General features: G+C 67.0%; 50 protein-coding genes (2 of these 50 cut by a window edge). 25 read left to right on the forward strand and 25 right to left on the reverse strand.

Going from position 1 to position 56,626, the window contains the following annotated elements:
• On the forward strand, positions 1–942 hold the final stretch of the coding sequence (locus tag DES47_RS15465; protein ID WP_133701643.1) for a M3 family metallopeptidase. Its footprint begins 1,116 nt before the window's first position; the window shows 942 of its 2,058 coding nt (coding positions 1,117–2,058); its start codon lies off the left edge, out of view; its stop codon occupies positions 940–942.
• 8 nt (positions 943–950) lie between these two features.
• Here DES47_RS15465 and DES47_RS15470 read toward each other — a convergent pair whose 3' ends face one another.
• Together DES47_RS15470 and DES47_RS15475 are read right to left on the reverse strand one after the other, a co-directional pair.
• Positions 951–1,640: a glutamine amidotransferase gene (locus DES47_RS15470; RefSeq protein ID WP_133701644.1), complete on the reverse strand. Its 690-nt coding sequence runs from the start codon at positions 1,638–1,640 to the stop codon at positions 951–953.
• 50 nt (positions 1,641–1,690) lie between these two features.
• Positions 1,691–2,236: a carboxymuconolactone decarboxylase family protein gene (locus DES47_RS15475; protein ID WP_133701645.1), complete on the reverse strand. Its 546-nt coding sequence runs from the start codon at positions 2,234–2,236 to the stop codon at positions 1,691–1,693.
• 125 nt (positions 2,237–2,361) lie between these two features.
• Here DES47_RS15475 and DES47_RS15480 point away from each other — a divergent pair, with 125 nt between their 5' ends.
• Positions 2,362–3,285, forward strand: coding sequence for an AraC family transcriptional regulator (locus tag DES47_RS15480; protein WP_133701646.1), 924 nt, complete (start codon positions 2,362–2,364; stop codon positions 3,283–3,285).
• Here DES47_RS15480 and DES47_RS15485 read toward each other — a convergent pair.
• Positions 3,210–5,198 (reverse strand): hybrid sensor histidine kinase/response regulator, encoded by a 1,989-nt coding sequence (locus DES47_RS15485; RefSeq protein WP_166652021.1) that lies wholly within the window; start codon positions 5,196–5,198, stop codon positions 3,210–3,212. The two genes, DES47_RS15480 and DES47_RS15485, sit on opposite strands and share 76 nt — an antisense overlap.
• Positions 5,199–5,334: 136 nt before the next feature.
• Positions 5,335–5,475, reverse strand: coding sequence for a hypothetical protein (locus tag DES47_RS28760; protein ID WP_166652022.1), 141 nt, complete (start codon positions 5,473–5,475; stop codon positions 5,335–5,337).
• Positions 5,476–5,637: 162 nt separating this feature from the next.
• Here DES47_RS28760 and DES47_RS15490 point away from each other — a divergent pair, with 162 nt between their 5' ends.
• The 5 genes from DES47_RS15490 (at position 5,638) to DES47_RS15510 (ending at position 9,192) form a co-directional block, all read left to right on the forward strand.
• A complete protein-coding gene (locus DES47_RS15490) occupies positions 5,638–6,834 on the forward strand; it encodes a serine hydrolase domain-containing protein (RefSeq protein ID WP_133701648.1) in 1,197 nt (398 codons plus the stop codon).
• A 126-nt stretch (positions 6,835–6,960) separates the two neighbouring features.
• Positions 6,961–7,230 carry a hypothetical protein gene (locus DES47_RS15495; protein WP_133701649.1) on the forward strand — a complete coding sequence of 90 codons (270 nt, stop codon included), beginning with the start codon at positions 6,961–6,963 and terminating at the stop codon, positions 7,228–7,230.
• A 132-nt stretch (positions 7,231–7,362) separates the two neighbouring features.
• Complete coding sequence (locus DES47_RS15500) at positions 7,363–8,058, forward strand: class I SAM-dependent methyltransferase (protein ID WP_133701650.1); 696 nt, start codon at positions 7,363–7,365, stop codon at positions 8,056–8,058.
• 46 nt (positions 8,059–8,104) lie between these two features.
• Entirely contained in the window at positions 8,105–8,863 is a 759-nt protein-coding gene (locus DES47_RS15505) for an SDR family oxidoreductase (RefSeq protein WP_133701651.1), read from the forward strand.
• Between the two features lie 32 nt (positions 8,864–8,895).
• A complete protein-coding gene (locus DES47_RS15510) occupies positions 8,896–9,192 on the forward strand; it encodes a hypothetical protein (RefSeq protein WP_133701652.1) in 297 nt (98 codons plus the stop codon).
• Positions 9,193–9,250: 58 nt separating this feature from the next.
• Here the strand turns inward: DES47_RS15510 and DES47_RS15515 are convergent, their stop codons facing one another.
• Positions 9,251–11,260 carry a S9 family peptidase gene (locus tag DES47_RS15515; protein WP_208115025.1) on the reverse strand — a complete coding sequence of 670 codons (2,010 nt, stop codon included), beginning with the start codon at positions 11,258–11,260 and terminating at the stop codon, positions 9,251–9,253.
• A 162-nt stretch (positions 11,261–11,422) separates the two neighbouring features.
• On the opposite strand from DES47_RS15515, the gene DES47_RS15520 reads away from it, so the two are divergent.
• Positions 11,423–11,629, forward strand: a complete 207-nt coding sequence (locus tag DES47_RS15520; RefSeq protein WP_133701653.1) for a hypothetical protein — start codon at positions 11,423–11,425, stop codon at positions 11,627–11,629.
• Positions 11,630–11,677: 48 nt separating this feature from the next.
• Here DES47_RS15520 and DES47_RS15525 read toward each other — a convergent pair whose 3' ends face one another.
• Positions 11,678–12,586, reverse strand: a complete 909-nt coding sequence (locus DES47_RS15525) for a Tim44 domain-containing protein (RefSeq protein WP_133701654.1) — start codon at positions 12,584–12,586, stop codon at positions 11,678–11,680.
• A gap of 104 nt (positions 12,587–12,690) precedes the next feature.
• Entirely contained in the window at positions 12,691–13,452 is a 762-nt protein-coding gene (locus tag DES47_RS15530; protein WP_133701655.1) for an SDR family NAD(P)-dependent oxidoreductase, read from the reverse strand.
• A 295-nt stretch (positions 13,453–13,747) separates the two neighbouring features.
• Between DES47_RS15530 and DES47_RS15535 the strand changes: the two genes are divergently transcribed.
• The 5 genes from DES47_RS15535 to DES47_RS15555 all read left to right on the forward strand — a co-directional run bounded on the left by DES47_RS15535 (position 13,748) and on the right by DES47_RS15555 (position 19,131).
• The gene (locus tag DES47_RS15535; RefSeq protein ID WP_133701656.1) at positions 13,748–13,963 is read left to right on the forward strand and encodes a cold-shock protein; all 216 of its coding nucleotides are present in this window, start codon (positions 13,748–13,750) and stop codon (positions 13,961–13,963) included.
• A 377-nt stretch (positions 13,964–14,340) separates the two neighbouring features.
• The gene (rsgA, locus tag DES47_RS15540; RefSeq protein WP_133701657.1) at positions 14,341–15,462 is read left to right on the forward strand and encodes a ribosome small subunit-dependent GTPase A; all 1,122 of its coding nucleotides are present in this window, start codon (positions 14,341–14,343) and stop codon (positions 15,460–15,462) included.
• A gap of 166 nt (positions 15,463–15,628) precedes the next feature.
• Positions 15,629–16,207, forward strand: coding sequence for a PEP-CTERM sorting domain-containing protein (locus DES47_RS15545; RefSeq protein WP_133701658.1), 579 nt, complete (start codon positions 15,629–15,631; stop codon positions 16,205–16,207).
• 7 nt (positions 16,208–16,214) lie between these two features.
• Complete coding sequence (locus DES47_RS15550; RefSeq protein WP_133701659.1) at positions 16,215–18,416, forward strand: phosphocholine-specific phospholipase C; 2,202 nt, start codon at positions 16,215–16,217, stop codon at positions 18,414–18,416.
• A 34-nt stretch (positions 18,417–18,450) separates the two neighbouring features.
• Positions 18,451–19,131 carry a PEP-CTERM sorting domain-containing protein gene (locus tag DES47_RS15555; protein WP_133701660.1) on the forward strand — a complete coding sequence of 227 codons (681 nt, stop codon included), beginning with the start codon at positions 18,451–18,453 and terminating at the stop codon, positions 19,129–19,131.
• Position 19,132: 1 nt separating this feature from the next.
• On the opposite strand, the gene DES47_RS15560 is transcribed toward DES47_RS15555, so the two are convergent.
• The gene (locus tag DES47_RS15560; protein WP_243748326.1) at positions 19,133–19,789 is read right to left on the reverse strand and encodes an RluA family pseudouridine synthase; all 657 of its coding nucleotides are present in this window, start codon (positions 19,787–19,789) and stop codon (positions 19,133–19,135) included.
• A 177-nt stretch (positions 19,790–19,966) separates the two neighbouring features.
• On the opposite strand from DES47_RS15560, the gene DES47_RS15565 reads away from it, so the two are divergent.
• On the forward strand, positions 19,967–22,468 hold the full coding sequence (locus DES47_RS15565) for a putative bifunctional diguanylate cyclase/phosphodiesterase (RefSeq protein ID WP_133701661.1): 2,502 nt from the start codon (positions 19,967–19,969) through the stop codon (positions 22,466–22,468).
• A 24-nt stretch (positions 22,469–22,492) separates the two neighbouring features.
• On the opposite strand, the gene DES47_RS15570 is transcribed toward DES47_RS15565, so the two are convergent.
• From DES47_RS15570 to DES47_RS15585, 4 genes are all read right to left on the reverse strand, one after another.
• Positions 22,493–23,311, reverse strand: coding sequence for a PEP-CTERM sorting domain-containing protein (locus tag DES47_RS15570; protein WP_133701662.1), 819 nt, complete (start codon positions 23,309–23,311; stop codon positions 22,493–22,495).
• Positions 23,312–23,397: 86 nt separating this feature from the next.
• Positions 23,398–24,555 carry a hypothetical protein gene (locus DES47_RS15575; protein WP_133701663.1) on the reverse strand — a complete coding sequence of 386 codons (1,158 nt, stop codon included), beginning with the start codon at positions 24,553–24,555 and terminating at the stop codon, positions 23,398–23,400.
• Positions 24,556–24,691: 136 nt separating this feature from the next.
• Complete coding sequence (locus tag DES47_RS15580; protein ID WP_133701664.1) at positions 24,692–25,600, reverse strand: hypothetical protein; 909 nt, start codon at positions 25,598–25,600, stop codon at positions 24,692–24,694.
• Between the two features lie 236 nt (positions 25,601–25,836).
• Positions 25,837–26,541, reverse strand: coding sequence for a creatininase family protein (locus tag DES47_RS15585; RefSeq protein WP_133701665.1), 705 nt, complete (start codon positions 26,539–26,541; stop codon positions 25,837–25,839).
• A 125-nt stretch (positions 26,542–26,666) separates the two neighbouring features.
• On the opposite strand from DES47_RS15585, the gene DES47_RS15590 reads away from it, so the two are divergent.
• From DES47_RS15590 to DES47_RS15600, 3 genes are read left to right on the forward strand one after another with little or no spacing between them, the layout of a single operon-like run.
• Entirely contained in the window at positions 26,667–27,686 is a 1,020-nt protein-coding gene (locus DES47_RS15590) for a questin oxidase family protein (RefSeq protein WP_133701666.1), read from the forward strand.
• A complete protein-coding gene (locus DES47_RS15595) occupies positions 27,683–28,933 on the forward strand; it encodes an MFS transporter (protein WP_133701667.1) in 1,251 nt (416 codons plus the stop codon). The genes DES47_RS15590 and DES47_RS15595 overlap by 4 nt, the downstream gene beginning before the upstream one ends.
• The gene (locus DES47_RS15600; protein ID WP_133701668.1) at positions 28,930–29,550 is read left to right on the forward strand and encodes a helix-turn-helix transcriptional regulator; all 621 of its coding nucleotides are present in this window, start codon (positions 28,930–28,932) and stop codon (positions 29,548–29,550) included. Before DES47_RS15595 ends, DES47_RS15600 begins: the two co-directional genes overlap by 4 nt.
• Here the strand turns inward: DES47_RS15600 and DES47_RS15605 are convergent.
• The 3 genes from DES47_RS15605 to DES47_RS15615 are packed head-to-tail and all read right to left on the reverse strand — an operon-like array spanning position 29,547 to position 33,276.
• Complete coding sequence (locus DES47_RS15605) at positions 29,547–30,023, reverse strand: protein-tyrosine phosphatase family protein (protein ID WP_133701669.1); 477 nt, start codon at positions 30,021–30,023, stop codon at positions 29,547–29,549. The genes DES47_RS15600 and DES47_RS15605 overlap by 4 nt on opposite strands.
• 14 nt (positions 30,024–30,037) lie before the next feature.
• Positions 30,038–30,976 (reverse strand): MBL fold metallo-hydrolase, encoded by a 939-nt coding sequence (locus tag DES47_RS15610; RefSeq protein WP_133701670.1) that lies wholly within the window; start codon positions 30,974–30,976, stop codon positions 30,038–30,040.
• Between the two features lie 11 nt (positions 30,977–30,987).
• Positions 30,988–33,276, reverse strand: a complete 2,289-nt coding sequence (locus DES47_RS15615) for a TonB-dependent receptor plug domain-containing protein (RefSeq protein ID WP_133701671.1) — start codon at positions 33,274–33,276, stop codon at positions 30,988–30,990.
• Positions 33,277–33,465: 189 nt separating this feature from the next.
• Between DES47_RS15615 and DES47_RS15620 the strand changes: the two genes are divergently transcribed.
• A complete protein-coding gene (locus DES47_RS15620; protein ID WP_166652023.1) occupies positions 33,466–36,300 on the forward strand; it encodes a GGDEF domain-containing protein in 2,835 nt (944 codons plus the stop codon).
• A 12-nt stretch (positions 36,301–36,312) separates the two neighbouring features.
• Here the strand turns inward: DES47_RS15620 and DES47_RS15625 are convergent, their stop codons facing one another.
• The 3 genes from DES47_RS15625 to paeA all read right to left on the reverse strand — a co-directional run bounded on the left by DES47_RS15625 (position 36,313) and on the right by paeA (position 40,037).
• Positions 36,313–36,972, reverse strand: a complete 660-nt coding sequence (locus DES47_RS15625) for a PEP-CTERM sorting domain-containing protein (RefSeq protein WP_166652024.1) — start codon at positions 36,970–36,972, stop codon at positions 36,313–36,315.
• Positions 36,973–37,059: 87 nt separating this feature from the next.
• A complete protein-coding gene (locus tag DES47_RS15630) occupies positions 37,060–38,676 on the reverse strand; it encodes a serine hydrolase domain-containing protein (protein ID WP_133701674.1) in 1,617 nt (538 codons plus the stop codon).
• Positions 38,677–38,717: 41 nt separating this feature from the next.
• On the reverse strand, positions 38,718–40,037 hold the full coding sequence (gene paeA, locus DES47_RS15635) for a polyamine export protein PaeA (protein WP_133701675.1): 1,320 nt from the start codon (positions 40,035–40,037) through the stop codon (positions 38,718–38,720).
• 190 nt (positions 40,038–40,227) lie between these two features.
• Between paeA and DES47_RS15640 the strand changes: the two genes are divergently transcribed.
• Positions 40,228–41,046 carry a DUF3047 domain-containing protein gene (locus DES47_RS15640; RefSeq protein WP_133701676.1) on the forward strand — a complete coding sequence of 273 codons (819 nt, stop codon included), beginning with the start codon at positions 40,228–40,230 and terminating at the stop codon, positions 41,044–41,046.
• Here the strand turns inward: DES47_RS15640 and DES47_RS15645 are convergent, their stop codons facing one another.
• The 5 genes from DES47_RS15645 to DES47_RS15665 form a co-directional block, all read right to left on the reverse strand.
• Positions 41,047–41,301 (reverse strand): VF530 family protein, encoded by a 255-nt coding sequence (locus DES47_RS15645; RefSeq protein WP_133701677.1) that lies wholly within the window; start codon positions 41,299–41,301, stop codon positions 41,047–41,049.
• A 9-nt stretch (positions 41,302–41,310) separates the two neighbouring features.
• The gene (locus tag DES47_RS15650; protein WP_133701678.1) at positions 41,311–45,243 is read right to left on the reverse strand and encodes a sensor histidine kinase; all 3,933 of its coding nucleotides are present in this window, start codon (positions 45,241–45,243) and stop codon (positions 41,311–41,313) included.
• Between the two features lie 141 nt (positions 45,244–45,384).
• Positions 45,385–46,242, reverse strand: a complete 858-nt coding sequence (gene panC / locus DES47_RS15655) for a pantoate--beta-alanine ligase (RefSeq protein ID WP_133701679.1) — start codon at positions 46,240–46,242, stop codon at positions 45,385–45,387.
• 8 nt (positions 46,243–46,250) lie between these two features.
• Positions 46,251–47,090, reverse strand: coding sequence for a 3-methyl-2-oxobutanoate hydroxymethyltransferase (gene panB, locus DES47_RS15660; protein WP_133701680.1), 840 nt, complete (start codon positions 47,088–47,090; stop codon positions 46,251–46,253).
• A 38-nt stretch (positions 47,091–47,128) separates the two neighbouring features.
• On the reverse strand, positions 47,129–49,537 hold the full coding sequence (locus DES47_RS15665) for a YgiQ family radical SAM protein (RefSeq protein WP_133701681.1): 2,409 nt from the start codon (positions 49,535–49,537) through the stop codon (positions 47,129–47,131).
• A gap of 263 nt (positions 49,538–49,800) precedes the next feature.
• Here DES47_RS15665 and DES47_RS15670 point away from each other — a divergent pair, with 263 nt between their 5' ends.
• The 4 genes from DES47_RS15670 to DES47_RS15685 all read left to right on the forward strand — a co-directional run bounded on the left by DES47_RS15670 (position 49,801) and on the right by DES47_RS15685 (position 53,895).
• Positions 49,801–52,020 carry a TonB-dependent receptor plug domain-containing protein gene (locus tag DES47_RS15670; RefSeq protein WP_166652025.1) on the forward strand — a complete coding sequence of 740 codons (2,220 nt, stop codon included), beginning with the start codon at positions 49,801–49,803 and terminating at the stop codon, positions 52,018–52,020.
• Positions 52,021–52,029: 9 nt separating this feature from the next.
• Positions 52,030–52,785, forward strand: coding sequence for a substrate-binding periplasmic protein (locus tag DES47_RS15675; RefSeq protein WP_133701683.1), 756 nt, complete (start codon positions 52,030–52,032; stop codon positions 52,783–52,785).
• Positions 52,786–52,939: 154 nt separating this feature from the next.
• The gene (locus DES47_RS15680; RefSeq protein ID WP_425057454.1) at positions 52,940–53,491 is read left to right on the forward strand and encodes a chalcone isomerase family protein; all 552 of its coding nucleotides are present in this window, start codon (positions 52,940–52,942) and stop codon (positions 53,489–53,491) included.
• Between the two features lie 101 nt (positions 53,492–53,592).
• The gene (locus DES47_RS15685; RefSeq protein WP_133701685.1) at positions 53,593–53,895 is read left to right on the forward strand and encodes a flagellar basal body protein; all 303 of its coding nucleotides are present in this window, start codon (positions 53,593–53,595) and stop codon (positions 53,893–53,895) included.
• 4 nt (positions 53,896–53,899) lie between these two features.
• Here the strand turns inward: DES47_RS15685 and DES47_RS15690 are convergent, their stop codons facing one another.
• On the reverse strand, positions 53,900–54,205 hold the full coding sequence (locus DES47_RS15690) for a 2Fe-2S iron-sulfur cluster-binding protein (protein WP_133701686.1): 306 nt from the start codon (positions 54,203–54,205) through the stop codon (positions 53,900–53,902).
• On the opposite strand from DES47_RS15690, the gene DES47_RS15695 reads away from it, so the two are divergent.
• The gene (locus DES47_RS15695; RefSeq protein ID WP_166652027.1) at positions 54,204–55,493 is read left to right on the forward strand and encodes an MFS transporter; all 1,290 of its coding nucleotides are present in this window, start codon (positions 54,204–54,206) and stop codon (positions 55,491–55,493) included. The two genes, DES47_RS15690 and DES47_RS15695, sit on opposite strands and share 2 nt — an antisense overlap.
• A gap of 307 nt (positions 55,494–55,800) precedes the next feature.
• On the forward strand, positions 55,801–56,274 hold the full coding sequence (locus DES47_RS15700) for a hypothetical protein (protein ID WP_166652028.1): 474 nt from the start codon (positions 55,801–55,803) through the stop codon (positions 56,272–56,274).
• Positions 56,275–56,327: 53 nt separating this feature from the next.
• Here the strand turns inward: DES47_RS15700 and DES47_RS15705 are convergent, their stop codons facing one another.
• Positions 56,328–56,626: the 3' end of an ABC transporter ATP-binding protein gene (locus DES47_RS15705; protein WP_133701689.1), read on the reverse strand. 1,570 nt of this gene lie beyond the right edge of the window; only the last 299 of its 1,869 coding nucleotides appear in the window; its start codon lies off the right edge, out of view — the gene reads right to left on this strand; it ends in the stop codon at positions 56,328–56,330.

Below are 56,626 nucleotides of genomic sequence, written 5' to 3' on the forward strand. Positions count from 1 at the left end.
GTGGCCGGCCAGCTGTTCGGCCTGCGCTTTGTCGCCAAGCCCGAGATCAAGGCCTATCACCCCGATGTGCAGGTCTACGAAGTGCAGGGCAGCGACGGCAAGCCCCGCGGCGTGTTCCTGCACGACAACTTCGCCCGGCCGACCAAGCGCAGCGGCGCCTGGATGAGCGCCTTCCGCTGGCAGTCGCGCATTGACGGCGAGGTGCTGCCGATCATCGTCAACAACAACAACTTCGCCAAGGGTGCGCCTGGCGAACCGACGCTGCTGAGCTTTGACGATGCGCGCACCTTGTTCCACGAGTTCGGCCACGGCCTGCACGGCCTGCTGTCGCAGGTGGACCATGAGCGCCTGTCGGGCACCCAGGTGCTGCGCGATTTCGTCGAGCTGCCCTCGCAACTGTTCGAGCACTGGCTGTCGGAGCCCGAGGTGCTGAAGAAGCATGCCCGCCACTACCAGACCGGCGAGGTCATCCCCCAGGTGCTGGTCGACCGCCTGAAGGCCGCCGAGCTGTTCAACCAGGGCTACGAGACGGTGCGCTACACCGCCAGCGCCCTGGTCGACATGGCCGCCCACTCGCTGACCGACGCGCAGGGCCCGGACATCACCGCCTTCGAGGCCCAGGTGCTGCAAGACGCCGGCCTGCCGCCAGCGATCGGCCTGAACCACCGCCTGTCCCACTTCCAGCACCTGTTCTCGGGCTCCAGCTACGCCGCCGGCTACTACGTCTATCTGTGGGCCGAGGTGCTGGACGCCGATGGCTACGACGCCTTTGTCGAGGCCGGCAGTCCGTTTGACGCCAAGGTTGCCCAGCGCCTGCTGGAGTGCATCTACTCGTCGGGCAACAGCCGCGAGCCGCGTGCTGCCTTCCGCGCCTTCCGCGGCCGCGATGCCAAGGTCGAGCCGATGTTGAAGGGCAGGGGCCTGCTGCCGCTCACGGTCTGAGAAATTTCTCAGCCTCTGGCCAGCCAGTCGCGCAACAAGGCGGCGCCAGCCAGGGCCGCCGCCGCGCCGTGGCGCTGCGAGGCCTCGCGCAGCGCCACCACGTCGACGCCCGCCTGGCTCAGCTCGGCCGTGTGGCCGATCAGCCAGCATTCGATCGCACTGGCGTCCACCTCCGGGTGGAACTGCAGCGCGAGCGCCTGATCGGTAATGGCAAAGGCCTGGTGCTGTGTGATCGCCGTGCCGGCAAGCAGCCGGGCGCCGGCGGGCAGATCGAAGGTGTCGCCATGCCAGTGCAGCACCGGCACGCCGGCCAGATGGCGCAGCGGCGAGGCCTGGCCCTCGGGTGTCAAACTCACCGGAGCCCAGCCGATTTCCTTGGCCTTGCCCGGATAGACGCGGGCGCCCAGCGCCGCCGCGATGATTTGCGCACCCAGGCAGATGCCCAGGGTCGGTTTGCCGGCGCGCAGGCGCTGACCGACGCGGCGCATCTCCTGGGTCAGCCAGGGATAGCGGTCCTGCTCGTACACGCCGATCGGCCCGCCCAGCACCACGCCCAGATCGGCGGCCAGCCATTCCTCCTGGCTGAGCGGATGCACACCGGCCTGGCGGTAGGCTATCTCGTAGCCGCGTTCGGTCAGCACCGGCGCGAACACGCCCAGGTCTTCAAAGGCCAGATGGCGTATCACCAAACATTTCATCGTCGCTCCCTGATAAAAGCGGGCCGGTCGGCGCCGGCCCGCTGGCCAGTTTAGGCCGCGCGGCGCAGCTTGATCTCCGGAAAGTCGACTGGCACGGCGAAGGCCACATTGACGTAGTTGGTGAACAGATTCAGCGCCACATGGGCCAGGATCTCGACCACCTCGCCGTCGCTGAAGCCGGCGCCGCGCAGGGCGGGCACGTCAGCGTCGCTCAGCTGGCCGCGCTCGCGCACCAACTTGAGCGCGAAGTTCAGCGCTGCCTGGGTCTTGGCGTCGGCCGACTCGCCGCCCTGGGCGGCGGCCATTTCCTCGGCCGTGGCGCCGGCCTTGCGGCCCAGCGCGGTGTGGGCGGCCAGGCAGTAGTGGCAGGCGTTGGCGTCGGCAACCGCCACGGCGATCTGCTCGCCCAGCTTGGCCGGGATCACGCCGCCGCCGAGCGCCCCGAAGGCGGCCCACATCTGCTGCAGCGCGGCCGGCGAGTTGGCCACCGCCTTGAACATATTCGGCGTCGCGCCGAAGGCCTGCTGGACCTGATGCAGCACGGCCTGGGCAGGCGCAGCGGCTTGGGCGGAGGCGAGAAGAGGGATGCGGGACATGATGAGTTCCTTGAGTGTTGGTGTTGGAGAGGCGCGCCGGCTGCATGACCGGCACAGACTCAGTGTCCTCGGCATGCTGATACCATAAGTGCCTTTAAGTCCATCAAAAACACCAATTCGTCCAGATGAAGACAGGCCCTAGCCTAGACCGACTCTCCAGCCTGATGGAGCGCTTCCGCGTGCAGGCGGACCTGTTCCATGCCGGCCCGCTGTGCGGCGTGACGCACTTCGCCGAACGCCCCAGCCAGGGCTTTCTGCATGTGATGCGACGGGGCACGATGGAGGTCACGCACAGCGCCGGCAGCGGCGCGCCGCTGCGCCTCAGCGTCGAGGAGCCCAGCCTGCTGTTCTATCCGCGGCCGCTCGCCCATGACTTCCACAATGCGCCGACGGAAGGATCGGACTTCAGCTGCGCCACTCTGGAGTTCGACTGCGGCGCACAGCACCCGCTGGCCCGCGCGCTGCCGCCGGTGGTGGTGCTGCCGCTGGCCCGGGTGGCGGGCCTGGAGCACACCTTGGCGCTGTTGTTTGCCGAGACCGAGCAGCTGCGCTGCGGCCAGCGCCTGCTGGCCAATCGCCTGTTCGAGGTCCTGCTGCTGCAGCTGCTGCGCTGGCTGCTCGATCACCCGGAACAGGCCCAGCTGCCCACCGGCCTGCTGACCGGCCTGGCCCATGCCCAGCTGGCCAAGACCTTGGTGGCCCTGCACGAGCGCCCCGGCGAGGCCTGGAGCCTGGAGCGCATGGCCGGCAGTGCCGGCATGTCGCGCAGCGCCTTTGCGGCGGCCTTCAAGGCCCAGGTCGGCGAGACGCCGGCCGACTATCTGGCCAACTGGCGCCTGGCGATCGCGCAGGCCCAGTTGCGCCAGGGGCAGTCGGTCAAATCGATCGCCGAGCAGCTGGGCTATGGCAGCGCGGCCGCCCTGTCACGGCTGTTCACGCAAAAGCTGGGGGTTTCGCCGCGGGCCTGGATGAATCAGCCGGCGGGGTCTGCGAACAGCGCGTCCAGCCCGCCCAAAAAGACCTTGAAGTCGATCGGCTTGGTCCAGTAGTCCGAGAAGCCGGCCTGCAGCGCACGGGCGATGTCCTCGGGCATGGCATTGGCCGACAGCGCGATGCAGGGCGTCTGCGCGGTCTCGGTCTGCGCGCGCAAACGGCGCAGCACCTCGTAGCCATCGAAATCGGGCAGCTGCATGTCCACCAAGATCAACTCCGGCCGCAGCCGCGCCGCCAGGGCCACGCCGCTGCCGCCATCGACGGCACAGTCCAGCGTCAGGTTCGGCCGGGTGGCCACCAGTTCCTGCACCACCAGCACATTGACCGGGTTGTCTTCGATATAGAGCAGCCGGTGGCTGGCCGCTGCCGGCTGCGAGCTGCTTGGGTCTGGCATGCTGGACTCCCGTTGCTTCACTGGGCCCTCTGGCGCCGGGGGCTTGGATGGGGCCAGATGGCTCACATCATCGGCCTGTCGGAGCCAAAGCTCAAATGTGCTGCCGCGCCCGGGCTCGCTGCGTACGTGGATTTGACCCTGCATGCGCTGCAACAGGGCCTTGACGATGGCCAGGCCTATCCCCGAGCCCTCTATGGGCCCCCGCTCCCGGCCCAGCCGGTTGAATGGCTCGAACAAATGGCTCAGCTGCGCGGCGTCCAGGCCCCGACCCGAATCGCGCACGGCCAGGCACCAGCCGGGTTGCCCATCACGCACCTCGGCCCGGCTCTCCAGCCAGACCTGGCCGCCGGCGCGGTTGTATTTGATGGCATTCGACAGCAGGTTCAGCAGCACCTGGCGCAGCCGTATCGGATCGGCCCGCACGCTACCGGGCAGAGTGCCCACAATCCGCATGCCGATCTCGTGTGTGCGCCCCAGGCCCTCGACCAGGGGCAGGGTGTCGCGCACCAGCGGCTGCAGGGCCACCGGGCGCAGCGCCAGCTGGGCGCCGCCGCTTTCAATGCTGGACAGGTCCAGCACCTCGTTGATCAGCGCCAGCAGGTGTTCGCCGGCCGAGCGGATATGGGCCAGCTTGCGCTGCTGGTTGGCCACCGTGCCGGGGTTGCTCTTGAGTTGGGCCTGCAGCAGCTGGGTGAAGCCCAGCACCGCATTCAGCGGCGTGCGCAGCTCATGGCTCATGCGTGCCAGGAACTCCGATTTGGCCTGGCTCTCGTGCAGGGCCAGCGCGCGCTCCTGGCTGGCCACCGCGGCGAGCTTGGCATCGCTTATGTCCCAGTTGATGCCGATGCGCTTGATCAGGCGGCCGGTCTCGTCATGCACCGGGATTGAGCGTGAGGCCAGCCAACGGTAGTTGCCATCGGGCTGGCGCACGCGAAACTCATAGCCGGCGCTCTGACCGCCGGCCTGCATTGCGTTGAAGGCCTGGTTGATGGCGACGCGGTCCTCGGGATGGACCAGCTCCAGCGCCACATCGTTGGCCAGGGGCTGCTGCGCCGCCGGCAGGCCGCGCAGCACGAACATCTGCTCGTCCCACACCACGGTGCCCTTGACCAGATCCATCTCCCATGTGCCCATGCCTGCGCCCTGGGTGGCCAGTGCGGCCCGTTCGTTGGCGGTGCCGGGCGACAAAGCCGTGTCGTGGGCCTCGATCAGCGCAGGGCCTATGCCCAGATCCTGCAGCGCGAACAGCCAGCTCGGCCCCTGGGCCAGTCGTTGCAGACGAATGTTTCCCCGGCGTGGCACCCCCTCGACGGGTTGCCAGCGGATCGGTAGCTCCAGCTCCGACCAGCCTGGTTCGTTCGGTAGGTGAAAGGCTGTTTGGGCTGCCAGGGCCTCGTCGGGCGCCAGGCCGATCAAGGCGATCAATGGCCGTCCGCTCAGTGCGGCCAGACGACTATTGGCCCAAGTGATACGACCTCGAGCGTCGAGCAGGGCCAGGCCTTCGCAGCTGAAGGCCAGCAGGGCTTGCTGCAGTGCTTGGGGGGGCGGCTCGTCGTCGGGGAGGGGGTCGGGCACGCGCATCAGCGCAGTCTAGCCAGCGCGGTCTGCCACCAAGCGCCAATAGCGGCAGGAATCGAGGTGTATTTCGCGCTATCCGGCCCGCGCAGGCGGGCCGATGGGCGGCGCCCGGGCTCGGGCGCCGCTGAGATGCTTACTTCTTCTTCTTGCTGCGGTCCGCGACCACGGTTGTGATGGTGGGCATCACGGCGCCGGCGGAGATCGGCTTCGGCGGCGAGCTGTCCTTCTTGGGTTTCTTCGCTTCCTTGTTGGTCTTCTGTTGTCCTTTGGCCATGTGCTTCTCCTTGGGTTGTGTAGCGAGACGGTTGTCAACGGCTGTGAGCATTGTCACCTCGACTGCAATCGCCACCGATTAGCGCTGTCCCTAGGGGCCCGCGCCGGGCCGATGCGCCTTATGGCCTATGCTGACGCGCATTCACCCGCTATTCCGTCATCCATGAGCGCCGAACACTTCAGCAACACCCTGCCTATCTGCACCCCCGAACAAGCCGGACTGAGCCGCGCACGCCTGGAGAATCTGCGTGCCGTACTGCAGCGTGACGTCGATGCCGGCCGCCTGCCCGGCGCCGTGCTGATGATTGCCCGTCGCGGCCAGGTCGCCTGGCAGCAGGCGGTCGGCCAGCGGCGGCCCGGCGACGAGGACGCGATGACCATGGACACGCTGTTCCGCATCTATTCGATGACCAAGCCCATCGTCTCGGTCGCGATGATGAGGCTGATCGAGCAGGGCCGGGCCCTGCTCAGCGATCCGGTGTCCCGCTACATCCCGGCCTTTGCCGACAGCCAGGTGGCCGTGGAGCGTGGCGGTGCGCTTGTGCTGGAGCCTCAGCAGCAGCCCGCCACCCTGCAGGACCTGCTGCGCCACAGCGCCGGCCTGACCTATGCGTTCACCGGCGACTCGCCGGTGCAGCGGCTCTACGGTCAGGCCGATCTGTGGAGCGGCAATCCCGACAACGCCGAGTTCTGCGCCGCGCTGGCCAGGCTGCCGCTGGCCCACCAGCCCGGCCGCCACTGGGCCTACAGCCATGCCACCGACGTGCTGGGCCATGTGGTCGAGTTGATCGCTGGCGAGGCCTTGAGCGTGCACCTGCAGCGCGAGATCCTGGCGCCGCTGCAGATGCATGACACGGCCTTCAGCGTGCCACCCGGGCAGCAACACCGCATCGCCGAGCCCTTTGCCGAATGCCCGGAGAGCGGCACGCCGGTGCAGTTGCTGGACCCCCGACAGCCGCCGCGCTTCGAGTCGGGCGGCGGCGGGCTGATCTCCAGCGCCTTGGACTATGCCCGCTTCGTGCAGATGCTGCGCAATGGCGGCGAGCTCGACGGCGTGCGCCTGCTCTCACCCCACACGCTGGCTTTCATGACGGCAGACCATATCGGTGATATGCCCCAGGATCCCGGCCTGCTGGACCCCGGCCATGGTTTCGGCCTGGGTTTTGCGGTGCGCAGGGAGGCGGGCAGGGCGCCGGTGCCCGGCAGCGTTGGCACCTTCTTCTGGAGCGGCGTGGCCGGCACCAGCTTCTGGGTGGACCCGGCCCAGGATCTGTTCGCCCTGCTGCTGACCCAGGCGCCGAATCAGCGCGTCCACTACCGGCAGCTGTTCCGGGCCCTGGTATATGGCGCGCTGGTGTGACCGATCATCGGGGTAAACCGCAATTCACAGCGATAAAAAGGCAGCTCGTCGCAAGCCGCTGGTAGGTGGTAACCCTAGGCCTGACACTTCGTCCATCAGAAGACAAGTCAAGCCAAGGAGCCCACCATGAACACCACCCGCCAAACCCGCTATCTGCCCGCCGTCCTGTTCGCCCTGCCCATCGTGGTCGCCCTGCTGGGCGCCGGGCTGGCCCAGGCCGCCGCACCGCGCGTCGAGCAACTGCCCCGGGTGGTGGTCAGTGGCCAGAGCCTGCAGGCCAAGGCCGCTGCGCAGGTTCGCCAACTGCCCCGTGTGGTGGTGGTCGGCCAGTCCAATGGCGGCAGCACCGCGGCCCTGGCCTGCGCCCAGGTCAAGTCCGCCACCCAGGTCTGCTGATATTGCCGACTGTTATGCTGCGCCAGCCGGTAACTGCTGCCGGCCACGCGCTTGTCGCCCCTGCATGGCCGCTCCTGCCGAGCGCGATGCCTGTTCGATCGGACCTCCGATGTCTTAGAGAGAACAGCCCCCATGCCGGCGTCCAGCCCCAACCCCGCCCCACCGGGCTACCTCGTCAAGCATGGCGATATCGATGTGGGCGGCCTGCCGCTGCACATCCGCTCCCTGCTCGATCGTCAGCAGTTCCACGATCCGCTGGGCGTGGCCGAGCGTGCCGGCATTTCCTCGGCGGCCTGGCCGCTGTTCGGCCTGGTCTGGCCCTCGGCCCGGGTGTTGGCGGCCGAGATGCAGCTGCGCAGCTTCGAGGGGCTGAAGGTGCTGGAGGTCGGCTGCGGCCTGGCTCTGGCCAGCCTGGTGGTGCAGCAGCGGCTGGGTCTGGTGACGGCCAGCGACTGCCACCCGCTGGCCGGCGATTTTCTGGCCCGGAACGCGGTGCTCAACAACCTGCCGGTGCTCAACTACCTGGACGGCAACTGGCGCCGGCACAACCCGCTGCTGGGGCGCTTCGACCTGATCATCGGCAGCGACCTGCTCTACGAACGCGATCTGCCGGCCCTCTTGGCGGCCTTCATCGAGCAGCATGCCGAGCCCTGCTGCGAGGTCGTGATCGTCGACCCGAACCGCGGCAACCGGCCCGAGTTCAGCCGCCATATGCGGGCGCTGGGCTATGGCCTGAGCGAGCGCAAGGTGACCGTGCTGCCCGGGCTGGCGCAAGAGGCCTACAAGGGGCGGATACTGAGCTATTCCCGCGAACGCGGGTCCTCCTGACGGCCAGTCGGGCTCTATCATCCAAGTTCATCAACCGGGAACTTGCATGACAACGGATTCCAAGATCGCCATGGTCACCGGCGCCGGCACTGGCGTGGGGCGCGCGGTGGCACTGAGTTTGCTGCACGCCGGCTGGACGGTGGTGCTGGTCGGGCGGCGCGAGGCGCTGCTGCTGGAGACCGCGCAGCGGGCCGGGCCGGGGGCCGAGCGCTGCCTGGCGCTGACGGCCGACGTCAGCCAGGAGGGCGCCGTCAAGGCGCTGTTCGAGCAGGTCCATGCGCGCTTCGGTCGGCTCGATCTCTTGTTCAACAATGCCGGCGTGTCCGCCCCGGCTGTGCCGCTCGACGAGCTGACACTGGCCCAGTGGCAGAGCGTCGTCGATGTCAATCTGACCGGCAGCTTTCTGTGTGCCCAGGCGGCTTTCCGGCTGATGAAGCGCCAATCGCCCCGGGGCGGCCGCATCATCAACAACGGCTCGGTCTCGGCCCATGCGCCTCGCCCGAATTCGGCTCCCTACACTGCAACCAAACACGCGATCACCGGTCTGACCAAGGCTTTGTCGCTGGATGGCCGGGCCTTTGACATCGCCTGCGGACAGATCGATATCGGCAATGCCCTGACCGAGATGGCTGCGCCGATGGCCAGGGGCGTGCGGCAGGCGAATGGCGAGATTGCCGTCGAAGCGGTGATGGATGTGCAACATGCGGCCAGTGCGGTGCTCTATATGGCCGGCTTGCCGCTGGAGGCCAATGTGCAGTTCATGACGGTGATGGCGACGAAGATGCCTTTTGTCGGGCGTGGCTAGTTGGACCCGAATGATCGATTGAAAGAATTGAGATGAACGTTGTGACGCAGATCGTTTCCTTGGTCTTGAAGATGGTGCTGGCCGTGGCCGGCTTCATCTTCATGCTGAGCCTGTTGCTGGCCGGCCTGATTGCCGGCGCGCTGTTCCTGCTGTGGAGCCTGCTGCGCGGCCGCAAGCCGGTGATCGTGATGCCGCGCTTCGGCATGCCCCCGGGCCGCCAGTGGGGTTTCCCGAATGCGGCCCGGCGCCCCGCGGCGACTGCCGGCGAAGTCGTTGACGTCGAGGTGCGCGAGGTGCCAGACCAGGCACCAAAGATTGACCGGCGCTGAAACCCGGACATCAACAAGAAGGGCCGCAAATTGCGGCCCTTTTTTCTTGATGCCTGTACTACTTCAGCAAGGTCTGCTGCAGGAACAGGATGGTGGCGTAGAACTGGAAGTCAGCGTTCTCCTTGCGCGCAAAGCCGTGGCCCTCGTTCTCGGCGCGCAGATACCAGACCGGCGTCTTGTTCTCGCGCGCCTTGGCCACGATCTGCTCGGCCTCGGTGAAGGGCACGCGCGGATCGTTCTTGCCCTGCACAACGAACAGCGGCTTGGTGATCTTGCCGGCATTGTTCAGCGGCGAGATCTTCTGCAGGAAGGCGCGCATCGTCGGGTCCCGCTCGTCGCCATATTCGACACGGCGCAGGTCGCGGCGGTAGCTTTCGGTGTTCTGCAGGAAGCTCACGAAGTTGGAAATGCCCACCACGTCGATGGCGCCGGCGATGCGGTCGGCGTAGTGCGTGCTGACCGCCAGCGACATATAGCCGCCGTAGCTGCCTCCGGTGACCAGCACCCGCGAGGCATCCAGGTTCGGCTGGGTGGCGATCCAGTCGAACAATGCGCCGATGTCCTTGACCGAGTCTTCGCGCTTGTAGCCATCGTCGAGGCTCAGAAAGGTCTTGCCATAGCCGCTGGAGCCCCGCACATTGGGCTGCAGCAGGGCGATGCCCAGCTCATTGACGTAGTAGTTGTAGCGGTTCAGGAAACCCACCGTGGCCTGCCCCTCGGGGCCGCCGTGTATCAACACCATCACCGGCCGCTTGCCGGTGAAGCGGGCCGGCGGCGTGCTCAGCAGGCCGGAGATGGTCTGGCCGTCGAAGCTCTTCCAGCGCACGATCTGCTGCGGCGGGAAGCTGCTCATGTCCACACCCGGCGGGGCATAGGCCTGGGTCCATTGCTCCAGCTTGCCGCCGGCGGTGCTCAGCGTGTAGATCTGGCTGGGCCCCTTGCTGCCATTGGTCGCCAGCGCCAGTTCCTTGGCCCTGGGATGGAACAGTGCGCTGCTCACGCTGCCTTCGGGCAGCGCCGGCGCAGGCAGCTCCTTCAGGGTCTTGCCATCGAACAGGCGCAACTCGTTGCGGCCATCGACATTCAGCTGCGCTGCCACGAGCCTGCCATCGTGGCTCAGCGAGGCATTGTCGACATCCCAGGGAATGTGGCGGGTGAGGCGCTGCAGGCTGCCCTTGGCCAGGTCGTAGCGCATCAGTTCGCGGAACTCGCCCGCGCGGTCGCTGACCACGTACAGGCCCTTGTTGTCGGTGGTGAAGCCGCCGGCAAAGTGGCTGGCCTTGATGGCCCCCGCTGCGGGCGCGGGCAGCACCTGGCGCGTCTTGCCGCTGGCCAGGTCGAGCAGCCAGACCTCGGATTCGTTGGCGGACAGGTAGCGCGTCAATGCGACCTGTTTGTCGTCGCGTGAGGCCGCACCGACACCCCAGCCGCCGCCGGGCAGGGTGGCCAGGGTGCGCACCGCTTTCGGCTCCAGCGGGTCCATCAGGCGGATGATGGTGTCCACGCTGGCGCGGCTGCCGCCCTGGGCGGTCTTGTCCAGCGGCACCGACGTCGTCAGCAGCCGGCTGCTCTTGTGCAGCCAGGCCTGCAGATCATGGCGCTCGGCCGGATCGGTCAGCAGGGTCACCTCCTTGGTCGCGAGGTCCAGTCGGTAGAGCTGATTCGCCTCGTTGCCGCCGCTGCTGCGTTCGAACACCACATACTTGCCCGAGATCGGCTCGAAGCTGCCCTGGCGCACGGTGTCGGCCGAGTCGGTCAACTGCTCCGGCTCGGCCATCGGCGAGCGCAGCAGATACAGCTGCACGGTGTTGGCGCCGGCCTTGCGGTGCGAGATCAGCATCTCCCGTTTCTGCGGATGCCAGTCGACAAAGCTGTGGCCGCGGAAATCCGTGTAGCGGCCCACCTGCTCGACCAGTTGGGCCGGGATGTCCGGTATGCCCTGAGCGACCAGATTGGCATTGGGCTTGAGCATGCCAGCCTCTTGGGCCTGTGTGGCCAGGGGCAGCAGCAGCGACAGGAGGCCGGCAAGAAGCGGCTGTCCCAGCAGGGAGCGTAGGGGCTTGGTCATGGCTGAATTCGGTGTCCGAGGGGTGGGGCGGGATAGCCCTGATTGCAGTTCGTCGCCCGCCATAGCGGGCCGGTCGCAAAAGTCTGGAAATATGGGCCCTGAGGGACGAAACTGCAATCAGGGACATGCCTCATGCCCCGGGCAATCAAGGAGTAACGCATCATGATCACCTGCCCGAAAATCCCCTTCCCCGTGCGTGTGGCCGGCGCAATCGGTGCCGTCATGGTCACCACTTCCATCATGTCAGGTGTGGATCAGTTTGCCCCGGTGCCGTTCAGTGCGATTCTGAGCATCGTCCAACTGGACCGCGTCGTTGTCACCGGTGGCGTGCAACTGCAGCGCGTGGTCGTCACGGGCCGGCGCTCCTGACGAAAAAAAGCCCGCTGCACAGCGGGCTTTTCAAGGGGCAGGCGCGGATCAGGCGGCTTGCTGAATGCCGGCGATGGCCCATTCACGGCTGCCGTCCAGCGGACGCACCAGATGCCAGATCTCGTTGAAAGCCTCGGCCGGAGCGTCCTTGACTTCGCGAATCAGGCCGCTGAAGCGCACGCTGACGATCTGGCGGCCATCTTCCTCGGCATGCTCGGCCACGGCGGCCTGCAACTGCACCACATCGGTTTGCTGCGGCGTGCCCGGGCGCTCCAGCAACTCCTGACGTGCCACGGCAAACATCTCGGGTGTGGTGAAGCGGCGCAGATCGTCCAGGTCGCCGGCATCGTTGGCCGCCTGCAGGCGGATGAACACCCGCTTGGCAATGGTCTCGAACTCGGCGTTGTCGAATCCTATCGGGGCTGCGGTGGCGGCGATCGACGGGATCAGGTCGGGTTTGGTCTGCGACGTGACAGCGCCACTGCCGAAGGACTGCGGCACCTGTGCGGAACCAAAGCCGGCGTTGGCAAACTGCATGCCATGCAGGCCCTGGGCGGCCGGTGCATTGCGCTTGTTGCGCAGATACTTCATCACGAAGCCCAGCAGCACGGCGCCCAGCATCACCACCAGCAAGATGCTCATGATGTTGGCCAGACCTTCGCCGAAGCCCAGGTGGCTGGCCAATGCGGCCAGACCCAGACCGGCGGCCAGGCCGGCCAGCGGACCCATCCAGGAGCGCTTGGGCGGCGTGGCGGCAGCGGCGGTCGGGGCTGCGGCCTGGGCCTGCGCAGGTGCTGCCTGAGCGGGCTTGGCCGGCGTGGCGTCGGGTGTGGCGGCCGGCGTGGTGCGCTTCATGCCTGCTGACGAACCGCCGCCCAGGCGACGGGCCTCGGCATCACTCTGCACGATCACGAGACCGGACAGCGCAATGCACACACTCAGCAAAAGATGTTTCACTTGAAAGTCTCCAAAAGCCCTTCTCGGGCGGTTTCGAGGCCGGCCTGGCCTCAGTCTGCGGTCAGATGGGGCCGCGACCGGTTATTGCAAGGTTAGCAGCTTGCTCAGGCGTCGCGCACATCGCCGATCGGGTTGCTGCCGAAATCGGCTCTGGCGAGATAGCGAAGCACCTGGGTTGCGGCCTCATCCGGCGTTGTGAGCTGCCCCGCCGCTTTGAGTTCCACGAACCGTGCGCGTTCCGGGAACCGGGCCGGATCGCTGCCGCGCAGCTGCACCTGCATATCGGTGTCGATCACGCCCGGTGCCAGCGAGACGATGCGTGCCCCATTGGCCAGCGAAGCCTCTTCCATTGCGACGGCGCGCGAGAAGTGATCCATGCCGGCCTTGGCCGCGCAGTAGGCGGCGCTGCCGGCCATCGCACGCCGGCCCAGACCGGACGAGATATTGAGGATCTTGCGGCTGGCGCTCCAAGCGGCCGTCGCGCGCAGGAACACACTGCTCAGCAGCAGGCAGGACTCCAGGCCGACGCGCAGCGCATTCGACAACTCCTGCGCCGACGACTGCCCCAGCGGCCCCGGCGTCGAGACAACGCCGGCGTTGTTGATCAGGCTGGCGCTGGCAAAGCCCCGCGCATCGAGGGCGTTCAGCCAGGCTTCCAGGCGCTGCGCGGCTGCCAGTGGCTCGCCCAGGTCCTGTGCCCATTGCTCCAGCTCGGCGCCGCGTTCCTCGGCAAGCTGGGTCAGGGCGGGGTTGAGCTGGCGCGAGATGCCGAGCACCCGATGACCAGGCTGTAGCAGCTGGCGGGCAATGGCTTCGCCCATGCCGCGCGAGGAGCCAGTAACAATGAACAGGGAGTCGGTGGACATGGTGAGGAGCTTTCCGTTTTGGCAGACCTTTGTGCATCGTAGCGGCTGCCGAGAACCGCACTCTTTACGGTATCGCAACAATTATTGTGGAGTTGCCCGGTTTTGCCCACGCAATTGGTATAGACTCGCTGCACAGATATACCAAGACCGTTTCTGCAAGGTCTTCCTCCTCTTCCATCCAGCTCACGCTGGGTCGGCCAGGTACATGAACTCCCCGGTTTGCGTTTCTTGAGTGTCTCTGCCCGCACGGGTGATTTTTCTCGTGCGTCTTTTTAATTTTTTCAAGGAATACATCATGAGCGCAACTCAAACCGGTACCGTCAAGTGGTTCGACGATGGCAAGGGCTTCGGCTTCATTACCCCGGAAGCCGGTGGTAAGGACCTGTTCGCCCACTTCAGCGAAATCAAGGGCGAAAGCGGCTTCAAGAGCCTGCAAGAAAACCAACGCGTCGAGTTTGAAGTGAAGCAAGGCCCCAAGGGTCTGCAAGCTGCAAACATCCGCGCGATCTAATTCATTAGATCCCACGGGCGCTTAGGCGCACGATCAAAAGGCTGCAGCTTGCTGCGGCCTTTTTCATGGGCGATCGATACCCGTGTGTGGCGGGAACGCCGCTGCGGGACTTGACCGCCGGTCCTGGACCCTGACACACTGCGCCACTCGCAGCGAGCCAACGGCCGTTGATCCACCACCGCAAGCCAAGGAGAGCGATATGAGCCACACACCGATTGCCTACTCCTCGGTTGCCGTCTGAGCGAGCGCTTTCTCGCCCTTTGATCCGATGATCTGAGCGTTCGACGCCCTCGCGTCCGCTCCCTCCACCGCAACCGATTCGCTCCGTACCCGCGTGGCACAGCCGCGCCGGGCGTGATCCGTTTGCTGGAATCATCATGATAGACATTGACTTCGAGCGCCTGCGCGCGCTCGGGCTGCACGCCGCGATGGCGCAAGCCGTGCAGCAATTGATTGCCGACTTCGCTTCTCGAACCCCCGAATTCGCCGACCAGGACTGGCAGCTGATGCGCGTCTGCACCGTGCACCGCGACCGCCTGCAAGTGCATGACGGCGTGTCGGAACGCAGTGCCATCCCTTTGCCCCGCCTGATCAAGCAGCATGCGCTGGATGGCACCAGCATCGCCGTCGGCGACTGGGTGTTGACGCAAACCCCAGAGCCTGACCGCTGCTGTATCCACGCCGTGCTGCCGCCGGTGACGCGCATCAACCGCCGCGACGCCGATGGCAGCCGTCACGCGGTGGTCAGCAATGTGGACACGGCGCTGCTGGTGATGGGCCTGGACCTGGACTTCAGCCTGCGCCGGCTGGAGCGCTATCTGGCGCTGGTCCAGGGCAGCGGCGTCTGGCCGGTGGTCGTGCTGACCAAGCTCGACACGCTGGGCGACACGGCCTGGGCGCGCTCCGAGCGGCTGGTGGACATCGCCCGCCAGCTGCGCGAGCGGCTGCCGCCGGAGGTCATCGTCCATGCGCTGGATGCGCGCAGCCCCGAGGTGGCGCAGGACCTGGCCCCGTATCTGGGCCTGGGGCAGACGCTGGTGCTGCTGGGTTCGTCGGGCGCGGGCAAGTCGACGCTGACCAATAGCCTGGCCGGCATGGGCCTGCAGGATACGGGGCCGGTGCGCGAGCATGACAGTCGGGGCCGCCACACGACCACGGCGCGCACCCTGCTGCCGCTGCTGTCGGGCGCCTGCCTGATCGACACGCCCGGCGTGCGCAGCCTGCGACCGGACGCCGATGTGCAGACACTCAGCGCCAGCTTCACCGACATCCAGGCGCTGGCCGGCCAATGCCGGTTCCGCAACTGCCAGCATGTCAACGAGCCGGGCTGCGCCGTGCTGGCCCAGGTGGCCGGTGACCGGGTGCGCAATTTCCACAAGCTCAAGCGCGAGATGCAGCGCGATCAGCAGACGCCGCTGGACCGCCAGCGCGAGCTGGCGCGCTGGAAGCAGATCGGCCGTGCCGGCCATGAGCGCGCCAAGATGAAGCGCGGCGAGTAGCAAGCCTGTTCAGGCGGGCGGCAGGCGCACTTTGCGCCTGCCGTTTCCCGCCGGCTGTAGTCCGTCCGGACCATTGCGGCTCCGTTGTTGTCAAGACCTGTCCCTAGATTTGGGGATCGCACCTGCCGCTGCGTTCGGTGTGCCTGACAACAAGGAGTGAACCCCTATGAAATCTTCGATTCGCGCGCTGCTGGCCGGCGCGGCCCTGGCGGCCTGGCTGCCCAGCGCCATGGCGACCGTGCTGAGCTTTGATGACCTGACCCAGGACGGCACCCTGCCGCTGAACTACGGTGGGCTCGATTGGTCGACTGCCGGCTGGACGGTCTTTACAACCCCGGCCGCGCCTTACTCGCCGAGTTCGGGTTTTGGCCGCGTGACCACTGGCTTCATGGCCGAGGACGCCACCAGCCTGATCCGCTTCACCCAACCCGGCACCTTCGACGGAGCCTACTTCGCCGGCCTGGGCGGCGCGACGCTGAGCTTCGAGCTGTTTCTGAACGGCAACAAGGTGCACAGCTCGATGGTGCTCGACCCTTCGGCCACGCCGAGCTTTCTGGCCAGCGGCTACGCCGGACTGATCGATGCGGTGGTGGTGAAGAGTGCCAATCACGGCGAGTTCGCGATGGACGACTTCACGTTCACCCAGGCCGTGCCCGAGCCGCAGACCTATGCGCTGCTGATCGGTGGCCTGTTCGTCGTGGGCCGCATCGCCCGCCGTCGTCAATCCAACACCAACGAAGCCTGAGTCCATCATGAGCCAACAAGACCGCCGCAGCTTCCTGCGCACCGTGGCCTCGGCCGCCGGTGCCTCCGCCGCCCTGGCCACCTTTCCCCCTGCGATCCAGCGGGCGCTGGCCATCTCGGCCAACAACCGTACCGGCACGATCCAGGACGTCGAGCACATCGTCGTGCTGACCCAGGAGAACCGTTCCTTCGACCACTATTTCGGCACGCTCAACGGCGTGCGCGGATTTGCCGACCCCTTCCCAGTGCCGGTGGTCAACAAGACCGGCATTGCCGGCCGCAATGTCTGGGTGCAGCCGAATGCGGTGACGGCCGTGCCGGGCCGCCCGTCGCCGGGCCCTGTGGCCATCGCCCCCTTCCACCTGAACACGGTGCAGAACTTCGCCTATATGCGCGTGTCGGGCACGCCGCACTCGTGGAGCGATTCGCAGCTCGCCTGGGACCAGGGTCGCATGAATGCCTGGCCCAAGGCCAAGAACAACCATTCGCTGGGCCACTTCACCGAGGCTGATCTGCCTTTCCAGTTCGCGATGGCCAATGCCTTCACGATTTGCGACCACTACCACTGCTCGACGCAGACCGGCACCAATACCAACCGCCTGCTGCTGTGGACCGGCACCAACGACCCGCTGCGCCTGGGCAATGGCCCGTCCACCGACAACAGCCATGACTGGTTCAACGAGAACCCGCTGGACGACTACACCTGGACGACCTACCCGGAACGCCTGCAGAGCGCGGGCATCACCTGGCAGGTCTACCAGAACATGGCAGACAACTTCACCGACAACTCGCTGGCCGGGTTCCGCGTGTTCCGCGACGGCTGGTACAAGCGCCCGGGCTATTCTCAGCAGCTGCTGGAGCGCGGCATCAGCACCCGCGACTTGGACAAGCTGAAGGAAGACGTGCTGGCCAACAAGCTGCCCCAGGTCAGCTGGGTGGTCGCCACGGCCGAGGGTTCGGAGCACCCAGGCCCGTCCAGCCCCGCCCAGGGCGCCGACTACACGGCCAAGGTGCTGGATGCGCTGACCTCCAACCCCGAGGTCTGGAGCAAGACGGTGCTGTTCATCAACTTCGACGAGAACGACGGCTTCTTCGACCATATGCCGCCGCCGGCCGCACCGTCCTACCAGGTCTGGGATGCCGACCCGGGCAAGGCCCAGCTGGCCGGGGCATCGACGGTGGACACCACCGGCGAGTACCACCACATCCTCAACGGCACACCGGCCACGCACCAGCACAAGCCTTATGGCCTGGGCCCGCGCGTGCCGATGTATGTGATCTCGCCGTGGAGCAAGGGCGGCTGGGTCAATTCGGAGGTGGCCGACCACACCTCGGTGATACGTTTCATCGAGAAGCGCTTCGGCGTGATGGAGCCCAATATCAGCGCCTGGCGCCGCGCGGTCTGCGGTGACCTGAGCTCGGCCTTCAATTTCGCCGACCCGCAGGACAGCGCCTTCTTCGAGCAGCTGCCGCAGACGCTGGCGCTGGCCAACAAGGCCCGCGCGCTGCCCGGCACGACGACGCCACCGGTGCCCGGCAGCCTGGCCGCCCCGGTGCAGAACGCCGGCGTGCGCCCGGCGCGCGCGCTGCCCTACGAGCTGCACGCCACGGCGCGCATCGTGCCCAACCCGGGCCGCGTCGGTTCGACCCGTGTCGAGCTGCAGTTCGCCAATACCGGTGAGGCCGCGGCGGTGTTCCATGTCTATGACCGGCTGAACCTGGCCGCGCTGCCGCGTCGCTTCACCGTCGAGCCCGACAAGCAGCTGAGCGACAGCTGGCAGCCGACCACCGCCGGCAGCTACGACCTGTGGGTGCTGGGCCCGAACGGCTTCCATCGCCACTTCACCGGCAATGCCCGCCGCGTGGCTGCAGCCGCTCAGCCCAATCCGGAAGTGCGCGTGACGCCGGATGCGGTCAACGGCGAGCTGGTCGTCGAGTTGAGCAACCGTGGCAGCCTGACCTGCACCGTCAGCCTGGTGGCCAACAAGTACTACAGCGTCGCACCCAAGGTCCAGCTGCTGGCTCCGCAGGCCACGGCGACGATTCGCCTGCCGCTGAAGGACAGCGCCCATTGGTACGACTTCAGCCTGCGCGTGGCTGGCCAGCCGGACTACAGCCGCCGCTTCGCCGGACATCTGGAAACCGGCCAGCCCTCGATCAGTGATCCGGCGATGGAGGGCCCGGCCCTGCTGAGCCAGTACCAGGTCTGAGCCCCATTTTTTGCAACACAACTTTGGAACAAACATGAAAACTACCCTGATTCGCGGCGCCGCCGCTCTGACCCTGAGCCTGTGCGCGCTGGGTGCCCATGCGGCCGGCTTTGGCAGCAATCTGATCGTCAACGGCGATGCCGAGGCCGGCGTCAGCGGCTGGACCGGCTTCGACGGTACCGACCTGTTCCAGTCGGTCGACTATGGCAGCAACTGGGTCAAGCCCAGCGAGCCAGGCCCTGTGAACCGTGGCGCCAAGATGTTTGCCGGCGAGAGCTCGCCCTACTCGGCGGGTGCGCAGACCGTGGACGTTGGCGCCCTGACCGGCGCCTTCGCCAGCGGCAAGGCCTCGTTCGAATTGAGCGGCTATCTGGGCGGTTGGAGCAGCCAGGGCGACAACGCCTTGCTGCTGGTGTCCTTCCTCGATGCGAGCAGCCAGTCGCTGGGCCTGGCGCAACTGGGCCCGGTGACACCGGCCGATCGCGGCAACCAGACCGGCCTGCTGTTCCGTTCCACCGGCGGCTTCGTGCCGGTCAACACGGCCAAGATAGAGTTCATCCTGTCGATGGAGCGACTGAACTCCAGCGACAACGACGGCTATGCCGATAACCTGTCTTTCGTGCTGAACACGGCTCCCGTGCCAGAACCCGGCACCTATGCCCTGATGGCTCTGGGCTTGGGCCTGCTTGCCGCTGTGAAGCGCCGCAAGAACTGAGCTAGAACGGCGCGGCGCTGCTGAACTGCAGCGCCGCGCCCGTCACCGGGTGGTGCAAGGCCAGCTCGGTGGCGTGCAGGTACAGCCGCGGGGCCAGGTCTTGCCGATCCGCATACAAGGCGTCGCCGACAATGGGATGGCCCAGCGCCTGCAGGTGCACACGCAACTGGTGGGTGCGGCCGGTGACGGGCTCCAACTCGACGCGGCTGGTCTGCCCCAGGCGATCCTGTGCAAGACAGCGATAGCGCGTCTGCGAGGGCTTGCCGTTGACATGGCAGACCTGCTGGCGCGGACGGTTGGGCCAGTCGGCTCCGACCGGCAGGTCGATATGGGCCCAGTCCGAGCCTGGCTCGGCCAGCAGGCCGTGAACCACGGCCACATAGCGCTTTTGCACGCGGCGTTCGGCAAATGCCCGGCTCAGCCTGCGCTGCATCTCGGCGCCAAGGGCCAGCAGCAGCAGTCCCGAGGTGGCCATGTCCAGCCGGTGGACGATCAGTGCGTCGGCATGCAGCCATTGCACGCGGCTGATCAGGCAGTCCTGCTTGGTCGGCCCGCGACCGGGCACGGCCAGCATGCCGGCGGGCTTGTTGCACAAAATCAGGCTGTCGTCGGCGTGGAGAATGTCCACCGGGGCTGTGCTCATGGCGCGATTGTCCATGAGCCGGCTCCGTGCAGCATTCACGCAAATGCGCGGCGCCGCATCCGAGCTAGGGCCAGACCCGACTGCATTCAGGCCGATCTTGGTGCAAGCTGCGGCGACCGGTGCCTGCTCAAGCCGCGCCGGATTGCCAAGGTTTTGATCTCATCCATCGACTTCTGGAGATTGCATCAGGCCATGGAAGTGAGTGCAGATCTGGCCTCGCTGAACTACGCGGCGCGTTGCTCCAAGCTGAGCGCGCCTGATCAGGCCATGGCGCTGGCCCGGCGTGCCCTGCGGATGGCCGAGGCCCAAGGTGACGCACAGGCTGCCGCCGAAGCGGCCACCACCTTGGCCCTGCTGCGCTCCCGCCGTGAGGGGCAGGACCGCGTCGAAGCCGAGTTTGCCCGCCTCTTGGCCGAGTTCAGCCGGCTGGGCGATGAACTGGGGCGCCTGCGCATCGAGTGCCGGCTGGCCGGCATACCGCTGCTGCGCGGCGAGGCTCGCGACAACTGGGACTGGCTGGTGGCGCTCACCGAGGCGCTGGAGCGGCAGGGCGATGCCATCGATCGCTGCGATGCGCTGAACCTGCGCGGCCTGTTCCACGACCGGCTGGGCCATACCGAGCTGGCCCTGCGCGCCTACTTCCAGCTGCTTGACGAGGCCCAGCAGTGCCCGGACCCGGGCTGCCTGCCCCATGCACTGGCCCAGCTGGGCTACGTCCAGTATGCGGCCGGCGACAGCGCCTCGGCGCTGCGCCACCTCGAGCTGGCCGGCCATCTGGTCGAGAACCAGGGCCAGGCCTCGATGGCCTCGCTGGTGGTGGCCCATCTGACCCAGTGCCTGCTGCACCTGGGCCGGCCGCAGCAGGCGCTGGAGGCGCTCCAGCCCTGGCTCAGCGGCGCCAAGTGGGCGCACGAGAACCTGAGCCTGCTGTCCATGCACACGACCGCCGCCCACTGTCTGGTGATGCTGGACCGCCTGGACGAGGCCCATGAGCTGATCGCCAAGGCCCTGCCCATGGTCGGCAGCGGACTGCGCGAGGAGGTGCGGGCCCATCTGGTCCATGGGCTGGTCGAGCAGTGCCTGGGCCGGCTTGAGTGGGCCCGCGCGGCGCTGGCCCAGGCCGAGGGTCTGCTGGAGCGCATGCAGCAGCTGGACCTGCACCTGCCGATACAGCTCTATCTGGCCCAGGCGCGCCTGCATGAGCAGATGGGCGACTTCGCGCTCGCCTACGGCTACCTCGAGCGCCATCGCCAGGCCTATGAGCTGACGCAGAACAGCGCGGCGCGGGCACGGGTGTTGAGCTCACAGATCGAGGCCGACCTTGAACGCACCGAGCGTGCCCGGTTGCAGCTGGAGCAGGAGCGCAACGAAGCGCGCCTGATCGGCGCCTATGTGGACACGCTCACCGGTCTGCCCAACCGCGAGCGGCTGCGCATCGAGGGCGAGGAGCTGCGCATCCAGCAGGAGGGCCGACTGCCGGCCGTGCTGATGCTCAATATCAACCGCTTCAAGGCGATCAACGATGCACTGGGCAATGAGCTGGGCGACGCCGTGCTGCTGGCCACGGCCCAGCGCCTGGCGGAGCTGCCGCATCAGTTCCTGGGCCGCACCCATGCCGACCAGTTCTGCATGCTGTGCAGCGACGTCGGCCGCCTGCCGGTGCTGAGGGCCCAACTGGAGAAGGCCTTTGCCACGCCCCTGAGCGTCTATGACCAATGGGTCGACGTGTCGCTGTCGATCGGCGTGGCCCTGCCGCCCGATGGCGGCGAGACGATGACGGCCCTGATGCGCAATGCCGAAACGGCCATGTATGCCGATCGCAAGCGGCTGTCTGGATGGACGGTCTACGCGCCCGAGCTGGAGACGGTGCGGCCGGCCGACCTGACCCTGCTGTCCGAACTCAAGCGAGCCGTGGAGCAGGACGAGCTGCTGCTCTATCTGCAGCCCAAGGTCTGCCTGCACGATGGCTCGGTGCGCAGCGCCGAGGCCCTGGTGCGCTGGCAGCACCCGGAGCGAGGCATGGTGCCGCCGTTCCAGTTCATCCCCTTTGCCGAGCAGACCGGGCGCATCAGCATGCTCACGCATTGGGTGCTGCGGGCGGCGATGCGGCACACCGTCGAATGGCGGCGCGAGGGCTTGCAGATCCAGGTCTCGGTCAACGTCTCCACCTTCGATCTGCGCGACCAGGGCTTTGCACAGCGTGTGTTCCAGCTGTTGCGCGAAACCGGTGCGCGGGCCGAGGATGTGCGCCTGGAGGTGACCGAGAGCGCGGCCATGGACGACCCTTCGACCACCTTGAAGGTCATGCGGGCCCTGGTCGATGGCGGCCTGAGCCTGTCCATCGACGACTTCGGCACCGGTTACTCATCACTGGCCTATCTGCAGAAGATGCCGGTCACCGAGCTGAAGATAGACCGCGCCTTTGTCAGTGGTGTGCGCGCCGGCACCGACGGCGAGGCGCTGCTGCGCGCCACCATCGGCCTGGCCCATGTGATGGGCATGCCGGTGGTGGCCGAGGGCTGCGAGACGGCCGAGGAATGGGACCTGCTGCAGGCCCTGGGCTGCGACTATGCCCAGGGCTATCTGATCGCCCGGCCGATGCCGGTGCCTCAGTTCCTGGCCTGGCGGGAGCGGCATATGCCCTTTGTGCCGCTGATTGCCAGGCACGACGAATTCAGGCCCACCGTCTGGTAGGCCTGAACGCGACCGATCCGCCGTCTAGCTCAAGCGGCGCCGGCGACCCAAGCCCAGCACACCCAAGCCTGCCAGCATCATCAGATAGCTGGAGGCTTCGGGAACCACCATCGCCTGCCCCGAGAAGGTCATGCTGTTGTTGACGCCGCCGGTGGGGTCAGCGGTCAACGTGAAGAACCGCGACGACAGTGCCTGCCCATCGTCCGACAGACCCACATGGATGCTCCAGGTTTCGCCCGGCTTCAAGCTCGCCAGATCCCATTGCAGGCCGACAAAGGCATCGCAACCATTCAGCAGGCCGCAGGCGGCAGGCACGCCGCTGCCTTCCGGTCCGGTGGCGCCATTGCTGGCAATCCACTTGTTGTTGAGCGAGAGGGCCGGGTCGTACAGAATGGTCTCGCGCCGCGTCGGATCGCCGGCCACGGCCGGTTTCCAGCTCTCCGCCACCGACTCCTGGAGGGTGCCGGGGTTGGCGTCGGCACCGAGCACGACCATGAAGCGCAGGTCGTCGCGCGCGTCCACGCCGGTATTGGTGAGCGTGTAGCGCAGGTCCAGCAGCCCGCTGCCATCACCGCTGACGGTGAAGCCGAACTTCAGGTCCGTCAGCGTGAAGGTACGCAACTGCGCCTGCTGGGTGGTCAGGCCCAGGCCGGGATAGAGCAGGGCGTTGAGCTGGAAGATCATGCCGTCCTGGGCCGCGCCATAGCTGATATTGGCCAGATCGCCGCTGCCGTCATTGAAGTCGTTCTGTATCACGACCGCCTGGGTCGCCAGCGGAACGGCCAATGCCAGCGCCGCGGCAGCGGCACTCAACAGGCGGACATAGCGATAAGACTTCCTCATGGGAACACTCCTTCTGGGTCAAGCCATCGTTGGCATCGTTCTTGGAATCGTCGGCCGGCGCGGCCCTGGAGGCCGCTCCGCCGGAGCTACTGCAGCATCAGGCGCGGCGCCTCTTCACCGCCGGCCAGATCGAAGTCGTGCACCAGGCCAGGTGTTGCCACTTCGCCCTGCAGCGGGTTTCTGGCGTCGATCGCATACAAGGCCACACGCAGCACCGGCCGCAGCACGCCGCCGCAGCGCGCGCACTGCGGCGAGTTGGGGTCTTCCGGGTTCGGATTCGACCCCTGCGCGAACGCAAAGCTGTAGGACAGCCGGGCGATCTTGCGGCCGCCATGAGCGAACAGGTCCTGGGCGATCTCCTCGATCAACTCGTCGCTGGACTTGCCCAGCTTCGGGTCCAGCTTGGGGTCTATGGGCATGGACAGCCAGCCTTCGACCCGTGCGCCTTGAACGCCCTTGTCGTCCAGCATGAAGGTAGCCTCGCCGGGCAGCAGCACATGCATCAGCTCGGGGGGAGCGGCCGCTGCGCCGGGATTGCCAGCGGTGCTAGGCATCGGAATACCCTTGGGCAGCTCGGCCGCGCGCTTGATGTGCACCATGCGCATCAGGGCGATCTCACCGGTCTGACGGCCTTCCTCACCAAAGCCCAGGGTCAGTGTGTTGACCGGCAACGGCGCGTCTGCGGGAGGCGTGGGAATCTCCATCTTGGACATGCCCAGCGTCTCGGTCGCGAACTTCATGGCGCCGATATAGGCGGCCTTTTCATCCAGCTTCACATCGGGTAGGTTGGTGGGCGTGATCTCCTTGCGCGCAGGGCGCTTGAGGATGGTGATATTGCCCAGATGGATGCGCTTGCTGAAGCTCAGCGCGGTGAAGGCGCCATCGCCATTGGGTGCCCCCGAGCTTGAGTTGCACTCATCCTCGTCGACATCACCGGTATTGGTCAGCGGCTGGTTGCACAGCGGGTCCTTGCTCGGCAGCGTGCGGCCGAACACCGCCTTGGAGACCTCGGCCGGATTGAAGGCCCTGGACAGCGGCCGGTCGGTATCCAGCTTGGCCTCGCGCAGCAGGCCGATCAGGATGCCCGTCGTGCCCTGTTCGGTGACGATGGGCGGCAGCGTCTGGCGCACCAGTTCGCGTATCTCTTCCATGCTCAACGGTCCGCGGGTCTGGGCCTGGGCGGGTGTGATGGCACCCAGGGCGGCCAGGGCCGCGAGGGTGAGGGCGTGACACAGTCGTTTCATGACGAATTCCTTTGCTTGAACGGCGTGTGGTTCGAGCGGGGCCTGGCCCGTAGGCTGGGTCGCGGCTCGGCACATGGAAACCGGGCAGGGCAGGGGCCCGCATCAAAGCGGTGCGGCGGTCCGGCAGTTGCCGATGTCAGGGATTGAAGGCGTGATCCACGCAGGCCGGCTTGCAGCCGCGATAGCCCATCCAGGCATACCAACTGGAGCCGCCCGGCGAGCCGAAGGCCAGGGCATTGCCGTAGCTCTCGTAGTACAGCCGCGTCAGCGCCGCCGAGGAGCTGCTGCCTATGGTGTAGGCCACCGGACATTGCTCGGTGCAGGTCTTGTACCAGTTGAACGGGTCCCACCAGGCACAGCCGAACTTCTTGTAGTGGTTCTTCACCCAGGAGTTGGCGATGCCGCCCCACTGACCATCAATGGCGGTCTGCTTGTAATCGTTGTTGTAGCTCGACGAGATCCACATGCAGCCATGGAAGCCGGTGAACATATGCAGCTTCTTGGCGCCGCCGTTGTTCATCGACTTGCGCAGATTGGGCAGATAGTCGTCGTTGGCGCTGACGCAGGACGAGGCATGCAGGATCTTCAGATTGTGGTCGCCGACAAACATATTGGGGCTCAGACCACCGAACTGGGTGCCGCACTTGCCGTTCCACTTCATGCGCATCAGTCCGCCCCAGCCACCGCCGCCGCCACCGCCATAGTCATAGCCGTGGACGGCGATCATGGCTGCGTCGGGCCAGTCTATCCAGGACGAGTCGGCGCAGCCGGCGCCGGTGCAGAAGCGTGACAGATTCATATTGCCGTCAACGAACTTGCCGGTCTTGGTGTGGCCCTGCACGCCCATGCGGTCGTACCAGGCCTGGGCCATGCCCGGCCATGAGGGGCGGTTGTCATCCGGATTGGTGTCGCAATCGCCGGCACTCCAGTTGCCGATCGCGTACATGTCCACCTTGAACGCCCATGTCGGGCTGTGTGCCGCGGCGCACAGGGCCAGGGCCAGCAGTGGACGCCAAAGGCGCTGCCACCAGTTGCTTGCTTTCATCATCGACCTCCTTGGGTTACGGCGCATACCCGCGCCCGCTCCTGGATGCGAACATCCGGACTCGGCTGGGGTGCAAACTTGGGAGAGGCCTCGCGAGACTCCACGCTGCGTGCCAGACCCCCCGATTTGAGGGGGTTTGGCATCAACGCAGCGAAAGAATAGGTCGCGACCGCGGCGCGAACAATCCCCCGTATTGCTTCAAACGTGGGGGGAGTTCCGGCCTTGTTACAGCGTTGTTACGGCAGCCACGGACCCTCGAGCTGGGCTCGCGTCTCCGCGACGGCAATGGCCCACAGTGCGTCCATCACCGCATCGGGCTGCTGGTAGTGGCCGCCGTAGCAGCCGTCGCCGAGGTAGGTGCGCTTGGCCTGCGGGTCCATCAGCGCCATGCGCGCATAGTCCACCGGCGGCTTGGGCGAGGAGGGCAGCTCGACGCCGGGCAGGCGCGTGCTGCGGAAGTTCTCCATCCACGAGGCATGCGAGGCCTGCGGGTCCTGCTCGCGCACAAAGGCCATCGTGCGTGGCGCCGCCCACCAGTTGTGCCACTTGAGCTGCAGGCCCCTGTGCTCGGCCATCAGCTGCTGCAGCAGGCCGGCCACCGGCTGGTTACCGCCGTGGCCATTGACGATCAGCACGCGCCGAAAGCCATGGTGGTGCAGCGAGGCGATCAGGTCGCCCATCACCGCCAGCAGGGTCTCCAGCCGCAGGCTCATCGTGCCCGGAAAGGCCACATAGGTGGGCGTGTAGCCATAGGGCTGGGCCGGGTAGACCGGCACGCCCAGCGGCTCGGCCGCGGCCACCGCCACCTCTTCGCTGAGGATGGCATCGACGGCCAGCGACAGCCAGGCATGCTGCTCGACGCTGCCCAGCGGCAGCACGACGCGGTCGTCGTTTCGCAGATGGCTTTCGATCTGTTGCCAGTGGCAGTCGCGGATGCGCATCGGGGTCTCCGGTAGGGGAAGGTGCTCACTATAGTTGTGACAAGACCATTCCAATAAATACACTATTGGATTATTAATTAAGTCCCTGAAGCACAATCACGGTACGCCAATCCGAGCCCGATATCGTGACCGACACCCACCCGACCCTGCCGACACTCGAACGGCTGCTGGACCGCAACCAGGCCTTCGGCCTGGCCGCACGCGGCACCACCAACCACCTGCCGATGGCCTTGATCGCGCTGCAGCGCATGGGCGCCACGGCGACCCGGCTGCAAGCCTATTTCGACCTCTGGGCGCAGCACAAGGCACTGCCTCATGTCGATGCGCCCCCTGCCGCGCAGGCTCGGCAGTGGACCGAATGGCGCGGCCAGGCGCGGGCCTTCGAGCCGCTCAGCCGCGGCTTTGCCGAGCGGGTGGCACAGGAAGGCGCACCGGCCGTGGTCGCCGAGGTCTGGGCCGAGCTGGGCAACGGGGTGGCGACGAATGCCTTTCATGCCTTAATACGAGTGGCCTACGGTCTGGAGGCCCGCCATGCCGGCGAGATTGGTGCCGGTCTGGCCAGCCTGGTGGTCGCTCATCTGCCGCTGGACCTGAGCCTGGACGATGCACCCACCGTGCGCTCGGTGCCGGCCGCGCTGGAGCGCATTCATCAGGGCCTGGGCGGAGCTCACGAGGTGACCGGTGCCATCACCGCGGCCCTGCGGGCAGCCGCCGCCGACCCACGGCTGACGCAGGCGCTGAGCCTGCCGGAGTTGCGCGGGCGGGAACTGATGGCGGCAATGGCCGATGTGGCCCTGCAGCTCTACGCGCAGACGCGCAACTTCACCGTGCTGCATATGGTGACCATGCTGCATGCGCGGCGCGTGCTGCTGATGCACTGCCCGCAGCTGGCCACGCCACAGCAAGACCTGGCCCTCTGGCTGGCCTTCAGCACCGCCTATGCTGCGGTCGGTGCACCTCTGCTGCAGGCGCCGACCCTATCGGGCGCTCCGCTGAGCTGGCCCGAGATCTTCGCCCTGGCCGCGGCTCAGGACGACGACCATGTGATCAAGCTCAGCCACAGCTGCCATGAGGAGTTCCTGCACTACGGCCGGCCGCCGTACCAGCAGGTGGCCAGTGATCTGGTCCTGGGGGCACAGCGATGACCCGGCCGCGCACGCTGCTGTGGGTTGTCTGCGCCATCTCGATGATGAGCACCATAGGCATGGCCATGCCTTACCCCATCCTCGCGCCGATCTTCGTGCAGGGCGCGGCGGACGGCTTCACCCACTTCATGGGCCTGCCGCCCAAGCTCTTGATGGGCATCGCGCTGGCGGCCAATCCGCTGGGCATTCTGATAGGCAGCCTGTTCATCGGCCCGCTGTCCGACCGTCACGGCCGGCGCCGCACGCTGCTGTGGACGCTGTCGCTGACGGTGCTGAGCAGCCTGCTCGGTGCCTGGGCGCTGGATCAGCGTTGGTACGCGCTGTTTGTCGGCGCGCGCTTTCTGACCGGTCTGACCGAGGGCAATCTGGCGGTGGCGCGCGCGGTGCTGGCCGATCTGCACCCTGTGCTCGACCGCACCCGTTCCTTTGCCTGGCTCAATGCCAGCAACTACGCCGGCTGGCTGCTCGGCCCGCTGCTGGGCGGCCTGACCCTGCCGCTGGGTGAGCCGGTGCCCTTTGTGCTGGCGGGCCTGGCCCTGCTGCCCTGTCTGCTGGTGATCTGGCGGGCCCTGCCGGAGACGCATGGCCGGCCGGCGGCAGCGACCGGCGGCCTGCTGCAGCAGGCGATGCAGCACCAGGCGCTGGGCCTGCTGCGCCAGGACCGGCTGCTGGCCCGCCTGTTCGCGTTGCAGCTGGCCTATACCCTGGGCCTGACCACTTGCTACGAGTTTTACCCGCTGTGGCTGCTGGAGAACGCCGACCTGGGCAGCCTCGGCATTGCCTGGGTGACGGCGGGCCTGTGCCTGGTGATGTCGCTGGCCAGCATGCTGGTCGGACGCTTCGACGCCTTCTCGGCGCGGGGCCATGCACTGCGCCGCGCCAGCGCCTGCGCGCTCGTGGCCGCGACCGGGCTGTTCGGTCTGGCCCTGCTGCCCGGCACGGCGGGCCTGCTGGTGATCATCGCCATGGGCCTGCCGCTGGCGCTGTACAACGCGGTGCTGCCGGCCTGGGTGTCGGAGCGCTTTGCCCACCACGGCCAGGGCCGGGTGATGGGCCTCTTGACGGTGATCTTCTATCTGGCCAATGTGGTGACGGCGCTGGTGGGCGGGGCCCTGAGCCTGCTGGACACGCGCTGGATCATGGCGGTCGGCGGCGGCTGCAGCCTGTGGGCGGCCTGGAGCCTGCTGCGCCTGGCGCGCGATGTGCCAACATCACCGACCTTGGCGGCTGTGGCCAGCAACGCATGAACAACACCAGCGACCAGATCCTCTACACGCTGAAGAGCCGTGGCCCCCAGGGCGCCCAGGTGGTGGCCGAGGCCTGTGGACTCAGCGCCATGGGGGCACGCAAGCAACTGCTGGCGCTTGAGGGCGCGGGCCTGGTGGCCTCGCACGAGGAGGCCCACGGCGTAGGTCGGCCGGCACGCTTGTGGCAGCTGACCGAGGCCGGCCATGCCCGCTTCCCGGACCGCCATGGCGAGCTGGCCGTGCAGCTGATCGCTCAGGTCAGCGCGCTGCTGGGCCCGCAGGCGCTGCAGGCGCTGATCAACCAGCGCCAGTCCGACGCGCAAGCCGCCTATGAGGCCGGCTTGGCCGGCGCCAAGACCTTGGCACAGCGGGTGCAGGGGCTGGCTCGAAAACGCGCCGAGGAGGGCTATATGGCTCGGGCGGAACGGGAGGGCAAGGCCTGGCTGTTGATCGAGGACCACTGCCCGATCTGCGCCGCCGCCAGCAGCTGCCAGGGCTTCTGCCAGTCGGAGCTGGAGTTGTTCCAGAACTGCCTGGGCGACTCCGTGACGGTCGAACGCAGCGAGCATCTGCTGGCCGGCGCACGACGCTGCGTCTATCGCATTCGTCCAGCCTAGAACTGCTCGATAAGACCCGACTGCGCCGCCGTCTGCGGATTGCCTCCCGCCTGGCGCACCTGCAGCAAAGCCTGCTCGGTCGGCACGCCCAGGCGCTTCAGCACGCAGGCGGCGACCGTGCCGGTGCGGCCTATGCCGGCGGCGCAGTGCAGCAGCGCATGGTCACCCAGGCGCAGCGCCTGGCTCAGCTGGTCCACGCCCTCGCGGAAGCTGGCCGCGTCGGTGGCCAGGCCCATATCGCGCATCGGCAGGTGCAGCCAGCGGAAAGGCACCCGGCCCAGGGTGATGGCCTTGTGGTACTCGGGCGAGAGCTGGGCCACCTCGTCCAGCGGGTTCAGGCACATCACCAGGCTCAGCTTGGCGCGGCGCATATCGTTCAGGAAGCGGTCCCAGGGCTCCATGCGGCCGGGCATTGAATGCAGCCACAGGGTGCCGGGCACCTCGACGGGCAGGGGAAGGCGGCGAAACAGCATCGGTCGGATCAGGATCAAGGGGCGGGGCGGCGCTTGTTGCCGGTCAATTCTGCCTGCATGTCGCGCACATTGCGCGGCCCGAGGTTTTTGAAATAGGCCCAGCCGCCATAGCTGGGCGTGAGCTGGGCGAGAGCCGCGGCCTGCAGCGCCTCGCCGTCCTTGCCGGCATCGAGCTGCTGCTTGACGGCTGCCTGCAGGTCGCCGAGGTAGCGCTGAAAGTCCTGCACATCGCCGGCCGATCCCACATCGCCATGGCCGGGCACGAAGACGGCCGTGGCCGGCTGTCCCTGGCGCAGCGTGTCCAGTGTGCGTATCCAGTCGGCCGTGTGGGCGTCTATCAGGTTCGGTATCGCGCGGCGCCAGAACAGGTCGCCGGCGAACACCACGCCGGCGTCGACGACGCTGACCACCGCATCGCCACCGGTATGGCCCGGCAGCGCCTTGATCAGCAGGGTGCGCTGGCCCAGGTTCAGCCGCATCTCGCTGTCGAAGCCGATCTGCGGCGGCGCCAGCGCGGCCACCTGGGTCTGCCCCTCGGCCGTGGGCGTGGCGCCGAAGAACTTCAGGTTCTCCGTGTTGATCCAGCGGGCCATGTTCTTGTGCCCGACGATCACCGCCCCTGCCTGGGCGAACACCGCGTTGCCGGCCACATGGTCGATGTGATAGTGGGTGTTGATCAGATAGCGTATCGGCAGCGGTGTCAGCCTGCGCACCTCGGCCAGCAGCGCCTGCGTGGCCTTCGGTTTGTACAGACTGTCGATGATGGCCACCGCCTCCTCGCCGATGACGATGCCCGCATTGGCGCCCGAGTCGCCGTTGGCGTTGTCTATCACCGCATAGACCTTGGGTGCGACCTGCTTCAAGGTGAAGGGCAGGGGCTGGGCCTCGCAAGCCAGGCTGGTGAACACCAGCGCGGCAAACAGCAGCAGGGCGGGACGGCGTTGCGGGTGCATAGGGCGTGCTCCTAGAGTTTCATCTCCAGCCGCAGACCCCAATTGATGTGCGAGCGGTTGGCGCTCTCATTGTCCTGGCGCTGGGTGTCGTTGATCAGGCTGCTGGTCGTCAGATAGTCGCGCGGCGCCAGGTTGTTGGCGCTGAAGCGCAGCTGGGTGCCGGCGTCGACGAACCACAGCACGAAGGCATCGGCGACGACCTTGCTGCCCACCGAACTGCTGGAGATATCGCTGAGGCGCAGCTTGTAGGCGGGCGTGATGTTGATGCTGGCGCCCAGGCTCAGCGGCAGGCCGCGCAGCTTGTAGTCGGCGCCGAAATTGGCGGTGCCCTTGGGCTGGCCTTCGAGGCGGTTGTTCGGGCCGGGCACCTGGTCCACCTTGGAATCGAACAGGCTCAGGTTGGCGCGCAGCTGTACCGGCAGGGCGTCATCCATCATCTCGTCGAGGCGGAACTTGGCCTCGAGCTCCAGCCCCTGCGTCGTTGCGTTGCCGACGTTCTGCGGCCGCGACACCCAGCGCTTCTGCGCCGACCAGCTCACATCCTCCAATGAGACGACATTGCGTATCAGATCGCTGATGCGGCGGTGGAACAGATTGGCACTGAGCAGCCCGCCCTTGGACAGATAGTGCTCATAGGCCAGCTCGATGCCGGTGGCCAGCTCGGGCTTCAGGTTCGGGTTGCCGGCGCGGTCTGGGCTGCCGATTTCGTTGCCGCCGGTCGGGAAGCGTTGCGAAATGCTCGGCCGGGCGATCAGCTCCTGCAGGCTGGCCGCCTTGTAGCTGCGCGTCAGGCTGCTGCGGATCTGGTTGCGGCTTTTCTCGTCGGGCTTCCACACCCCATGCAGCAGCGGTGTCAGCACATGGCTGGTGTTGCGGGCCTGGTAGCTGGCGCTGTCGCTGCTCGTCTTGATGCCTTCCCAGCGCAGGCCGGCATAGGCCGAGATCTGCTTGCTGGGGTTCCATTCGTCCTGCACATAGCCGGCGACGCGGCGCGAAGAGGCGCTCAGGTCGTCACCGAACTCGGTCAGTATCGGCAGTCCGTTCTGCAGGGTCGTGCGACCCTGCAGGCGGCGGCTGCTCTCCAGCTCCAGGCCGCCGACCAGACTGTGTTCGGTCTCCAGTTGGTGCGAGACCTTGGCATTCAGGCTCCAGTTGTTCTCGCGGTTGCGGGTGCTGTCGTCGACGCTGCGGGTCTGCGTGCCGGCGCTGTCAAATTCCCGCCGCAGGCCTTGACTGCTGAAGCGGCCGGTGCCCAGGCCGCCGCGGGCTTCCAGCCGGGTGCCAGCACTCAGGCGCTTCTGCCACTGGGCATTGCCGCGCAGCAGCTTGAAGGTGCCGTCGCCCGTGCTGCTGTAGCTGGCATAGGGCTGCTCGGTGGCGGTGCCGGTCTGCACCAGGGTGCGGCCGGCCTCGTTGCTGCCCCGGCTGAGAATCATGAAGGGCATCAGTGTCAGCGATTCGCCCTCGGCCAGCGGTATCTGCAGCCGCGCGTTGACATTGACGCCCTCGCGCTGCTCCAGCGAGTAGCCGGTCTCGTGCTGGTCCAGCACCTGGGCGCCGCTGGCCAGGTCGTACCAGCGCGTGCGCGTGTCGGCATCGTCCCAGCGGTTGCTGCGGTTGAGCGAGACGGTCAGCGTGTAGGCACCCTTGTCGCCGAGCTTGTTGTTGCGCGTCCACGAGGCATTGGGCGAGACGCGGCCGGCCTCGATGCCGACGCCGGCACGCACCTCGTTGAGCGTCTTTTTCAGCGCCTCCTTGAGCACGATATTGATCGTGCCGGCCACCGCCCGGGCACCATACTCGGCGGTCGGCGCACGCATCACCTCGATGCGCTCCAGCTGGTCGGGCGGCAGATTGTCCAGCGAGAAGCCCGGCGGCATGCGCTCGCCATTGACCAGCAGCTGGGTGTAGCCACCGCCCATGCCGCGCATGCGCACATCGCCACCGCGGCCGGGCCGCCCGCCGGTGGTCACGCCGGGCAGGCGCTTGAGCACCTCGCTGACCGAACTGTCGCCGAAGCGCTCGATCTCCTCGCGGCTGATGACGATCTTGGCCGCGGTCGAGCCGCGGCGCTGCTCGGTGTCACTGGCCGTGCCGCTGACTTCAACCTTCTCAAGCTGGGCCGGCGTGGCAGCAGGGACCTGGCGTGGCCCGGATCGTGCTGGCGTGCTGGCGGCGCTGGCCGGAGCCGAGGCCGCAGCAGCGGGGCGGGTTGCCTGGGCCTGGGCTTGAGTCAAGAAGCCGCTGGCGGCGAGCAGGGCCAGGGCCTGGGCGAGTGGGTGCAGCTGTACAGGGGGCATGTCGGGATGGGTCTTGGCGGCGGAGGCAAGGCCCGCATTGTCTGGTGCGAGAGGGGGCTTTGCCCGTCTCTTTTGAATTCTTTACACCGCTGTGCGCTGTGCGCCGCGATCTTCAACCCTGGTTTGTGCGCTGTTCAAACCGCCGCTTCCGGTGCAAAGTGCTTGTCGACAGGGGGTAGTGCCGTGGAGATGTTTGCACTGAACGACGAGGTGGCGCGGTTGCAGGCCGAGCTGGCTGGCCTTGGGGGCCAGCCCGACCGTGCCGGCCTGCGGGCGATGGTCACCCTGGCCTGGTATTTGCGCCAGCGCGATACCGCCCAGGCCCTGCAACTGGCCGACCGGGCCCGGGCGCTGCTTCGCGGGGCAGACGATGCCGAGGCCCATGGCCTGGCGGTTCGCCTGAAGCTGGTCTATGGGGAGGCCAAGTGGCTGTATGCCGAACTTGGCGAGGCTCAGGCACTGGCGCAGCGGGCACTGCAGGACTTCGGTGCGCTGGGCGACCCCGTCGGCTGCGCGGATGCGCACTGGCTGCTCAGCTGCATCGCCGTTGATCAGGGCTGGCGCGACCGCGTCGAGGCCGAGCTGGAGGCCGCCGCCCTGCAGGCGCGCGAGGCCGCCGACCATGGGCGCCTCGCGCTGATCGAGAGCGAGCTTGCGCGCCATCTGGCTTTCCAGAACTGGCGCTTGGCCGCGGCGCGCTGGGACCGGCGGCTGCGGCCCATCGACAGTCAGACGCCGCCGGCCCTGCTGGCCGTGCTGTGCGACTATCGCAGCGCCATGTGCTCGTTTTCCGGCGATCCGGGCGGTGCGCTGAGCCATGCGATCAAGGCCTTTGACGCGGCGCAGCAAAGCGGGCAGATCCGCCGCGCCATCGTCGCTGCCAGCAATGCCGGCTATGAGCTGAGCAGCCTCAACGATCAACATGCGTCGCTGGAATGGATGCAGCGCAGCCTGGACCTGGCCCGGCCCACCGGCTGGCCGGCCAGCGTGGGCCGCAGCCTGCAGCAGACGGCCGACACGCTGGTGCAGCTGGGCCGGCTCGATGCCGGCCAGGAACTGCTCGCCGAGGCCTTGCAGATGCTGGCCCCGCTGGCCGGCTCGCGTGCCTATGCCATCGCGCTGTGCTCGGCCGGCCATCTGGCCCATGCCCAGGGCGACCATGGCCGGGCCTACGACTGCTATTGCCAGGTGCAGCAGCGTGCCGAGGCACTGAGTCAGACGGACTTCCACATCATGGGCATGCTGGGCCAGGCACAGAACCTGTTCCGGCTCGACCAGCCGCTGCGGGCGCTTGAAGTGGCGCTCAGCGGCCTCGCCCTGGCCCGAGAGCAGCACGATGTGTTCCATCAGATCGAGCTGCTGCGCCTGCTGGCCGAGATCCATGCCAGCCAGCCGCTGCCGCTGGCCGGTGCCGATGGTGTGCCCGCGGTCCACCCGACCCTGCAATGCGAGCTCAAGGGCGCGGTGGTCAATGCGCCGCTGCATTTTCTGGAGCAGGCGCTGACGCTGGCGTCCGGCATCGAGGGCTATTCGGTCACCGGCGACCTGCTCGATGCGCTGGCCCGCGAGTACGCGAATGTCGGCTCCTATCTGTCGGCCTACAACATCTGCCAGCAGGCCAACCAGGCACGCGAGAAGATCCGCAGCCAGAAGGCGACCAACCTGTCCATCGTCATGCAGGTCCAGCACCAGACCGAGCAGGCCCGCGCCGAGGCCGAGCACCTGCGCCAGCTGGCCGCCTCCGAGGCCGGCCGAGCCGAGGTCTTGCAGCAGACCGGCATGACACTGCTCACGCTGGGGGCCATCGGGCAGGAGATCACCGCCAATCTGGATCAGGCGGCCGTGTTCCAGGCGCTGGACCGCCATGTGCACAGCCTGCTGGACGCCACCTGCTTCATGGTCTACCTGCTCGACGAGGCCGGCGACACGCTGGAAATGGCCTTTGGCATGGAAGATGGCAGGCCGTTGCCGCACCGCCGTCTGGCCCTGGCAGACAGCCCTACGCAGACCGCGCTGTGCGCGCGCGAGCGTCGCGAGATCAAGCTGGACGTCAGTCCCGACAGCGCCGACTGTGCGACGCTGATCCCCGGCACCCTGCCGACGCTGAGCCTGCTGTTTGCGCCGCTGGTCGTGCATGACCGGCTGCTGGGCGTGATGAGCCTGCAGTCGCCCCGCCCCCAGGCCTATGCGGAGCGCGAGCAGCTGATCTTCCGCAACCTCTGCGCCTATGGCGCGATCGCCCTGGACAACGCCGCCGCCTACCGCCAGCTCCATGCCACGCTGGGCACGCTGCGCGAGACGCAGGCGCAGCTCTTGCAGAAGAACCTGGAGCTGGAGCAGGCCAATTGCGCGCTGGAGCAGGTCAGTCTGACCGATACCCTGACCGGCCTGCGCAACCGCCGTTTCCTGCAGCAGCAGCTGGACGGAGACGTGGCCATCACCCTGCGCCAGCACGAGGAGTGGCTGAAGGCCGGCGGCCATGGGCCGAACCCCGACAACGACCTGATCTTCTTCATGGTGGACCTGGACCAGTTCAAGAAGGTCAATGACCACCACGGCCATGCGGTCGGCGACCGGCTGCTGGTGCAGATGCGCGAGCGCCTGCTGGAGGTGTTCCGCGAGTCGGACTACCTGGTGCGCTGGGGCGGCGAGGAGTTCCTGGTCGTTGCGCGCGCCAGCAAGCGCGAGGACGCGCCGACCCTGGCCGAGCGCATCCGCAAGGCCGTGGCCGACCGGCATTTCGACCTCGGTGACGGCGTGCACCTGGCCAATACCTGCTCACTGGGCTTCGCCTGCTACCCCTTCATTCCCAAGCACCCGCAGCTGCTCAGCTGGCATCAGGTGGTGGAGCTGGCCGACCAGGGCCTCTACATGGCCAAGCGCGCCGGCCGCAATGCCTGGTTCGGCCTGGTGGGCAAGGAGCGCCACGACAACAGCTCGATGTTCGAACGCCTGATGCGCGGCGCCGAACAGGCGGTGCATGCCGGCGAGCTGCAGGTGGTCAGCAGTCTGAGTCAGGCCTGAATCCGTCTTGAATCAGGCCTGGCGCTTGCGCCGGGAAGCCAGGCCGCCCACGACGGTCAGGCCAGCCAGCAGCAGCAGCACGCTGGCCGGCTCGGGCACCGGCAGGGTGGCGATCGACACATCGTCGATCAGGTTGGCGCGCGAACCGGGCGCAAGGCCGGCCGCCGTGTCATCGGAGAACACCGACACGCTGGCCAGACCGGTCATCGAGGTGACGCCGAAGAATACAGGGGTGAAGGGGGTCAGGGTGGTCAGCGCATAGCGGGTGGTGCCACCGCCGACGTAGCTGACATCGATGATGGCCCATTCGGCGCCGTTCAGGTCCAGGTCATCAAAGGCGAAGCCCATCACCGGCTGCATGAAGTCGAAACGCAAGGTGGTGAAGGCGTTGTAGGTATCGCCAACCGAACCCCACAAGGCGCCGCCATAGGCCTGGCCATGGGGATCCTGCCCCACCGTGCCGACATCGGCCAGATGACCGACCGCCGACGACAGGATGTTGACCATGCCGTCGGTGTTGAAGTTGTAGTCGTAGCGGTTGGGGACGGCGGCATTGAAGTCGGCGCGGGTGGCGTGAATCGTCTGGGCGCCGGCCGTTGCGGCGGCCGCCAGGCCGATGACCAGCAGGGCGGCGCGCGCCAGGCCTGCCAATGAAGATGTGGAAGCACTCATGCTGATCCTCCTGCTTGCGTTGAGACAGGCAGTCATGGTGGAGTGGGGCGGCAGGCCCCGCCATCCCTAGCTTGACGGGCCTGCGCGTCAGCTGCGCTGCAACAGCAGGTTTCTGACCCGACTGGTGTCCACCAGCAGGCCCGTGACGCGGCCTCGCGCGTCGCGCTGCGGACGCAGCAACTGGCTGCTCTTCATCCAGTAGAGCTGGCCCTGCAGCTCGACCACCTCACTGCTCAGGCCACGCAGCGTCCACAGCCCGCCGTCGGCCAGCACCGGGCCGCTGATCTGTGCCTGCAGGGTGCCGTCATCCCCCGGCGCAGCGGCGATCACCCAGTGCACGCCGTTGTGTTCGCAGCGGTAGCTGCCGGCAAGATCGGCGGGCAGGGCCGGGCGCTCGATCATGCGTGTGAAGCGTTGCGTGAGGCCGGCGCCGACCTCCACCTCGAGCAGCTCGGCCGAGCTCGGCCGCAGCTTGAATTCGTAGGCCCCGCGCAGCGGCACCCAACTGCCGTCGGCGGCCGGGGTCAGCTGGAAGGGCATGCCCCACTGCGTGGCGATCAGCTTGCCGTCCCTGACGGCCAGCTCCAGCAGCGCCGGTTCGGGCTGTCCGGCATGGGGGGCGCTGAACCATTCGCCAATGAGCGAGGCCATGTCCATTGCCGCGTCGACATAGGCCGGCAGGGCCAGCACCTCGGCCGCCACCTCGCGGGCGATGCGGTAGGGTTCCAGATGGCCGCCATTGGCGATCACCACCACGGTCAACCCGGCCTCGGGCAGGCGCAGGAACTCGGTCTTGAAGCCCGGCCACAGCCCGCCATGGCCCAGCGTGGCCAGGCCGGCGAAGCGCCCCAGTTCTACGCCCCGAGCATAGAGGCTGGCCTGGCCGCCGCTGAGCGTCGTCGGTGCCGCCAACAGGGCCGGCAGATCGAGCGGCGCCAGCCGCGCCTGCTCGAATTGGCGGCTCCACAACAGCAGGTCCTCGACGGTGGAAACCATGCCGCCCTCGCCGCCCTGCTCGAAGCCGTGCAGCGCGCGGCGGTAGCCGCCGTCCGGCGCCTGCAGGTAGGCGCTGGCCAGCTGCGCCACCGGCTGGTCGATTTCGCAGCACATCGCCGTGCGCTTCATGCCCAGCGGCTCGAAGATGCGCTGTTGCAGGAACTCGGCCAGGCTCTGGCCCGAGATGCGTTCGACGATCAGGCCGAGCAGCAGGAAGTTGGTGTTGCAGTAAAGAAAGCGGCTGCCCGGCGCAAAGCTCAGATGGCGGTTGGCGGTGATCAGCTGCAGCATGCGCGCGCGGCTCAGATGCAGGTCCAGGCCGACCCCGCCCAGGCGTAGCATTTCCAGAAAGTCCGGCAGGCCGCTGCAGTTACGCATCAGATGCTCCAGCGTCACCACGGCGGGCAGTTCAGGCAATTCCGGCAGATGCCGTCGCATATCGTCGTTCAGGCCCAGGCGCCCTTCGGCGGCCAGCATCAGCACCGCGCTGACGGTGAACTGCTTGGACACCGAGGCAATGCGGAACACCGTGTCGCCGCGTATCGGCAGGCCGTGCTCCAGGCTGGCCAGGCCATAGCCCTTGCTCAGCAAGACCTGGCCCTGGTGCAGCACGCCGACGGCATAGCCGGGCACGGCCTGGCCCTGCTGGGCGGCAAACAAAGCGTCAATGCGGTTTTCGAGTGACAGGCTGTCTATGGAGAAGGGCATGGTTCAAACCTGGAGGATGAGCTGGCGTGCGGGAGACGGCCTCAGGCCGTGGCGGGCGCGGTCGCCGGCGGGATGCGGGTGACCATCACCTGGTCGATCTTGTAGCTGTCAACGTCAAGCACCTCGAAGCGCAGGCCGGCCAGGGTGACGGTGTCGGTGCGGCGAGGGATACGGCGCAGCATCACCATCAGAAAGCCGGCTAGCGTGTCGTACTGGCCGCGATGCGGCAGCTCGTCGATATCGCAGGCGCGCATCACATCGACGATGGGCGTCACGCCGTCGATCAGCCAGGAACCGTCGTCGCGCTTGACGATCTGTTCCTCGTCGTGCGACTTGACCAGGTCGCCCATCACCGTGCTCATCACGTCGTTGAGGGTGATCACTCCGACCACCAGGCTGTACTCGTTGACGATGACGGCGAAGTCCTCATGCACCTGGCGGAACTGCAAGAGCACCTCGGACAGTGTCAGCCGGTCGGGCACCATCAGCACCTTCTTCAACAGGCCATGGCTGTGCGAGGCGCGCAGGTCTATGGGCTCGTTGTTGAGCACCAGCTGGAACAGGTCGGTGGCATCCACATAGCCGACCACCTCGTCGATGTTCTCGTCGCAGACCAGATAGGTCGAGTGCGGCTCGGCGGCGATGCGCGTGCGTATCGTCTCCTCCGAGTCGTCCTGCAGCAGATAGACGATGCGCTCGCGTGAGGTCATGGCCGACTCGACGGTGCGGGTCTCCAGCTCGAACACATTGCTGATCACCTGCTGGCCCTGGTGGCCCAGCACGCCGGCCTCGGTGCCGGCGGCGGCCATTGCCATGATGTCGTCGGTGGTGACGCTGTCGTCGCGCTGCACCGGCAGGCCCAGCAGGCTGAACACGCTGTTGACCAGGCTGTTGAACACCCAGACCACCGGCTTGAGCACCGTCATGCAGACCTGCATGGGCCCTATCACCCGCATCGCCATCTGCTCGGGCTGGTTCATGCCAAGGCGCTTGGGGCAAAGATCGGCGAACAGGATGAAGAAGGAGGTGATGCACAGGAACGAGACAACGAAGCCCGTGGTGGCTGCCGCCGGAGCCGACATCAACAGGCCGAACAGGGCCTCGAAATGCGGCGTCAGCGCACCCTCGCCAACGATGCCGCCGAGTATGGCCACCGCGTTCAGCCCGATCTGCACCACCGCGACATAGTGGCCCGGATGGCTCTGTACCTGGAGCACCGCCTCGGCCCGGCCGTCGCCCTCATCGGCCAGCTGGCGCAGCTTCAGCCGGCGTGCGGCGGCCATGGAAATCTCGGCAATGGAGAAGAAGGCGCTGGTGGCCACCAGCAACAGGATGACGAGCAGGCTTGCAGTGAGGCTCATGGCAAGAGTGTAACGAGCGACTTGTGGCTGCTGGCAGCGGATGTGCGGTTTTTGGCGCTTGGCCAGCGCAGTCGCGGGAGGTCCGGGCGATGGCGTGTTTTTGTCACATTGACGACGCAACTGGGCCCTAGATTGGTCGAAAAGCGGGGCAGCTCCGTCCTGTTCAAAGTCCCTCGCTCAAAGGTCTGTCATGAGCTCCATTGCCCACCCCATCGCCCCTGCCGATCTGCAACGCCGCCGCCTGTGCCTGGGGCTGCCGGCCCTGGCCCTGGGCGGCATGCTGGGCGGCTGTGCCAGCGGGCCGACGACCGGAGCGGAGCCCGCCGTCACCGCAGCGCCCGGTGCCGTGGTGCCTTTTTCCAGTGCCGCGGCCGATGGCAGCCTGCCGTGCGGCTGGGCCCCCTATGTGATGAGGCGTGACCTGCCGCGCACCCGGTACCAGACCTGCCACCAGGACGGCAAGACCGTGCTGCATGCCCAGGGCACCGGCACCAGCTCGGGCCTGCAGTGCCAGGTCAGCGTCGATCCTGTGCAGACGCCCTGGTTGCGCTGGCAGTGGCGGGTCAACGAGATGGATGCACGAGCAACCATCGATGATGAGGACCTGTCGGACACGCCGACGCGCATCATCGTCGGCTTCGAGGGCGATATGTCGCGCCTGTCCTTCCGCGACCGGCTGGTCTTCGAGCAGGTCGAGCTGTTCACCGGCCACAAGCTGCCCTTCGCGACGCTGATGTACGTCTGGGACGGCCAGTTGCCGGTCGAGCATGTGCGGCAGCATGAGCGCACCGGCCGCGTGCGCTATCTGGTGGCCGAGAGTGGCCAGACCCAGCTGCGCCAATGGCTGGCGGTGGAGCGCAATGTGATGGCCGACTATGAGCGCGTGTTCGGCGAGGCGCCGGGCCGCATCAGCAGCGTCGGCGTGTTGACCGACAGCGACGATCTCAAGTCGCCCACCGAGGCCTGGTACGGCGACATCGGATTCTTCGGGCGCCCAGCCAACGCCTGATCAAGCCCGCGACTGGCGCGCCTGCTCGCGCAACATATAGCCGTAGAGCCCTTCCACCTTCTCGCGCGCCCAGGGCGTCTTGCGCAGGAACTTCAGGCTGGACTTGATGCTGGGCTCATGGGTGAAGCAGCGGATGTTGATCTGCAGACCGAGTTCGTCCCAGCCAAAGAAGTCCACCAGGCGGGTCAACATGGCTTCGAGGGTGACACCGTGCAGCGGGTCGCGTGACGGGGCGGGGGGCTTGGGCTCGGACATGCGCCATTATCAAGGCGCGGCCGGCGAGATGGTCGTCTGGCCTGGCTGGGCGGCCTCGGCCTCCAGGTCCAGCGGCAGATCCAGCGTGAAGCGGGTGCCACGGCCCGGCGCGCTGTCGAGCTCGATCTGGCCGCCCAGCAGGCTGGTGACGATGTTGTAGCTGATATGCATCCCCAGGCCGCTGCCGCCCTGGCCGAACTTGGTGGTGAAGAAGGGTTCGAACACCCGTTTCTGATGCTCGGCGGCAATGCCCAGGCCATCGTCCTCGAACTCGATCAGCACCCGCCCGGCGCGCGGCTGGCTGGCGCGCAGCCACATATGGCCCTGCTCCCGGCCTTCGAAGCCGTGCAGCATCGCGTTGTTGACCAGATTGGCCAGCACCTGACCCAGCGGGCCCGGATAGCTGTTCATCATGATGCCCTCGGGGACTTCCACGCTGATCTGATGGCCCGACTTGTTGATCTTGCTCATCAAGGTGGACAGCAGCTCGTTGCAGGTGCGCAGCAGGTCGAAGCGGCGCTGCTGGGCACTGGTCTGATCGACCGCCACCTGCTTGAAACTGCTCACCAGCTCGGCCGCGCTGTGCAGGCTGCGCATGATGATGGCGGCTGCATGCTCGGCCATCTCGCAATAGGTGTTCAGGTCCGAGCGCTTCATGCTGCCGGCCTGCAGCTGGCCCATCAGGGTGGTGGTGTGCTCGTGCAGGGTGCTGGCCACCAGCAGGCTGTTGCCGATCGGGGTGTTCAGCTCATGGGCCACACCGGCCACCATGGCGCCCAGCGCGGCCAGCTTCTCCTGGGCCACCAGCTGGGTCTGGGCGCTTTGCAGCTGCATGAAGGCCTGGGCATTCTCCAGCGCCACAGCGGCATAGGCGGCCAGGGTGCGCAGCATGTTCAGGTGCACCTCGTCGTAGGCATCGGGCTCGAGGCTGTGCACACTGATCACGCCCAGCACGCGGTCATGTGCGACCACCGGAAGATAGAGCATCGAGCGCTGCAGGCCCGGCTCCGAGCCGTCTTCCAGCCGGATGCCATGGCGCGCGAGGCCGCTGACGTGCGGCTTGGTGATGTAGCTTGGGTAGTCGGTCTCGACATCGCGTATCCAGATCTCCCGCCGCTGCGTCAGGCAGCAGACGGCCAGTTGATCGGGATCACTCAGAGGCCGGCTGTACGGCGCGAAGCGGCGCGTGCCCTCGACACAGAAGTCGTAATCGATGGCCTGGCGTTCCGGCTTGTAGATGCCGAAGCCGAATACGGTCGCGTCCATCAGTTTGGTGACATGCTTGTGCAGGGTGGCCGCAATGTCCTGGGTAACCAGATTGGCGGTGATCTCGCGGCCGATCTCGCTCAGCACCGATATGTTCAAGTGCGCCTGCTGCACTCCATGGGCCTGCTGCAGGGCCTCCGCAGTGCGCGCCTGCACTTGCTGCTCCAGCAACTCTGTCTGCCTTCTCACGGAGCGCATGCGCAGCCGGTAGGCCGCGGCCAGCCCGCCGACCATCAGCAGCAGGGCCGAGAGTCTGGCCCACCAGGTCTGCCACAGCGGCGGGGTGATGGTGATGGTCAGAGTGGCGTCTTCCTGGGTCCATAGCCCATCCTTATTGGCCGCACGCAGATGGAAGACATAGCGGCCCGGATTCAGATTCGTGTACGTGGCGGCACGCTGACCGGCGCCCACCTCGACCCATTCGCTGTCGAAACCCTGCAGCATGTAGGCATAGCGGTTGCGCGCGACATCGGCGAAGTGCAGGGCAGCGAATTCGAGGGTGAACACGCTGTGTCGGTAGGACAGGGTCAGCTCTTGGGCGCGGTTGATCGGTTGCTCCAGCACCAGGCCCTTGGGCAACTGGCCTAGTTGCACCCGCTGGTTGAACACGCGCAGCTCGGTCAGCGCCAGCTGGGGCGGCTTGTCGTTGGCACGCACATGGTCCGGATGGAAGCGTGTGATGCCGCGCACGCCGCCGAAGTAGATGCGTCCATCGCTGTCCTGCAGTCCGGCATTGGCGCTGTAGGAGCCCTCGACCATGCCTTCGCGCGCGGTGTAGTGACGGAAGCTCTCGGTCTGCGGGAAGAAGCGCATCAGGCCGTTGTCGGTGCTCAGCCACAGCACGCCCGACAGGTCCTCGACGATGGCCATGATGCGTTCGCTGACCAGGCCCTGGGCGTGGCCGTAGCTGCGGAAGCGCAGGCTGCCATCGGGCGCGCGCTTGAGCTCGCTCAGGCCCTTGTCGGTGCCTATCCACAGCCGGCCCAGGCGGTCCTGCAGCAGGGCGGTGATGTTGTCGCCGGCCAGGCTTTCGCGGTCACCGGGGCTGTGATGAAAGCGCCTGAAGCGGCCGGTGGCGGCATCGAACAGATTCAGGCCGCCGTTGGTGCCCACCCAGAGCCGGCCCTCGCGGTCTTCCAGCAGGGTCTGCACATTGTCGTGGCTGATGCTTTTCGGATCCGCTGGCTGGTGGATGAAGCTGGCTTCCAGTGCGTCGAACGAGGCCAGCCGATGCAAGCCACCGGCGCTGCCAACCCACAAGGCACCGCTGCGGTCCTTCAGCAGGCACAGCACATTGTTGCTGGTGGCGTTGCGCGCCTGCACGCGGCGTGCGCGGATGTGGCCGGTGGCGGGCTCGAACAGCTCCAGCCCGGTCTCTGTGCCCAGGAGCAGGCGGCCACTGGCCTCGTCGCGCAGCATCGCATGCACGCGCTTGTCGCTCAGGCGCTGGCCCCGGTCGGTGAAGGTGTCTGTGGCCAGATCCAGATGCTTCAGGCCGCCCAGTCCGGCCACCCACAGGCCACCGCGCCCGTCGCCTATCAGGCCGTTGACGACGCGCTCGATCTTGGACTGCTGCGGTGCCAGCGGCGGCAGCACGCGCTCGAAACCGCCACTGCTCAGATCGACCAGATTGATGCCAGCGTCCCAGGTGCCCACCCACAGCGTGCCGGTACGGTCCTGGAACAGGCTGGCCAGTTGATCGTCCGACAGGCTGTGCGGGTCGTCCTGCTGGTGCCGGTGCTGCACAAATCGCTGTCGCTGGGGCGACCAGCGCTTCAGTCCGTCGGAGATGGCCCCCACCCAGACCTGCTCGTCACGGTCCTGCAGCAGTGCGTAGTAGCGGCCGCGTGAAATGCCCTGCTCGGGCGTGAAGCGCAGCCGCGTCGGCTCGGGACCGTTCAGTTCCCAGCGTTCCAGGCCGGCGTAGGTGCCGATCCAGAGCCGGTTCTCGCGGTCCACCATCAGCGTCTGCAGTGTGTTGTGGATGGCGTCGGGCCGCGCTGCGCTGTCCATGTGCAGATGAGCAAAGCCGCTGGCGGCAGGGTCCAGCCGGTCCAGTCCGGCGGCCGTGCCGACCCACAGTCGGCCCTGCTGGTCCAGCGCCAGGCCGCGCACCCGGTCGGAGGCCAGACTGTCGGACCGGTCCGGATCGTGGTGCCAGAAGCGGAAGCTGGACGTCTTCTTGTCGAAGTGTTGCAGGCCGTCCGAACTGCCCAGCCACAGGCCCCAGGCACCGTCGTCGATCAGGTTGCGCAGTTCCAGTCCGGCCGGCCCGCGCAGGCCGGACTGGGGCAGATGGCGCTCGAAGTCGTTGCGCTGGGCGTCGTAGCTGTGCAGGCCGCCATGGGTGGCAATCCACAGCGTGCCGGCGGCGTCCACCAGCAGGGCCTGCACCAGATTGTTGTTCAGGCTGCGCGGGTTGCCGGGGTCATGGCGATAGACGACGAAGCGGTAGCCGTCATAGCGCACCAGGCCGTTCTGCGTGCCCATCCAGATGAAGCCCTGGGCGTCCTGGGCGGTGGACAGCACCGACTCCTGCGGCAGGCCCTGCTCGACGCCGAGGTGCTGGAAGCGCAGGTTCTGCAGCGGCATGGCACCCAGGCCGCCGACCCAGAGCAGCAGGGCGGGCAGGGCCAACCGGCGTAGCAGCAGCGATGCGCGCAGGCAAAAGGACATGGAATGGAGTATGTACCGGGCGGAATCCGGGGACGCGAGCCATTCTCACCCCAAGCGGGGCACCTTTCCTCAGCCCACGGGCTTGTATCGCCCTTGGGCCTTCACCAGGCGGGTCAAGGCTTCCGCCTTGCCCGTCCAGGCTCAGACCTCGATGTTGTCGATCAGCCGGGTGCTGCCCAGCCTGGCGGCGGCCAGCACCACCAGCTCGTCGGGCTGGGTCAGGTCTTGCGCCGAGGGCTCCTGCAGATCGACACGGCGGCGCACACAGATGTAGTCGGGCGCCCAGCCGTGTGCTGCCAGCGCCGCCTGGGCCTGCAGCTCCAGCTGCTGCACGGCGGCCTCGCTGTTCAGCGCGCCGCTGCGCAGGGCCGACTGGATGTGGCGCAACAGACGGTTCAGCTCGGGCGCCTCGGCGCGCTCGGCGGCGCTCAGATAGCCGTTGCGCGAGGACAGCGCCAGGCCGTCATCGGCCCGCGTGGTCTCGCCGGCCAGCATCTCGACGGGCAGGGCGAACTGCCGCACCATCTGGCGCAGCACCATCAGCTGCTGGTAGTCCTTCTTGCCGAACACCGCCACGTCGGGCTGCACGCACTGGAACAGCTTCATCACCACGGTGCAGACGCCGGTAAAGAAGCCGGGGCGGAACTGGCCTTCCAGGATGTCGGCCAGCTCGGCGGGCGGCTGCACCTTGAAGACCTGGGGCTGCGGGTACAACTCGGCCTCGTCCGGCGCGAACAGATAGTCGCAGCCGGCGCCGGCAAGCATCTCGCAATCGCGCTCGAAGGTGCGCGGGTAGCGATCGAAGTCCTCGTTGGGGCCGAACTGCAGCCGGTTGATGAAGATGCTGGCCACCACCGGCCCGCCGTTGGCGGCCGCCACGGCCTGGCGCACCAGGTTCAGATGGCCCTCATGCAGATTGCCCATCGTGGGCACGAACAGGGTGCGGGGGCTGGCCTGCAGCGCCTGGCGCAGGTCGGAGATATTTGGAATGACTTGCATGGGTAAGATTAGAAACCGTGCTGGCCGTTGTCCGGAAACCGGCCCGACTTGACCTCGCTGACGAACAGGCGCACCGCCTGCTCGATGCTGGCGCCCGTGGCCATGAAGTTGCGCACAAAGCGCGGCAGCTTGCCTGCGGTGATGCCCAGCATGTCATGCAGCACCAGCACCTGGGCGGCGGTGACGTTGCCGGCACCGATGCCGACGGTGATCAGCTGCGGGTTCGCCTCGGTGATCTCGGCCGCCAGCGCCGTGGGCACCAGCTCCAGCACCAGCATCGTGGCGCCTGCCTCGCTCAGCTCGCGCGCGTGCTGGCGCAGGGTGGCGGCGCCATCGGCATCACGCCCCTGCACGCGGTAGCCGCCCAGCGCGTGCACGCTTTGCGGAGTCAGGCCCAGATGGGCGCAGACCGGGATGCCGCGCTGGGTCAGGAAGTGCACGGCCTCGGTGGTCCAGCCGCCGCCTTCGAGCTTGATCATCTGCGCACCGGCCTGCATCAGCGCGACGCTGGAGCGCATGCACTGGTCCAGGCTTTCCTGATAGCTGCCGAAGGGCAGGTCGCTGAGCAGCCAGGCATGGCGGTTGCCTCGGGCCACGCAGCGGGTGTGATACGCCATCTCGTCCAGCGTGACCGGCACGGTGCTGGACTGGCCCTGCAGCACCATGCCCAGCGAGTCACCGACCAGCAGGCAGTCGAGCTCGCAGCTGTCCAGCAAACGCGCGAAGCTCGCGTCGTAGCAGGTCAGCATGGTGATCTTCTCGCCCTGAGCCCGCATCTCGCGCAGGCGGTGCAGGGTCATGGCTTTGCGCGCCGACGGCGCTTCAGTGACGGTGGGGTGACTGCTCATGGGGGCGCATTGTCGGCCAAATTGCCCCCACTGCTCCGTCAGCGCTTGATCTTGCGCCCGAGCACCCGGCTCAGGATGGCATCGGTGCGAGCACCGCGAGCCTGAGCCGCGGCGGCCGACAGCGGTTTCGCCCCTGACTTGGTTTTCAACTTCGATGCTGGCTTGGCACTGCCGTTGTCCCGCGGCGGCAGGCCCGTGTGCTGGGTCAGTATCTGACCTTTGGACGGGGTCGAGTTCTTGCGCCTTGCACTCTGGTAGCTGCCATCGGCCGTGGCCGGCTGGTAGGTCGGGATCAGCTGGTGCTTGCCGTTGCCTATCAGGTCGGCCCGGCCCATGTCCTTCAGCGCCTCGCGCAGCAGCGGCCAGTTGTTGGCGTCGTGGTATCGCAGGAAGGCCTTGTGCAGGCGGCGGCGCCGATCGCCGCGGACGATGTCCACCGTCTCGCCCTTGGCCGGGTCGCGCGAAATGCCCTTCAGCGGGTTCTTGCCGGTGTGGTACATCGCCGTGGCCGTGGCCATCGGGCTGGGGTAGAAGGTCTGCACCTGGTCGGCGCGAAAGCCGTTGGACTTCAGCCACAGCGCCAGATTCATCATGTCCTCGTCGCTGGTGCCCGGGTGGGCGGCGATGAAGTAGGGAATCAGGAACTGCTTCTTGCCGGCCTCGGCCGAGAACTTGTCGAACATCTGCTTGAAGCGGTCGTAGGAGCCGATGCCGGGCTTCATCATCTTCGACAGCGGCCCGCCCTCGGTGTGCTCGGGGGCGATCTTCAGATAGCCGCCGACGTGGTGGCTGACCAGCTCCTTCACATACTCGGGCGACTTCACGGCCAGGTCGTAGCGCAGGCCGGAGCTGATCAGTATCTTCTTCACGCCCTTCAGGGCCCGCGCGCGACGGTACATCTTGATCAGCGGCGTGTGGTCGGTGTTCAGGTTCGGGCAGATGCCCGGATAGACGCAGCTGGGCTTGCGGCAGGCGGCCTCGATGGCCGGGCTCTTGCAGCCGATGCGGTACATATTCGCGGTCGGGCCGCCGAGGTCGGAGACCACGCCGGTGAAGCCCTTGACCTTGTCGCGCATCTCCTCGATCTCGCGGATGACCGAGTCCTCCGAGCGGCTCTGGATGATGCGTCCCTCATGCTCGGTGATCGAGCAGAAGGTGCAGCCGCCGAAGCAGCCGCGCATGATGTTGACCGAGAAGCGGATCATTTCCCAGGCCGGGATCTTGGTCGCGCCATCGTGGCTGCCGTTCTCGTCGGCATAGACCGGGTGCGGCGAGCGGGCGTAGTCCAGGTCGAACACGAAGTCCATCTCGGCGGTGGTCAGCGGAATCGGCGGCGGGTTGATCCAGACATCACGGTCGCCGTGGCGCTGCACCAGCGCGCGGGCGTTGCCCGGGTTGGTTTCCAGATGCAGCACGCGGTTCGCGTGGGCATAGAGCACGGCATCGCTCTTCACCTGCTCGTAGGCGGGCAGGCGCAGCACGGTGCGCTCGCGCGGCGGCAGCTTGAACTTGCCCTCGGCCTTGATGGCCGGGTTGCGGTGGAAGGTGATCGGTTGAATGGCCGCACCCATGGGCGAAGCCATCACCTCGCCGGCCTTCTCCCCATCCTCCTTGGCGCAAGTCGAACCCTGGGCCTCGGCCTGCTCCGAGGTGGTCTGGTAGGGGTTGATGTGCTCGTCGATGCGGCCCGGCATGTCCACCTCGGTCGAGTCCAGCTCGAACCAGCCGTCGGCGGTCGGGTCATTGGTGCGGCGCATGAAGGCGGTGCCGCGCACATCGGTGATCTGCTCGACCGGCTCACGGGCGGCCAGGCGGTGGGCGATCTCGACGATGGCGCGCTCGGCATTGCCATACAGCAGCAGATCGCACTTGGCGTCCACCAGGATCGAGCGGCGCACCTTGTCCGACCAGTAGTCGTAGTGGGCGATGCGGCGCAGGCTGCCTTCGATGCCGCCCAGGATGATGGGCACGTCCTTGTAGGCTTCCTTGCAGCGCTGGGAGTAGACCAGCGAGGCGCGGTCCGGCCGCTTGCCGCCGACGTCGCCGGGCGTGTAGGCGTCGTCGCTGCGGATCTTGCGGTCCGCCGTGTAGCGGTTGATCATCGAATCCATATTGCCGGCGGTCACGCCGAAGAACAGATTCGGTTTGCCCAGGGCCTTGAACGGGTCGGCGCTCTGCCAGTCGGGCTGGGCGATGATGCCCACGCGAAAGCCCTGGGCCTCCAGCATGCGGCCGATCACGGCCATGCCGAAGCTGGGGTGGTCCACATAGGCGTCGCCGGTGACGATGATGATGTCGCAGCTGTCCCAGCCCAGCACGTCCATCTCGGCGCGGCTCATCGGCAGGAACTTGGCCTTGCCGAAGCGCTTGGCCCAATAGGGCTTGTAGCCATTGAGTGGCTTCAAGGCGCGGGGAGCGGTGGCCGGGACGGCGAGGGTGGCAGACATGGTGTGACCGGGGTAATTCAGGGGGCAGCGGCCCAGGCGACGCCTGAGTGCAACCCTCTATTGTCCCAGCAATACGGGTTTACAGCTATCTGCCTCGGCAGAGATGGGCCGGTTTGCAGGGACTTTGGCCGGACTTATTGCCCATTTGGCTTGCGCTCGCGCTGGCCGTCGCCCGTCTGATCGGCTTTGTCACGCCAATGCATGACATTCTCAAGATAATCGCGGTTTCTGAAACCTTGGCGCGTCTTGCACGGGCCCCCGTCATGACTGTTGCCTTTTTCTTGCGCCATGCCTGTCTTGCCGCGGCCTTTCCCCTTGGCTCCGCGCTGGCGCAGGCGGCCCGTAGCGAGCCGTCCGAACCGAAGGAGCCCGCGCCCACGCAACTGCAGCGAGTCGAGGTGCAGGCCGCCCAGCGCAGCGACAACGATCTGCGCCGCCAGTCCACCGCCGCCAAGATCGTCTTCAGCCGCGAGGAGCTGACCCGCTACGGCGACACCAATATGAGCGATGTGCTCAAGCGCCTGCCGGGCGTCAATATGCAGGGCGGCGCGCCGCGCATGCGCGGCCTGGGCGCCGGCTTCACGCTGATCTTGATCAATGGCGAGCCGGCACCGCCCGGCTTCTCGCTCGACAATCTGTCCCCCTCGCAGATCGAGCGCATCGAGGTTTCGCGTGGCCCGACGGCCGAGAACAGCGCCCAGGCGGTGGCCGGCACGATCAACATCATCCTCAAGGAGGCGCCGAAGAACCGTCAGCGCGAATGGCGGGGGGGCTTCAACACAGCCCAGGGCCGCGTCACACCCTGGATCAACTTCACCTATGGCGACAAGAGCGGCGACCTCAGCTACTCATTGCCAGTGTCGGCCTATCAAAGCCGCAGTCTGAACGAGACTTCTGTGCAGACGCAGAGCCTGGATGCCCAGGGTGGGCGGCTGGTGCAGGCCGCACGCTATACGGATGACGGCGAGGGCCGCGGCTTCAATGCCTCGCCCCGCCTGGCCTGGCGTTTGGGCGACAACCACAATCTGAGTTGGCAGACCTTCGTCAACCGCCATGACTGGACCAGCGTCGGCAGCAACGTCGTGGAAGTGCAGCAGGGGCAGGGGCCCGTGAGCCGTGACGAGCGCTACCGCAGCTGGGGCCGCTGGCAGATGCTGCGCAGCAATCTGCACTGGACGCGCAATCTGGCCGACAGCCAGAGCCTGGAACTGCGCCTGGGCGGCCAGGGTTGGTCACGCGATGCGGGTTCCCAGCTGCAGGGCAGGGGCGCTGGCGGCCAGCCGGTGCTGGACCAGCACAACCGCAGCTACAGCGAGGAGCAGGGGCTGACCGCCTCGGCCAAGTACAAGCGCCCGCTGTGGGAGGCCCATGCGCTGGCCATAGGCGCCGAGGTCGAGTACCGCCAGCGCAACGACAGCCGCAGCCAGCTCGACAACGGCGTCGAGCAACTGCCCGGCTTCGAGGCGCCGTTCAAATCCAACATCAGCCGTCTGGCGGCCTACGTTCAGGACGAGTGGGACATCAACGCCCAGTGGTCAGGCTATGCCGGCCTGCGCGCCGAGACCATCAGCACAGCCTCCAAGGAGCCTGGCGGCGAGCAACGCAACCGCAGCCAGGTGGTCACGCCCTTGCTGCATCTGGCCTACAAGCCCGGCAAGGGGCGCGACGTGTTGCGCGCCAGCCTGACCCGCAGCTACCGCGCGCCCAATCTGAACCAGTTGCTGGGCCGGCCCAGCGTCAACAGCAATCTCTACCCGACCTCGGGGTCCAATATCGAAAGCAGCCCGGATCGCACCGGTAACCCGAATCTGCGGCCCGAGCTGGCCCTGGGCCTGGACCTGGCGTTTGAAAAGTATCTGCAGGCCGGTGGCCTGCTGAGCATCAGCGCCTTCCACCGCCGCATCGACGGGCTGATTCGCTCGGCCACCACGTTGGAAACGGTGTCCTGGGCGGCCGTGCCGCGCTGGGTGGCGCGACCCACCAATCTGACCGGCGCCAGCACCAGCGGCGTCGAGATGGAGGCCAAGGGCCGTGCCGGCGAGTTGTTTCCCAGCGCCTTCGAAGCCGGCCTGCCGCTGGACCTGCGCGCCAGCCTGAGTTTCTACCGCTCCCAGGTGGCTGGCATCCCGGGGCCGGACAACCGGCTGGAGTCGCAGCAGCCCTATGCGGTCAATCTGGGTTTCGACTACCGGGCCACGGCATTGCCTATCAGCTTCGGTGGCAGCATGGCCTACACCCCTGCCTATGCGGTGCAGCAAAGCATAGAGCAGCGCAATACCCAAGGGCTCAGCCGCAAGTTCGACGCCTATGCCCAGTGGCGCTTCTCGCCGACGATGAGCCTGCGCCTGTCGGCCCGCGATCTGCTGCCGCTGGAAGATTCGAGCAGCAGCAGCTACCTTGATGCCAATGGCAATGAGCAGGGCAGCCAGACCGAGCGCAGACTGGTGCGTTCCGTGGGTCTGCAGCTCGAAATCAAACTTTGAGCGTTTGCCATGTTGAACCGTCGTGACTTGACAACCCTGATCGCGGGCCTGGCCAGCGGCCTGCCCTTGCAGGCGGCCGAGCCCGAACCCAGGTTGCGCGGCTTCACAGAGAACCTGCCGCCCCTGAACTACCAGGAAGAGGACACGCCGCGCGGCTTCAGCGTCGAGTTGCTACGCATGGTGGCGGCCGAGGCGGGCCTTGGCCTGGACATCGAGGTCCAGCCCTGGACGCGGGCGATGCAGTCGGCCAGCCAGACGCCCAACAGCGTGCTGTTCTCGCTGACCCGCCTGCCCGAGCGCGAGGCGCAATTCCAGTGGGTGGGGCCGATCAGCGAGCGCCGCATCGTCATCTACAAACTGACCAGCCGTACCGATCTGCAGATCACCAGCCTGCGCCAGCTGCGCGGCGCCCGTGTCGGCGTGGTGCGCGATTCGGCGGCGGCCAAGCAGTTGCTGGCCGAAGGCCTGCGCTCGGACGATGACATCGAATGGGCCCGCGACGATGCCACCAATCTGCGCAAGCTGCTGGCCGGCCGCATGGAGCTGATCGTGCTGCTGGACTGGGCGGCGGCCTGGAATCTGCGCCAGCTGCAACTGCCCTTCGTCACGCTGACCCAGGTGCTGGAGTACGACGCCAGCAAGTCCTACTGGTTCGGCCTGCAGCCCGAAGCCCCGGAGTCGCTGCGCCGCCGCCTGCAGGCGGGACTCGACAAGGTGCGGCGCGACGGCCGCTTTGACGCCTTGAGGCTGCGCTACTTCTCCTGATCGCACAGGAATTCACGCCCCCCGGATGGCCTCTCGGGAAACCCTGATGCGTGGGTCGGGGATAGACACCAGAATCGGGCGGGCGCCCAATCGTGGGGCGCTGACTAGCGAGCGTGCGATGAAACCCCTGTTGAAAACCCTGTCCCTGGTCCTGATGTCGATGGTGTTGGCAAGCAGCGCCTGGAGTGCGCCGGTCGATGTCTATGGTGTCAAATTCGACGAGCAAGTCGAGATGCGTGGCAGCAATCTGCTGCTCAACGGTGCGGGCACCCGCTTCAAGGGGCCGTTCAAGGTCTATGCCGCTGGTTTGTACCTGGGCAAGAAGGTCAGCACACCCGATGAGGTGGTGGCCCTGCCAGGCCCCAAGCGCCTGTCGATCACCATGCTGCGCGGCATTGACGCGGCCGAGCTGGGCAAGCTGCTGACACGGGGCATGGAAGACAATATGGGCAAGGCCGCGATGGCCCCGCTGATCCCGGGCCTGATACGCCTGGGCCAGATGTTCGCCGATCACAAGAACCTGGTCGCCGGCGACAGCTTCACCGTCGAGTGGATTCCGGGCACCGGCACGGTGCTTACCGTCAAGGGCAAGGTCCAGGGCGAGCCGTTCAAGGAGCCCGAATTCTTCAAGGCCCTGATGTGGATCTGGATGGGCCCGGTGCCCGCCGACTGGAAGCTCAAGGACCAGCTGCTCGGCCTCAAGTAGGCGAAGTTGCACCGTGTGAGCAGTTGTAAGGATTGCTGATCCCCGAAACAGGGGGCTAAACACCCTGCATTTCCTGACGATAGAACGTCAAGAGGTGCAGCATGGGTTCAATTTCTTCGATTGCCAGATCCGGCCTGAATGCCGCCCAGTACAGCCTGGGCGTCACGGCCCACAACATCGCCAACGCGCAAACGGCCAATTTCCGCCGTCAGCAGGTGGTGCAAGAGGCCCAGGAAACCGGCGGCGTCAGCGTCAGCCTGCGCCAGGCTGCCCAGCCCGCCGGCGACACCATGGCCAATGACTTCGTCCAGCAGATGGTCGCCAGCTACGCCTTCAAGGCCAATGTGCTGACCCTGCAGACCGAGCAGAAGATGATGGGCAGCCTGCTCGACATCGAGGCCTGAAGACTCAACCGAATACCGACACCATCCCCGGCTGATCCAGCACCAGATCGGTGCGTGCGATCGCCACACAGGGCAGTATCCAGCCCTCGGCCTTCTCTTCGGCACTGAGGCCCGGCCACTCAATCACATAGCTGATTTCCCCGGTCCGCAGCCTGCAGATGCAGCTGCGGCAGGTGCCGTTGCGGCAGGAACTGGGCAGGCGCCAGCCGGCCGCCAGCGCGGCGATCAACACCGTTTCCTGTTCGCCGACCTCGAAGGCGATGGCCGACGGCTCGATGTGTACGCGGTGCAACGATGATGTCTCGGACATGCCGCCATTGTCTCCGGCCCGCCTGCTGCACAATCCGCCGGCTACTTTCAGGGCCGAGATGGGCAATCGCTTCCAAGACTTTCACCGTGTACTGGCCGCCGAGTCGGTGTCGAATTTCGGCGCCATGCTCAGCCGGCTGGCGATTCCCTGGCTGGCCACCTTGACCCTGGCGGCCACCCCGCTGCAAATGGGTTGGCTGCTGGTGGCCGATGTGCTGGCCGGCGCGGTGGGCGGCCTGCTGCTGGGGGCCTGGATCGATGCCCGAGGCAAGCGCCGGGTGATGCTGGTCACCGATGTGCTGCGCGCCGCCGTGCTGGCCGGCCTGGGTGCGCTTGCCTGGCTGCAACAGCTGAATCTGCCCCTGCTGGTCGCTGCTGCCGCTGCCAACGGCCTGCTCACCGTGGCCTTCGAGATGGCCCGCTCGGCCTGGATGGCGCAGCGTATCGCCGATGCGAACCTGACCCGAGCCAATGCCCAGCTGGCCGTGGGCACCAGCCTGTCCGAGACGCTGGCCTTTGCTCTGGGCGGCTGGCTGTACCAGGGTCTGGGGGCGGTGCTGGCGCTGTTGGTGGACGCGCTGAGCTATCTGGCCTCGGCGCTGTGCCTGCGCGGTCTGCCCGAGGCGCCTGCCGCGGCTCAGGCAGCGCGAGAAGGCCCGGTCTGGCGGCAATGGCGGGACGACACCGCCGCCGGCCTGGCCCTGCTGTGGAGCGATTCCCGACTGCGCCTGCTAGCTGTTATCGAGGTGCTGGGGGCGCTGGCCATGAGCCTGGGCGGCACCAGCTACATGATCTTCGTCACCCGCGAGCTGGGCTTCAGCACCGGCGAGCAGGGATTGATCTTCGCCACCGGTGGCCTTGGCGCCTTGCTGGGTGCCAGCCTGGCCGTCCGCCTGGGGCGGCGCCTCGGTGGCGGGATGGCTATGGCGGCCGGGCTGGCGTTGTGCGCGCTGGGGGCGGCCTGCACGCCGCTGGCCGTCGGCGCGGGCCTGATGGCCGCGGCGCTGCTGGTGACGCAACAAGTCGTCGGCGATGCCGGCCAGACGGTGCACCAGATTCACGAACGCACGCTGCGCCAGACGCTGGTGCCTGAAGGCCTGCTGGCCCGGGTCGATGGCGGCTTGCGCAGCCTGGGCCAGGGTGCCACCTTGGCCGGTGCACTGGGTGGCGGCATGCTGGCCAGTGCCTGGGGCACGCGCCTGGCACTATGGGGTATGGTGGCGCTGATGGGTCTGGCCGCGGTGCTGGCCTGGCGGGGCCTGGCCGCTGTGCGCTCACCCCAGCCTTGATTAATTGTGTGTAAACGTCTATGCAGACTAAAGTTCTGCAAACCCCTGCCGAAATCGTGACACGGAGGTACTCGCCATGAGAGTTGACCAGACCGCTACTGCCACGCCCACGGTAACAGCGTTGCCCGCAACGCGGACCATCAAGGAAGAAACGCGCCCCCCGGTTGCCATTGCGCGCACCGAGGCCGCGCCTTCTGCTCGCGTGGACGGGCTGCGGGTTTCTATTTCGGATGCTGCACGCCAGGCTGCCAACGCGGCGGGCGCAGCTGCAGCCGCCGATTCAAGCTCGGGCGGAGAGGCCGCTGCCGTGTCGAGTGCGCAAAGCTCGGGCGTGGCCCAGCCGCTGAGCCTGATCGAAGGCGTGCCCTGGCCTGTAGGGGTCGGCCCTCCGCCACCCTGGCAGCCCGCTCAAGGGGCCGCCGGCGCCGCCAGCCTGGTGGCGCCCACGGTCACCGAGCAGAATCTGTCGCAAACCCGCCCTCCGGCAGAGGCCGAGGTGGCCCGCGAAGAGCCGCGTGCCGATGTGTCGGCCCAGGTGGCCGCGCAGGCTCAGTTGGCGGCAGCGGCAGTGCCGGCCCGCGCCAACCGCGAGCTGCCGCAGGCACAGGCACCGCGCAGCCAGGAAACCAAGCCTGAGGCGGTGCAGGCCCGCAATACCGCCGGCCTCGAGGCCCGCAACGAGGCAACTCGGTTGAACGAACGCCGCAAGGCCAGTGCGGTGTATGCCAATGAGGCCGGTCAGCAGACCCAGCAGAATCTAGCCCTCAATGTAAAGGTCTGATCAGAGCAGCATCAAGCCCGCCAGGCAAGCAGCCTGGCGGGCTTTCTTTTTGCTCAGGCCGGCAGGGCGACCGGCTCCAGCAACTCGTCGTCATCGGCCTCTTCGCCGAGGAAGCCGCCGCTCTGATGTGCCCACAGCCGCGCGTACAGGCCGCCCTTGGCGAGCAGGCTGCGGTGATCGCCCTCCTCGACGATGCGACCCTTGTCGAGCACGATCAGCCGGTCCATCGCCGCGATGGTGGACAGCCGGTGAGCGATCGCCACCACCGTCTTGCCCTGCATCAGGTTGTAGAGGCTGGCTTGGATGGCGGCCTCGACCTCGGAGTCCAGCGCGCTGGTGGCCTCGTCAAGCA

Origin of the sequence: Roseateles toxinivorans (assembly GCF_004362525.1) — a bacterium.
GTDB lineage: Bacteria > Pseudomonadota > Gammaproteobacteria > Burkholderiales > Burkholderiaceae_C > Paucibacter > Paucibacter toxinivorans.

Coding starts and splice junctions, on each gene's coding strand:
- DES47_RS15695 (WP_166652027.1), top strand. CDS start 54,204: ATGCCGCCATTGTCTCCGGCCCGCCTGCTGCACAATCCGCCGGCTACT.
- DES47_RS15535 (WP_133701656.1), top strand. CDS start 13,748: ATGAGCGCAACTCAAACCGGTACCGTCAAGTGGTTCGACGATGGCAAG.
- panC (WP_133701679.1), bottom strand. CDS start 46,242: ATGCAAGTCATTCCAAATATCTCCGACCTGCGCCAGGCGCTGCAGGCC.
- DES47_RS15515 (WP_208115025.1), bottom strand. CDS start 11,260: ATGACCAAGCCCCTACGCTCCCTGCTGGGACAGCCGCTTCTTGCCGGC.
- DES47_RS15615 (WP_133701671.1), bottom strand. CDS start 33,276: ATGCCCCCTGTACAGCTGCACCCACTCGCCCAGGCCCTGGCCCTGCTC.
- DES47_RS15645 (WP_133701677.1), bottom strand. CDS start 41,301: ATGTCCGAGCCCAAGCCCCCCGCCCCGTCACGCGACCCGCTGCACGGT.
- DES47_RS15620 (WP_166652023.1), top strand. CDS start 33,466: ATGTTTGCACTGAACGACGAGGTGGCGCGGTTGCAGGCCGAGCTGGCT.
- DES47_RS15690 (WP_133701686.1), bottom strand. CDS start 54,205: ATGTCCGAGACATCATCGTTGCACCGCGTACACATCGAGCCGTCGGCC.
- DES47_RS15640 (WP_133701676.1), top strand. CDS start 40,228: ATGAGCTCCATTGCCCACCCCATCGCCCCTGCCGATCTGCAACGCCGC.
- paeA (WP_133701675.1), bottom strand. CDS start 40,037: ATGAGCCTCACTGCAAGCCTGCTCGTCATCCTGTTGCTGGTGGCCACC.
- DES47_RS15610 (WP_133701670.1), bottom strand. CDS start 30,976: ATGCACCCGCAACGCCGTCCCGCCCTGCTGCTGTTTGCCGCGCTGGTG.
- DES47_RS15625 (WP_166652024.1), bottom strand. CDS start 36,972: ATGAGTGCTTCCACATCTTCATTGGCAGGCCTGGCGCGCGCCGCCCTG.
- DES47_RS15575 (WP_133701663.1), bottom strand. CDS start 24,555: ATGAAACGACTGTGTCACGCCCTCACCCTCGCGGCCCTGGCCGCCCTG.
- DES47_RS15480 (WP_133701646.1), top strand. CDS start 2,362: ATGAAGACAGGCCCTAGCCTAGACCGACTCTCCAGCCTGATGGAGCGC.
- DES47_RS15470 (WP_133701644.1), bottom strand. CDS start 1,640: ATGAAATGTTTGGTGATACGCCATCTGGCCTTTGAAGACCTGGGCGTG.
- DES47_RS15530 (WP_133701655.1), bottom strand. CDS start 13,452: ATGTCCACCGACTCCCTGTTCATTGTTACTGGCTCCTCGCGCGGCATG.
- DES47_RS15570 (WP_133701662.1), bottom strand. CDS start 23,311: ATGAGGAAGTCTTATCGCTATGTCCGCCTGTTGAGTGCCGCTGCCGCG.
- DES47_RS15585 (WP_133701665.1), bottom strand. CDS start 26,541: ATGCGCATCCGCGACTGCCACTGGCAACAGATCGAAAGCCATCTGCGA.
- DES47_RS15680 (WP_425057454.1), top strand. CDS start 52,940: ATGTCGATGGTGTTGGCAAGCAGCGCCTGGAGTGCGCCGGTCGATGTC.
- rsgA (WP_133701657.1), top strand. CDS start 14,341: ATGATAGACATTGACTTCGAGCGCCTGCGCGCGCTCGGGCTGCACGCC.
- DES47_RS28760 (WP_166652022.1), bottom strand. CDS start 5,475: ATGGCCAAAGGACAACAGAAGACCAACAAGGAAGCGAAGAAACCCAAG.
- DES47_RS15650 (WP_133701678.1), bottom strand. CDS start 45,243: ATGTCCTTTTGCCTGCGCGCATCGCTGCTGCTACGCCGGTTGGCCCTG.
- DES47_RS15685 (WP_133701685.1), top strand. CDS start 53,593: ATGGGTTCAATTTCTTCGATTGCCAGATCCGGCCTGAATGCCGCCCAG.
- DES47_RS15675 (WP_133701683.1), top strand. CDS start 52,030: ATGTTGAACCGTCGTGACTTGACAACCCTGATCGCGGGCCTGGCCAGC.
- DES47_RS15555 (WP_133701660.1), top strand. CDS start 18,451: ATGAAAACTACCCTGATTCGCGGCGCCGCCGCTCTGACCCTGAGCCTG.
- panB (WP_133701680.1), bottom strand. CDS start 47,090: ATGAGCAGTCACCCCACCGTCACTGAAGCGCCGTCGGCGCGCAAAGCC.
- DES47_RS15580 (WP_133701664.1), bottom strand. CDS start 25,600: ATGAAAGCAAGCAACTGGTGGCAGCGCCTTTGGCGTCCACTGCTGGCC.
- DES47_RS15505 (WP_133701651.1), top strand. CDS start 8,105: ATGACAACGGATTCCAAGATCGCCATGGTCACCGGCGCCGGCACTGGC.
- DES47_RS15565 (WP_133701661.1), top strand. CDS start 19,967: ATGGAAGTGAGTGCAGATCTGGCCTCGCTGAACTACGCGGCGCGTTGC.
- DES47_RS15560 (WP_243748326.1), bottom strand. CDS start 19,789: ATGGACAATCGCGCCATGAGCACAGCCCCGGTGGACATTCTCCACGCC.
- DES47_RS15595 (WP_133701667.1), top strand. CDS start 27,683: ATGACCCGGCCGCGCACGCTGCTGTGGGTTGTCTGCGCCATCTCGATG.
- DES47_RS15510 (WP_133701652.1), top strand. CDS start 8,896: ATGAACGTTGTGACGCAGATCGTTTCCTTGGTCTTGAAGATGGTGCTG.
- DES47_RS15600 (WP_133701668.1), top strand. CDS start 28,930: ATGAACAACACCAGCGACCAGATCCTCTACACGCTGAAGAGCCGTGGC.
- DES47_RS15490 (WP_133701648.1), top strand. CDS start 5,638: ATGAGCGCCGAACACTTCAGCAACACCCTGCCTATCTGCACCCCCGAA.
- DES47_RS15500 (WP_133701650.1), top strand. CDS start 7,363: ATGCCGGCGTCCAGCCCCAACCCCGCCCCACCGGGCTACCTCGTCAAG.
- DES47_RS15520 (WP_133701653.1), top strand. CDS start 11,423: ATGATCACCTGCCCGAAAATCCCCTTCCCCGTGCGTGTGGCCGGCGCA.
- DES47_RS15630 (WP_133701674.1), bottom strand. CDS start 38,676: ATGCCCTTCTCCATAGACAGCCTGTCACTCGAAAACCGCATTGACGCT.
- DES47_RS15475 (WP_133701645.1), bottom strand. CDS start 2,236: ATGTCCCGCATCCCTCTTCTCGCCTCCGCCCAAGCCGCTGCGCCTGCC.
- DES47_RS15670 (WP_166652025.1), top strand. CDS start 49,801: ATGACTGTTGCCTTTTTCTTGCGCCATGCCTGTCTTGCCGCGGCCTTT.
- DES47_RS15545 (WP_133701658.1), top strand. CDS start 15,629: ATGAAATCTTCGATTCGCGCGCTGCTGGCCGGCGCGGCCCTGGCGGCC.
- DES47_RS15605 (WP_133701669.1), bottom strand. CDS start 30,023: ATGCTGTTTCGCCGCCTTCCCCTGCCCGTCGAGGTGCCCGGCACCCTG.
- DES47_RS15550 (WP_133701659.1), top strand. CDS start 16,215: ATGAGCCAACAAGACCGCCGCAGCTTCCTGCGCACCGTGGCCTCGGCC.
- DES47_RS15665 (WP_133701681.1), bottom strand. CDS start 49,537: ATGTCTGCCACCCTCGCCGTCCCGGCCACCGCTCCCCGCGCCTTGAAG.
- DES47_RS15495 (WP_133701649.1), top strand. CDS start 6,961: ATGAACACCACCCGCCAAACCCGCTATCTGCCCGCCGTCCTGTTCGCC.